The sequence below is a fragment of the Streptomyces aurantiacus genome (genome assembly GCF_001418335.1).
GTDB classification, from domain to species: domain Bacteria; phylum Actinomycetota; class Actinomycetes; order Streptomycetales; family Streptomycetaceae; genus Streptomyces; species Streptomyces aurantiacus.
In genome coordinates, this window is record NZ_LIPP01000059.1 from 1 (window position 1) to 56,529 (window position 56,529).

A 56,529-nucleotide genomic window follows, 5' to 3' on the forward strand; every position below is an offset into this window, starting at 1 on the left:
TGGCGGGTGGCGGGTGGCGGGTGGCGAGGAAGCCTGGAAGAGGCGGAAGCCCGGCGGGACACGTGCGCGTCCGGCCGGGCTCGCGGCGGGTCAGTTGTGCGCGGGGGCCGCCTCGGTCGAGGGGGCACCGGTGGTGACCGACTGTGCCGTCGGGGACATACGGCGTTCGAGGCGCTCGGGCAGGGCCCATCGGTACAGCGGTACAGCGCCCGCGGTGGTGAGCACCGCGACCAGGACCAGCATGGAGAAGACCTCCTTGGTGATCATGCCCTGGGCGAGGCCTATGTTGATGAAGATCAGGATCATCAGGCCGCGGGCGTTCATCAGGCCGCCCACCGCCCAGGACTCCCGCCAGCTGAAGCCGATGCCGCGCATGGCGAGGGCGCAGCCTGCGTACTTGCCGGCGAACCCGGCCGTGAACATCAGCAGGAACGCTCCGATCATGCTCCAGCCGGCGATGCCGCCCAGTTCGGTGTTCAGGCCGGAGAAGGCGAAGAAGACGGGCAGGAGCAGCACGCAGACGATGTCCATCATGCGGGTGTGCAGGGCCTGGCGGAAGGCCGGCTCGCGGGGCATGGCGAGTCCGGCGACGAAGCCGCCGAAGACCGAGTAGATGCCGATGTAATCGGTGAACAGGCCGGCGAGCAGGACGATGCCCACGACGACGTACATCTCGTCGAAGCCGAACCGGCCGGTGCGCTCGACCCGTACGCCCATCGGACGCAGGAGCCGGGACACGACGGTGAGCATGACAAGGGCGAAGACGGCAGTGAGGCCGATGGTGCGCAGAGCCTGCAGCGCGCCGGCGCCGGTGTGCATGGCGGTCAGCACGGCGAGCAGGCACCAGGCCGCCGCGTCGTCGACGGAGGCGCCCAGGAGGGTCATGCGGCCGAGCTGGGAGTTCTCCAGCCCGCGTTCGTAGAGGATGCGCGCGAGCATCGGGAAGGCGGTGATGGACAGGGCACCGCCGACGAAGAGGGCGAATTCGAAGGGGGTGACGTCGGGGCGGGAGAGCCGGTCGTAGAGCAGGTAGCCGGATGCGGCGCCGAGCAGGAGGGAGGGGACGATCCCGGAGACGGCCAGGACGGTCGCGTTCTTGGCGTCCTTTCTGCCGTTGCCTCCTGCGTGGTCGAGACCGGCCCCGACCAGGAACATGAACAGGGTCAGCCCGATGGTGCTCAGTACGTAGAGGACGGGCTTCGCCTCGGGGGTGAAGACGGCTTTCTGGGCGTCGGGGAAGAGGGCGCCGAACAGTGTCGGGCCCAGGAGGACGCCTGCCACCATCTCGCCGAGCACGCGCGGCTGCTTCACCCGGATGGCGAGGAGGCCGCAGACGGCGGACGTGGCGAGGATGACCACGATGGCGGGCAGGACCCGCAGGACGAGTTCGAGGTTCTTGTCGGTGGTGGCGGCCAGGAAGGTGGTGGTGGGCACAGAGGACTCCTGTGAGAGTCGGCAACATGCGGGGACGGAGGGTGGCGCAGGTCCTCGGGAACGACGATGCGGAACCGGGCGGGCGTGCTGCCCGACGGACAACAGGACGGACTTCGACACCAGGTGCGGTGACCACCTGCCGCGGAACCGCGGAACCGACGGGCGCGGCTGCGATGACCACCCCATGTGCTCGGACGGTCAGGGCGGTACGGCCGTCGGGCGTCCGCGCGCACCGGTGGCCTTCGGGAGAGCCGCGCGCACCTGCGGGCCGACCGCCGTCCCCATGTCGGGGAAAGACCCGTACCGGTCGAGGCGGCGGCGCCGCTGATCGCCGCGGCCGGGACCGCGTTCATCTGCGCCCGTGATCGGCGCCGTGAGGTGGTGGCGGGCGGCAGGAGGGTCCCCCTCAGTGACGCGGAGGCGAGGGTTGTCGTGCGCTGCTTTCCTCAGGGTGGGCGACAGGGCAGCCGCCGACCGGATGCTCCTCGAAGTAGCGCACCGTGAGCCGCTGCCGACGTGAGTGCAGCACCATGGCCGTACCGAGCACCAACTGCCGTACGCCCCGTGTGACGTCCTCCACCCCGTCCCGTACGCGGACGAAGCTCCGCAGCGCCTTGAGCAACCGACGCGGCTCGGGAGACAGACCGCGCGGGATGAGCAGACAGGGGGCGCGATGCGGGATGGACCGTGTGTGCGCGGCCGTCGAGTCCAACCGGAAGCGGCGCAGCACCTCCCGGACCGCGGCGCGCAGCACCAGCGGGGACAGCCGCCACGCCGGGCAGGGACGGTTCGCCGCCACACCGAACGGGATGTGGTGGGCGTCCTTGACGGACAGGGTGGCCCAGCGGTCCGGGTCGAACTCGTCGGGCCGGTCGTAACCCGTGGCGTGGTAGTCGGGGTAGCTGAAGCACACCACGGAACCGGTCGGCAGCACGGTGTCCTCGTCGAGCGGGACCTCGCCCGTGGTGATGCGGTGCGCGATGCCGAACAGCGGGTACAGCCGCATCGTCTCGTCGAGCACGTACGTGAGGTACCGATCCTCCTCGGTATCCTCTGTGACGCGCTGTTGCACCTCGGGGTGGCGGGACAGGGCGAGCAGAACGTGCGCGGTCGCCTCGGACAACTGCACGACGGCCGTGTTGAACATCGTGCCCTGCAAGAAGTGCACCTGCTCCGCCGGCGACAGCGTCGTCGGCAGCGGGTACGGCACGTCACCGGCCTCGACCCTCTCCCTCAGGTACGACGTCAGCCGGGCCCGGCGCCTGGGGTGGCGTAGTCCGGTGCACTTCAAAGCACTGATCACGTCGTCGGCATGCGCGGTGATCAGATCCCGGGCGTGCGGCGGACACGACTCCTTGAACACCAGTTCGTAGCAGAACTCGGCCCACGCGGGCATCACCAGGTCACGCAGCCGGACGAGGCTGATCCGTGTGTCCGGTACCGCGTCGAGCATGCGGCCGACGGCTCGGGTGGCCGCCGCCGTGAGCCCGGCCGAGCTTCCGGCGAGCATCTGCCGGGTCGTGGCGGCCACGTCCTCGTAGCGCTCGCCGGGCTCCAGGTGCTCCTGGTGTACCTCGGGTCCCGGTGACAGCCAGTACCAGAACAGGTCGGACAGGCCCGCTCCGGCGCTCCGTCCGTTCACCGCCGGGTGGGCATAGACGCGTTCGAACACCTCGGACCCGTGAGTGGCGCTGGGCAGGGTCACCGTGTGGTCGCCGTTGACCTTCTCGAAGATGTGCCCTCGCAGCGTCACCACACCGCGTGGCAGCCACCAGGTGTCCGTCGTGGCCGGCTTCGGCTTCGTCCTGCTCCTCACCACGTCTCACCCCTCACCACGTCTCGCCCCTCCGGACGATCATGTCCTTCGTCAGATCGGTGTTGCGGCGCCCTCCGCACAGCGCGAGCGTGTGGTCGTACTCGTCGCGCAGTGCCCCCAGAACGGCCCTGACCCCGGCCTCTCCCCCGGCGGCCAGGCCCCACACGACCGGGCGTCCCACACCGACGGCCGCCGCACCCAGTGCCAGGGCGACGGCGACGTCGCTGCCCCGGCGCACCCCGCCGTCCAGCAGCACCGGTACCCGGTCCGCGACGGCTCCGACGACCGCGGGCAGGCAGTCGACCGCGGCCGGAACGGCGTCGCACTGGCGGCCCCCGTGATTCGAGACGATCACCCCGGCCGCACCGTGCTCGACGGCCAGCCGCGCGTCCGCCGGATGCAGAACCCCTTTGACCAGCACAGGAAGCGAGGTCATGCGTACTGTCTCGCCGAAGTCCCGCCAGGACAGGGCCGGGGACATGGGGATGTCGATGAGGGAGCCGGGCGGGGCGCCGGGCAGGTCACGCATGTTCTCCGCGGCGTAGCCGGGCGGCAGATCGGTGAACCCGTTGCGCAGATCCCTGGTGTGCCGGCCGAACACCGGCGAGTCGACGGTGACCACCAGCGCCGTGCAGCCCGCCGTCTCGGCGCGCCGTACGAGTGCTTCGGTGACCTCCTGGCGGGGGTGCAGGTACAGCTGGAACCACACGGCCGGGTCCGGGGCCGCCTCACGGGCCGCCTCGACGACACCGTCGACCGCCGTGGTCGCGGCCGTCCCCGTCACCAGGACGACACCCTCGGCCGCGGCCGCACGGGCCGCGGCCCGCTCACCGTCCGGATGCATCAGCCGGTGGAACGCGGTCGGCGCGACGATGACCGGCGCCGTCCGCCGGGCACCCGGCAGGTCGACGGCGGTGTCCCGAGTCTCGCTGCCGCACAGGACCCGCGGCAGCAGCAGATACCGGTCGAAGGCCCGCTCGTTGTCGGCCAGGACACGTTCCTCGCCCGTCCCGCCCGCCAGGTAGTCGAAGTGGACGGGATCCAGCGTCCTTCGTGCCGCGTCGTGCAGTGCGCGCAGCGTCACGGTGTCACCGGGACGACGGAGCCGAGACGGTCGGTGAGGAACGTGTGCAGCGGGGCGCGGTGGAACTCCTCGCTGTCCCACTCGTTCTCCAGGTTCTCCGTGATGTGGTGTTCGCCGATGAACTCGCCGGCCCGGTACCAGCGGACGACCGGATGCAGATAGCGGCCGTCGAGGCCCGCCACGTCCTGCTGCGACTTGCGGCCGGCGGTCACGTCGAAAGGATCCACCCGGTCGTGATGCGCGCCGTACTCCAGGGTGATCACCGCGTGCGCGTCCACCTCCCCGAATTCCCCGGTACGCACGGCGTCCGGCACGTGACGGACGGGGACCTCCTCCGCGTAGCGCAGGGTGCCGTCGGGGGCGACGAGCAGCAGGTCGCCGAGGACGGCGAACTGCTGCCACAGCGCGGAGGACCGGTTCACGCGGGTGATGATCGCGTCGACGGCGCGCTCCACGGCGTCGCCCAGCTCCGTCACCGGCCAGACCTCGCCGTGGTGACGGCGGCGCAGCGCGCGGTGCAGGGCGCGGACCGAGTAGCGGAACCCGTGGATGAAGCCGGTCGTGGACTTCTTGAAGTCAGGACCCTGCATCAGCGTCCCGGCGAAATACATGTGGGGTACGTTGACCGACTCGCTGACCGGTGTGAGGGCGGGGAAGCGGCCGTCGACGATCAGGTCCGGCACACAGGTGTCGTCGAAGATCGAGGTGTCGAACCGGAAACCGGTCGCGACGATCACCCGGTCGTAGCGGAGGTCCTTGACCACCTCGTCGACCCGCTCGAACGACACCGGCACGCAGAAGCCGTCCGCTTCCCGGCGGATCTCCACTACCCGGCCGTCGAGGAGCGCGTTCTGCGACTTCAGCTGATAACTGTCGAGGAAGTTGTTGTTCACCGCGCGCAGATGCCCCACGTAGTGCGACCGCCATGCCAGCCGCAACGAACCCGCGCCGACGACGTGGATGACCGCCGCGGTCTCCATCAGGCTGTCGGCCGTCTCGAAGGCGGAGTTGCCCCGTCCGACGATCAGCACCCGCTGGCCGGTGAAGGACTCGGGGTCGGGGTCGAACGTGTCGTAGCGTTCGGCCAGTTCGACACCCGGGACGGACGGCAGGTTCGGCCGGAACATTCCCGTGGCGACCACCAGACGCCGGGCCCGCCGGACCCTGCCGGTGTGGTCGGTGACGGTGAACCCTCCGCCGTCGCGGGAGACCTTCTCCACAGTGGTGTCGTACCGCACCCGCACTCCGGTCCGGAGGGCGTAGTCCGACAGGTAGTCGACCAGATCGTCGGCCGAGGGGAAGTAGCGCCGGCTGTACCGGGTGAACAGCAGCTCCGGATCGTCGCTCAGCAGGGAGTTCCAGTCCATGCGGAGCCGCAGCTCCGGATCGCCGTATCCAGTGTGCACCTTGTTGATCGAGATGAGTCGGCGGTGCCGGGGAAAGCGTGTGAAGAACGCGCCTGGAACGCTGCCGCGCTCCAGGACGACGTAGTCCGCACCGTCGCGCTCCAGGGAGGCGGCGAGCTGCAGGCCCGCGGGTCCCGCTCCGATGATCAAGTAATCGTGCGCCATGGCTCGGAAGCTATCCACCGGATTTCAGAGCGTTCTGAGATTCCCCGCTTACGTTTCCGGGCGTGCTCACCACCACGGACACCGTCTCGCTGACCGGTCCTCCGAATCCAGCCGTCCTGCGCCGCGCGGCGGCGCCGCTCACCGTCACCGTGGACGACGAGATCCGCGCGCGCGTCGACCGCGGCCGACGTCTCTTCCGCGATCTGCGGCACGGCGACGGCGGTGCGGACCGCAGCATCTACGGCGCCACCACGGGTTTCGGCGCACTGGTCGGCTACGCCGGCCGTGTCGACGAAGCCGACCAGTGCGACAACACGCTGGCTCACCTCGGCGCCGGCCAGGGCCCTGACCTGCCGCACGAAATCACCCGCGCGTCCCTGCTGCTGCGCACCCGGTCCCTCGCCCAGGGGTTCTCCGGCGTGTCCGCGGAAGTCGTCGAGCGGCTCGCCGCGATGTTCGCCACGACGTTCTCCCCCGCCGTCCCTCGCTACGGCTCGGTCGGGGCGAGCGGTGATCTGATCCCGCTCGCCTACGCCACCCAGGCGCTGCGCGGCCGGGGACACGCCTATGTGGACGGCCGCCGCCTGCCGGCCGCCGAGGCGCTGGCCGCTGCCGGGCTGCGACCGCTCGCCCTGGACGGCCGCGACGCTCTCGCCCTGGTCAACGGCACCTCCGTCACCACCGCGGCCACGGCCCTGGCTCACGATGCCGTCCGCGCCGCGCACCGTGCGCTCACGGCCCTCACCTGTCTGCTGGCCGACCTCCTCGGCTGCGACCCCGGCTTCCTCGACGAGGATCTGCTACGTGCCTACGGCCATGCCGGCGCGGTCGACGTCGGCGCACGCATGCGGCAGACACTCACCGGCGTCACCCCCTCCGGCACCCGGCCGCTCCAGGAGCCGTACAGCATCCGGTGTGCCCCGCAGCTGCTCGGCGCCGCGGAGGACGCCCTGCGCTACATCGACGGTGTGGTCACCGCGGACCTCGGCGGCATCAGTGACAACCCGCTGTTCTTCCACGACGACGTGGGGACGGGGAAGGACGTAGGGACAGGGAAGGTGGGGAGGGGCAAGGTGGTGCACGGTGGGAACTTCTTCGGCCAGCCCGCCGCCTTCGCCGCCGACCTGCTCGCCTCCGTCACCGCCCAGCTGGGCAACCTCGCCGAGCGCCAGCTCGACCTGCTGGTGGACCCGGCGCGCAACGGCGGGCTGCCGCCGATGCTCGCCACCACGCCCGGCCCCCAACATGGCTTGCAGGGCGTGCAGTTGGCAACCACTGCGCTCGTCGCGGAGATCCGCCGCGCCGCGACGCCGGCCGGCATGCAGAGCCTTCCGACGAACCTGCACAACCAGGACGTCGTCCCGTTCGGTACCCAGGCGGCCCTGCGCTCCTACGACATGGCCGAGCTGCTCGGCCTGCTGTGCGGGTCACTCGCACTCGGCCTGCGCCAGGCCGTGCACGTCGGGGCACGCCGTCCGACAGCACCCCGGTGCGGCGAGCTGCTCGACACCCTCGTCGAGGCGATATCCCCGGTCGATCCGGATCGTCCGCTGGACGCGGATGTGCGTGCTGCGGCACGCCTACTCGTCACGAGTGATCTGCTCGTCACGAGTGATCTGCTCGTCACGGACGACCTGCGCTGACCGGGGTGGCCGCAGAAGCGCACTCCGGGAGCCGGATGGTGAACCGGGCGCCGCGGCCCGGGTGACCGGTGGCGGCGACCGTGCCGCCGTGGTCCGTGACGACCTCTCGCAGCAGCGCGAGTCCCAGCCCGTACCGGCCGCCACCGGCGCCCCGGTGGAACCGCTCGAAAAGCCGCTCCGCCTCGGCGGGGTCGAAGCCGGGCCCGGTGTCGACGACCGTCAGTTCCACCGCTCCGCGGACACGCGCGAGGAAAACCTCGATCCGGCCGCCCACCGGAGTGTGACCGATCGCGTTGCCCAGCAGCTCACCGACCGCGCGGCGCAGTGCGGACTCGATGCCCTCGACATACAGGGGATGCGGCGGGCCGTTCACCACGATCGTAAGGCTGCCGTCCTGCGTCCGGTCCGATTCCTCCGCGACCACCGACCGGGCCACCGCCACCAGTTCGACGGGCCGGCGCTCCGACCGCCGCTCCGGGTCCGCCGAGAAGCTCGCGGACAACAGCAGGTCGTCCAGCACCCTGCCCAGACGGCCGACCGAACCGACCAGCCGGGCCAGTCCTTCCCGGTGCCGGGCCGGCAGGTCCTCCGCGGCCGCCTGCCGCGACAGCACCTGCGCCCGCGTGTACACCTGGGTGATCGGGGTGCGCAGCTCGTGACTGGCGTCCGCGACGAAGCGGCGCTGCCGGGTGAGCGCCTCGGCCAGCGGGGCCACCGCCCGGCGCCCGAGGACCGCGCCGGTCACGGCCGCGACGATCAGCCCCACGAGGCCGGCGACGCCCAGCGCCGACCGCAGGTACCTGCGGTCGGCGAGCTGGAACCTCATGTCGAACACGGCCTGTACCACGTCCCCGCTCGCCCTGACCTGCGTGCGCACCAGGTAGACCGTGTTGTCACGCCGCACGGTGCGTTCCACGGGCTCGTGGGTCCGACGCACCTGGTCCATGTCGGCGCGTACCGGGAAACCGGCCGGAGAGTTCGCGAGCGGGATCGCACCGGACGCGTACAACCAAGTGCACACCGGAGGGCTCGACAGGTCACCGCGCGCGGCGCCGTAGCGCAGCTCCCGCCACACCTGGTCGTCCTGAGCGTGCGTCATCACCGTGTGGGCGACACCGCCGACCACCGTGATCAGCAGTGTCATGACGGCACAGGTGATGACGGAGATCCGCAGACGTGCCCGGCGCACCGCCGCCCGCTCCTCGTGAGCCGTCGCCTTCACAACGCCCCCAGACGGTAACCGAGTCCGCGGACCGTACGCACCACCTGCCGGCCCAGTTTGCGGCGCAAGTAGTAGACGTAGGTGTCGACGATGGACGACGCGGGCGCCTCGTGGAAGACCATCCGGCGCAGCTCCGCCCGCGAGTACACGGCGTCGGGGCGGGAGGCCAGCACCCACAGCAACTCGAACTCCCGTGCCGCGAGGGCGATTCGCTCACCGCCGGCCAGCTCGACCTCCCGGTGGCCGACATAAAGCTGACCCGAGCCGATCCGCAGCACGTCGGCCACATCGAGTGCCCGACGGCACAAGGCTCTTAACCGGGCACTCAGTTCGTCGAGCTCGAACGGCTTGACCATGTAGTCGTCGGCACCGGCGTCCAGACCGTCGACCCGGTCGTGCACCGTGCCCATCGCCGTCAGCAGCATGACCGGCGTGCGCACCGCACGGGATCGCAGTCGGCCCAGCAGGGCGAGGCCGTCGAGCGCCGGCAGGCGCCGGTCGACGACGAGCACGTCGTACTGCCGGGCAAGGCCGAGATGCAGGCCTCGCTGGCCATCGGTCGCGACATCGACGGCGTATCCCTCGTCCCGCAACGCCTCCGAGAGCATGGTGACCAGCTCCCTGTCGTCCTCGACCAGCAGCAGTCGCCAGGGGTTTCGCATACGATCCTGTGCCATCGTCCTGCCCCTCTCGTCCCTGTTCCCCGTCAACGCCCTTGTGTGACGCGTGAATTGTGGCCATGAGAGGGCATGGACGAACAGGAATCCGATCCGATCGGCGAGATCACGCCAAGGGCTGTCCCGCAACTCTGCTCGCGGGCGAGATGATCTTGAGGGTCTGGTGTGACCACGGCCTCGCAGCCGTCCCGGACGGCCCCGTTCACCAGGCTGAGCCGACGTCAGTTCGGCAGGCTGATCACCGCATGCGGCGCGCGGGGGCGAATCCGGTCCGTAACGGCCATCCCCGTCCTCGTGGCCGACGGAGCCCACCCCATGTCCTACGAACAGCTCGAATCCAGCCGCATGCCGACCAACCAGGACATGGACCAGGACCGTCGCTGTCCTGCCTACTGGTCGGCCGACCCACCCTCGGACGCACCATAGAACTCGCCGTCCTGGCGGCCCTGGAGCAGCGGACCGCCCTGCGCTGCACGATGCCGGGCATGACCTCCAGCGACACGGCCGGCTACGTCGCCCACCACTCAGGATCGCCGGCAACAGGCGCATCCGGACGGCTGATCATTGTGCGACGGCGCATCGCGCGGGTTTCTGGCCGGTGCGGCGGAGAGCGATGGTGTGAACACCTGCGGGTGCAGTCGCGGCTCGCCGGCACGCGGGGTCGGCCCAGCGGCGTGCGGTAATGCCGACGATGCGTGCCTTGGTCCATGGGGATCATGGGTTTCTCCTGTGCCGCCTACGTGGCCGCGGTCAAGGACGTCATTCGGTGTCCCAAGCCACCCGAAAGCCAAGGTTCCCCGCGGAGCTGTCGACCGTGTTCGCGGTGCGGGCGGCAACGCGGTAGCGGTTGCAGTACGAGTCGTGGCAGAGGTACGAGCCGCCTCGCATGGCACGGCGGTCGGGGTCGTCGTCCTGCCAGAGGTCGGCCGACCACTCCCAGACGTTTCCTGCCACGTTGTAGAGGCCGAAGCCGTTCGGGACGTAGGCGTCCACGGGTGCTGTGCCGGCGTAGCCGTCGGCCTCGGTGTTGCGGAACGGGAATGTGCCCTGCCAGATGTTGCAGCGGTGCTCCCCTCCTGGTGCCAGTTCGTCGCCCCAGGGGAAGCGGGCCTGGTCGAGGCCTCCGCGGGCGGCGTACTCCCATTCCGCCTCGGTGGGCAGTCGCCCTCCGGCCCACCGGCAGAACGCGGCCGCGTCTCTCCACGTCACGTGGGTCACGGGGTGATCCCAGCGGCTGTCCAGTTGACTGTCCGGCCCTTCCGGACTGTTCCAGGCGGCGCCCTGGACGCCGCACCACCAGGGAGTTGCCGACGGGCGTGGTGACGTCTTGCGCAGGGTGCCCGGCAGGAACTTCGCGAACACGTAGCTCCAGCCGAACTCCTCCGCTTCGGTGCGGTATCCGGTGTCCTCGACGAAGGCCGCGAAGCGGGCGTTGGTGATCGCGTAGGCGTCGATGGCGAAGGGCGGGACGGATACGTCGCGGACCGGCCCTTCGCCGTCACCCGCGTTTACGTCCTCGTCCTCGCTGCCCATGCGGAAGGTTCCGCCGGGCAGGGGGATGCGGTCGGCGTATCCGGTGTGCGGAGGGTGGCGGTGTGCGGCAGCTGTGGCCGGGCCGGCTCGCGTTTCGGGGGTGTTGGAGATATTGGGGGTAATGGGGGTAATAGGGGTGTTGTGGGCTTCTGGCTTCTGCCTCGAAGGGGCGCAGCAGCTTTTCGTGCTCGGCAGCGTGGCGGGCACTGTGGTGGGTTCCGTGGTGGGTTCCGTGGTGGGTTCCGGCGTTTCGGCGGTGCTCTTCATCGCTGTCCTGCGGCTCGGCCGGCGCGGACTACTTCCCGTACGCCTTCGAGTAGAGGTCGCCCGTGTAGTAGTCGCCCGGGTCGGGATTGTCGTCCAGCTGCTTGTTGCGGACGAAGAAGTCGCCCAGCTTCTTGAGCCATGCGTCCACCTCGCCACTCTTGGTCTTCGCGGCCAGGTCCTCGGTGGAGAGGGTCTGGACGTGGGAGGCGTCGGCCTTGGTCTGGGCCTCGGTGACCTCAAGCATCTTGGCGGTGAGCGCGATGGTTTCCTCAGGGTGCTCCTGGCGCCAGTCGTTGGCTTGCTGCAGCACCTTGATCACCTTGCTGTTCTTCCCCTCGGACACCTTGTTGCCGGCGACGAACGCCGTGGGGAAGGAGTCCCCGGTGTCCTTGGTGCTGGCTATCTCCTCAAGCTTCGGGACCTTCTTCTTGATGGTGTCGATGGCGGGGTAGAAGAAGCCGGCGCCGTCGATCTGCCCGGAGGAGAAGGCGGAGACGATGGTGGACGGGTCCATGTTGACCTTGGTGATGTCCTTCGCGGTCATCCCGGCCTCCTCCAGGGCGATGTTGAGGATCATGTCGCCGGAGGTGCCTTCGGGCACGCCGACCTTCTTGCCTTTGAGGTCCTTCATGGACTTCATGCCGGGCTGGCCGATGACGCGGTCCGCGTAGGTGAGGGTGTCGACAGCGATGACCTTCGACCTGCCGGAGGCGGGCAGCCACATCGCGCCGGGACCGATGTAGCCGTAGTCGAGGTCGCCGGCGCTGAGTGCCTGGATCTGCACCGGGCCGTTGTTGAACGACTTCACCTCCGCGGTCAGATCCGCCTTCTTCCACAGCCCCTGGTCCTCGGCGATCGCCAGCAGGCTGGCACCGTTGTAGTCACCGATGTAACCGAACCGGACCGTGTTGTCGTTCCCGGAGGAATCACCCGAACACGCGCTGACGGAGAGGGAAAGCACCAAGGCCATGGGCAGAGCCGTGAAGGCACGCCTGATGGTGCTTCTGGACATGGGTGTGGACATGAGCGTAGTAGGCATGGGCGTGCGCATACGGGATGGTCCTCTCGGGTGGTGCTCGGGTGGTGCTCGGGCTGGCTCTGAGGGGGTCCGGGGGCCGCGGCCCAGGGCAACGGCCCGGGTGACGGCTCGGACCTGGCTGCCGGGTCAGGCGGACCGGGCCGGTGCTTCCTGGTGGTACACCGACGTCCACACCTCGTTGCGGATGCGCCGGAACTCGGTCGAGAGCCGGATCTCCTCGGTGCGGGGGTAGGGCAGATCCACGTCGATGACACGGTGGATGCGGCCGGGCCTGGCGGCCATGACGACCACCCGGCTGGCGAGGTAGACGGCCTCGTCCACGTCGTGGGTGATGAACAGGACGGTGCGCTTCTCCTGGCTCCAGGTCTGCAGCAGCTGGTCCTGCAGCTGTACCCGGGCCAGGGCGTCGAGGGCGCCGAACGGCTCGTCCATCAGCAGCACCTGGGGGTCGACCGCGTACGCACGGGCGATGGCACAGCGCTGCTTCATGCCGCCGGACAGTGTCTTGGGCAGGGCGTCGGCGAACTCGCTCAGGCTTACGAGGGCGATGGCCTGCTCGGCGCGTCGACGCCGCTCCGCCGCGGGGACGGAAGCGAGCTTGAGACCGAACTCCACGTTCTGCCGCACGGTCAGCCAGGGGAACAGTGCGTACTGCTGGAAGATCACCCCGCGGTCGGGGCCGGGCCCGGACACCGGTGTGCCGTCGACCAGGACGCTGCCCGAGTCGGGCTCCTGCAGCCCCGCGGCCATGCTCATCAGGGTGGACTTGCCACAGCCGGACGGACCCACGACCGTGACGAACTCCTGGTCCGCGATGTCCAGGCTCACCCCGCCCAGCGCGGTGAAGGTCGCGCCCTTCAGGGGGAAGGTCTTCACCACGTCGCGGAAAGAGATCTTGCTGTTCATCGTCGCTCCTGCCAGCCGGTGAGGCGTCGCTCGGCCAGCAGCAACAGCCGGTCCATGACGAGCCCGAGTACGCCGATCGTGATCAGGGACACGAAGATCGTGTCCATTTCGAACCAGGTGGACGCCTTCTGCATCCGGTAGCCCAGCCCCTCCTGCGCGCCGATGAGCTCGGCGGCGACCACCGTCGCCCAGGACGCGCCGAGACCGATCCGCATGCCGACGAGGATGAACGGGGTCGAGGCCGGGACGACCACCTTGGCGAAGATGGTCCGGTCCGGGGCGCCGAGCACCCGGGCCGCGTTGATCAGCGTCTTGTCGACGTCGATGACGCCCTGGAAGGAGGAGACGACGCAGGCCATGAACGAGGCCAGGAAGATCACGGCGATCTTCGGCACCTCACCGATCCCCAGCAGGACGACCGCCAGCGGAATCAGCGCGAGGGGCGGGATGGTGCGGAAGAACTGGATGTACGGCTCGATCAGGGCGCGCGCCATCGGGTACCAGCCCATGAGGAAGCCGACCGGTACGGCCACGACCACGCCGAGGGCGTAGCCGATGAAGACCCGGCGCAGACTGGCCCACGTGTCCGACGCCAGGGTGCCGTCGGAGATCATGGTGCCGGCCTTCTGGGCCACCGCCGTCGGCGAAGGGAGGTCCTCGACCAGTCCCAGCGCGGCCACGACGGCCCACAGGCCGACCCCCGCGGCCAGTGCCACGGCGTTGAGGACCAGGGGCCGGCGCCGGGAGCGGCGCGGTCGCTGCTGCCGCGTTTCGGTGGCGGTCTTCTCGGCAGGGGTGATCACAGCCATGGGTTCCTCGGCTTGCTCGGGTTGCTCTGGTTACTCGGGTTTTTCTGGTTCCTGGCTGGTGGCTTCACTCGTTCTCCTCGGAGACGGGCCGCGGGTAGTGGGAGAGCAAGGGGGATTCGTGGAGGACGAGGGCGATGCCGCCCAGCGCGCTGCCGGCCTCGCCGAGCGTCGCGCGCCGCACGTCCACGTATCGGCGGGCCATCGGCATCAGGTGCTGCCGCAGGGCCCGTTCGACGGGTTCGAGGAGGGCGGGGCCTGCCTCCGCCAGTTCGCCGCCGACGACGATCACGCCCGGGCCGACGGCATGGCAGACCGCGGCCAGCACCTCGCCGATCTCGCTGCCGACCCGCTCCAGCACCTCCAGGGCGGGGCGTTCGGCGGCCGAGGTGGCGTCCAGGAACCCGGCGAGATCGGTGGCCCGGCCGCCGGCCTCGCGGTAGCGGTACAGGACCGCGTCGAGCGAGGCCCGGGTCTCCAGGCAGCCGGTCCCGCCGCATTCGCATTGCCGCCCGGCCGGGTCAACGGTGATGTGCCCGAACTCGCCCGACAGGCCGTACCGGCCCCGGTGCAGCGCGCCGCCCACGACCAGACCACCGCCGACGCCGTGCGACAACCGCAGGTAGAGGACGTCGCTGCTGTCCGCCGCCGCACCCCACACCGCTTCGGCGAGGGCCGCGAGCCGGGTGTTGTTGTCCAGCAGCACCGGTGCCCCGAACCGCTTGCGCAGCAGGTCCGGCAGGCCGTCGATGCCCTGCGCGTGGGCGTTCTCGCTGCCGGGGTCCGTGGTCGGCCCGACCACGCCGACGCCGATCGCGCTGAGCGCGTCGAGATGGACGGTGGCTGACCGGTCCTGACTCCGGTCCCGCTCCCGGTCCGGCTCCAGACTCCGGTCCCGGTCCGGGCCTCCGGCCGCCGCGCCGCCCGCCATGTCGTCGGACGAGCCGGTGGACGAGTCGGTGGACGAGTCGCCGGACGGGCCGGTGGCCAGCGTGGTCAGGAGACGTACCGCGATGTCGACCCGCTCGGGCCAGGACAGGTCCGTGGCATGCGCCTTGCTTGCCGAGCCGATCACCTCGTGGGCGAAGTTGACCGCCGCGACGTGCACGGCGCGGCGCGCGAAGTCGATGCCGACCGCCTCGCCCGCGGCCGGGTTGAGGCTGAGCTGCTCCACCGGACGGCCGCGCTTGCGCACCTCGACATGCGGTGTGCTGGTGACCACCGCGCCACTGCCGACCAGGCCCCCGACGATGTCGTGGAGCGTCGTACGGGACAGCCCGCTGCGGGCGCCCAGGTCGGCGCGGCTCATCGGACCGTTCTTGCGGAGCAGATCGAGAACGCCGTGCTCATGGCTGCGCCTCAGCCGCGTCAGCGGACCGTCGTGTTCGTGCATGCCGGACAGCATGTGAGCACCGGGTATTTTCGTCAATGAGTTGGGACGAAATCTTTTCGCCCTGCCGGACTTCGCCGCACCCCCTGCTTCAACTGGCCTGAACTGCCAGGACGTACGGGAAGGCAAGCCCGTGATCACGTCTCGTAACATTTAGGTAACTCAGGATGGCGATCCCGCGCGGCGGCCGAGAGTGCCGAGAGTCCGGGGTGCGTCGCGGACCTGATTTACGTCCGCACCCTTGACATAAATCTCGGCCAGGTCGGAGCATGGCACCGCCGCCTGGCGACATGGCGGCGGCCGGACACTCCCCCGGCCGTTGTGCCACGCCGACGCGACTGTCCGCCCCCGCCGATGTGCCACACCAATGTGACCGTCTGCCCCGGCCGACGTGCGAGCCGGATCCACCCGAGAGGCCCTCCGTGCGCCACAACATGCTCTTCCTGATGACCGACCAGCACCGTGTGGACACCCTGGGTGCGTACGGCAACCCGCACACACGCACACCGAACCTCGACCGGCTCGCTGCCGAGGGCACGCGGTTCGACAGCTTCTACACACCCACCGCGATCTGCACCCCGGCGCGCGCCAGCCTCCTCACGGGGGCGGCCCCGTTCCGGCACAAGCTGCTGGCCAACTACGAGCGCAACGTCGGCTATCTGGAGGACCTCTCCGACGGCCAGTTCACCTTCTCCGAGCAACTGCGCGACGAGGGCTACCAGCTGGGGCTGGTCGGCAAGTGGCACGGCGGTGTGCGGCGTACCGCCGCCGACTACGGCTTCGAGGGCCCCGACCTGGCCGGCTGGCACAACCCCGTGGACCACCCCGACTACCTCGCCTACCTGGAGGAGAACGGCCTGCCCCCGTACCGCATCACGGACCACGTGCGGGGCACCACGCCCAACGGCAGCCCCGGCAACCTCCTTGCCGCCCGCCTCCACCAGCCGGTCGAAGCCACCTTCGAGTACTACCTGGCCACGCGCACCATCGAGATGCTGCGCCGCTTCGCCGCACGGGGCGAACCCGGTGACGCGCAGGACGACCGCGGCGAAGGGGCGCCGTTCTTCCTGGCCACCCACTTCTTCGGGCCGCACCTGCCGTACATCCTCCCGGACGCGTACTACGACATGTACGACCCGGAGCTGGTCGAACTGCCCGCGTCGGTGCACGAGACCTTCGCCGAGAAGCCGGCCGTCCAGCACAACTACAGCAAGCTGTGGGCCTTCGACACCATGCCGCTGGAGGAGTCGAGGAAGCTGATAGCCGTCTACTGGGGCTACGTCACGCTCGTCGACGAGCAGATCGGCCGCATCCTGGACGCCGTGCGCGAGCTGGGCCTCGACGAACGCACGGCCGTGTTCTTCACCGCCGACCACGGCGAGTTCACCGGCGCCCACCGGCTGCACGACAAGGGCCCTGCGATGTACGAGGACATCTACCGCATCCCGGGCCTGCTGAAGGTTCCCGGCGCTCCGCAGGGCCAGGTGCGCGACGAGTTCGTCTCCCTCACGGACTGCACCGCCACCATCCTCGAACTCGCCGGCAGTGACACCGGTCCTGCCGTGGACAGCCGCAGCCTGCTGCCCCTCGTACGCGGTGAGCATCCGCAGTGGGACGAGCACCACCTCGCGGAGTTCCACGGGCACCACTTCCCCTACCCCCAGCGGATGCTGCGCACCCGGAGCCACAAGCTGGTGATCAACCCCGAGTCTCGCAACGAGCTGTACGACCTCGACGCCGACCCGGACGAGTTGCACAACCGCTACGACGACCCCGAGGTGCACGGCATTCGCACGGCGCTGACCCAGCGGCTGTACGACCTGCTCCGCGAGCGCGGCGACAACTTCTATCACTGGATGACGCCGATGTACGACGTGAAGACGGACTACGACACCACCCTCTCCGTCTTCGAAACCGCCGACCACGAAGGTGAGTTCAACTGATGAACAGGTCCGAGAACGGAACACCCATCGGCCGACGGACTCTGCTGGCCGGGGTCGCCGGCTCCGCGGGGGTGGCGGCACTGGCCACGGCCGCCGGCCAGCCCGCCCAGGCGGCGACACAGCCGGCGCAGGCCGGGCAGGCCGGGCGAGCGGCAGGCGCATCGGCGCGGCGGCCGTACCCGCCGAACTGGCCCGATCCCGAGCCCTACGGCCTCGCGGACACCCGCGAGGACCTGTGGCCGCGCGAGGACAACTCCTTCGTCCTCCCTCTTGAACTCCGGCCCCGCGACAAGGAGCTCGGCCGGGTCTGGATGCGGGACACCTACGTCAACTGCTTCGTCGTGGGCGGCCGTCCGCTCTACGTCGCGACCGGCACCACCCGCGTACCCGGCCTCACCGCGGCCGGGCCCTGGAACGACGGCATCTTCGTGTGGACGGCACGGGACATGCGCGGCCCGTGGAAGCTCGCCGACACCACCGGCATCCGCCCCGGCGCCGAGCGGGGCAAGGTGTGGTCGCCGGAGTTCGTCGACGAGAACCGCCCCGGGCGCACGGTCGTCGCGCCGTGGCAGGAGTACTGGTACGACGACCGGTTCGGCAAGCGCGGCAACGCCTGGGCGCCGGAGCTGCACCACTTCCGCGGCAAGTGGTACATGGTCGCCTGCATGGGCGACCACTCGCGGAAGGTCGGCTCGTTCATGCTGGTGAGCGAGGGCGGGGTCGAGGGCCCGTACCGCCTCGTCCGGGGCAACCTGGACAAGCCCTTCGGGGAGCCGGTCGCCGGCGGCCCGGCGTTCATCGAGCCCGGCGCGTACCACCACATCGACGGCGGGCTCTACACGGAGGGCCGCGAGGCGAAGCTGGTGCTGCACAACAACCTGTACGCCGCGTTCCGACAGGACATGGAGGACATCGTCCCGACGACGAACCTCCCGTCGTTCCAGCAGACGCCGTACGCCCCCGAGCCCTACCTCGAAGGCGCGTACGTCTTCAAGCACGGCGGCAAGTACTTCCTGGTGCACGCCGCCTGGGACCGCGGCTCCGTCAACCCCGACGGCAGTACGCGCAACGCCTACGACCCGCCCGGCACCGGCCGGACGCAGTACCAGTACGACGCGGTGGTCGCCGTCGCGGACCGCTTCGAGGGCCCCTACTCGCGGCGCTGGACCGCGGGCGTGGGCGCCGGCCACAACAACTTCTTCGAGGATCACCGCGGCGGACTGTGGGCGACGTTCTTCCGCAACCCGGCCTTCGGCCACTGGGCGGACCCGTCACGCGTCTCCGACTCCGCCGTGGCCGGTGTCGTACGACTGGAGTGGACCGGCCCGAAGGGCAACCGCCTTCAGGTCCGGCGCCGGACCAGGCAGGAGTGAAGCGAGCTGGTCCGCCGGGCGCCGTCAGGCGCAGCGCGCGGATGTCGGTGATCAGAGCGCGCCACGGTTCGTAGGAGGCGTCCACGGTGGCGCCGGAGGCCCGGATGTAGGCCACGGCGACGCCGTAGGCGAAGTACTCGTTGCGCGCGGGCAGGGGCCGCGGCAGGACCAGTTGTTCCAGCAGCACGGCCGCCCGCCAGTACCCGTCGGGCCGACCGACCTCGATGTGCGGGGTGTTCACGCGGTGCCGGGCCTCGGCGGCGACGAGCCCGGAGTAGTCCCGCACGGCCGGCTCCTTGCCAAGCAGCCCTTCCTGCCGGTCCAGGAGCCGGCGGACGTCGATGTCGGCTCGGGCGTGCACCGGTACCTGCCGGCTCGCACCGCTCGGCCGTGTCCGTGTGACCGGGCGGCGGCCTGCAGGTTCTCGCCGCCGCGTCGGCCGACGCCGGAGACCCGGCAGAAGCCCGCTAAACCGATGGTGTGTGCCTGTTCTGGATCTCGAAGAGCTCGGCCACCAGGTCGGCGGTGACGACGTCCTGGTTCGTCCTGCCGAGTACGGCGGGTGCCTTGGCAGGACCGGGAATGGTATGCCCGCCGCCGTGCACGGTGCAGAGCACCACCGGTGGCCGCCCGTGCTGCCGGTACTCGGTGCGTTCCACCGAAGTCCCTCCGGCCGACCCCGGCCGCGCCGGCAGCGGGGTGCTGACCGGTTCGGCGGTGATGCCGTTGCGTACGGCGTAATAGTGCGCGGTCCGCGGCGCCGACAGGGACCGCCCGCCGACTTTGAACAGCGCCCTCATCCACCAACGCATGTACCCACCCTCGTAGTTGACGATGGGGTCCTTCGTCCCGTGGATCAGCAGTACCGGCATCGGCACCGGTGCGGGCGGAGTGTGCGGCAGCAGGAAGTTCTCCGGCGCCGGCATGGTCGCCGCGACGACCGCCGCACCCGCGAGCAAGCTCGGTGCGTCGTGCATGAGTCGCATCACCATCTGTCCGCCGTTGGAATAGCCCACGGCGAAGACCCGTCCGGCGTCGATGCCATGCTTCAGGGTCAGTTTCCGAATGACCGCGCGGACGAACCCGACGTCGTCGACGTTCTCCTTCCGGGCCGGGAAGCGGCTCTCCCGGCGGGCGTCGTTCCAGTTCTTCTTGTAGCCGTCCAGGTACACGACCACGGCCGCACCGCTGTCCGCGAGCGCGTCGAAGGCCCGACCGGTGAACTCCCGGTGCTTCTGGCCCGTCTGCTTGGACCCGTGGAAGATCAGCACCAGATCCCGTGAGGGCCGGCCGTCCCCTTGGCCCACCACGGTGTAGGTCCGTGACCTGCCGGCCACCTCGACGCTGTCACGCATCATGTCTCCGCATCATGTCCGCTGATCCCTTCGTCCCGCGGTGCGCCGCTGTGTTCCGGGCCGGGGGCGGAGCGGCCGTACTTCGGCCGTACCACCGCCGTGATCCGCGGGACCGATCGTGCATCGCGCCGGCGCGGTCGCGTGAGCATCGCCATGCCCGGCGTCCCTCGTCGCGGGCGATGGGACGACGGTAAACTTTGACACCGTGTGAAGGTCAAGGACGTGCGGGTCGAGGATGGAGGCGGTGGGCAGTGAGGATCAGCGAGTTGAGCGCCAGGACCGGCGTAAGTCCGCGGTCCCTGCGGTACTACGAGCAGCAGGGCCTCATCACTGCGGACCGCAGGGACAACGGCTACCGCGACTACACCGACGACGCCGTGGTGACGGTGCTGACGATCCGTTCCTTGTACGACCTGGGGTTCCCGAGCGAACTCATCCGCGTCGTCCTGCCCTGCACCACCGGCGAGGCCGTCGACCAGGCCCTCTGCCGGAGCGTGGTCGACCGCGTGACCGGCATCCGCGACGACATCGCCGAGCGCGTCACCCACCTCGCGAGGACGCGCGACACCCTGACGTACTTCCTCGCGGAGCAAGCCGCTCCAGGCGATGCCGCCGACCGTCAAGGTACGGGTCCCGCCCGACAGGCTTTCCTCCGCCAGCGGTTCGTCCCTGGGGCAGCCACGGCGACCGACGACTGAGCCGGCCTGTCCGGGCCCGGGCTGTGACCCGGCCCGTGAGCGGCGGGCTGAGGGCACCGCCCGCTCCACGGTCGGCGAGAGCACCGGCAGAGGCTGAGGGTCAAGGCCCTGGCAAAGACGTGGCGGGTGTCCATGTCGAGGTGGTTGGTGTAGACCCGCCCTTGCCGTGCGTAGCAGGGCGGGCACGGCCGAGGCTCGGATCCGGATCGCGGACTGGATCACCGACTTCTCCCACAGCCGTCGGCTCCGCAGCGTGTGCGGCTTCAGGAGCCCGATCGACTACGAACACGACTACTGGACCAGCCTCGGTGAAGGGCTGGCCGCATGGGAAGAACGGTGTCAGTCCAGCACAGGCGATGAGGGCACGCGAGGCACTGCGGAGTTGGGGTCGAAGCCTGCGAACGCCAGTCCAATGACGAAGCCCGCCACCTCCTCCAGCTGACGGACGCGATCCAGCGCCCCGAGAATCGCTGGTATCCCGCCGACGTCACGCACCAACTCGCCGACGACATGCAGTGCCGCAGAGTTGTCGCCGCACATCGCCACAGTCACGTTTGCGGGGTCGACGCCGGCGCCGGCGCCGGGAGAGCTCGCCCACTGGTCGGCGGGAAAGAGGTGGAACGCCTTGACGACATGAGCTCCTGGAGCAAGTCCGGCGATCCGCCTCGCCATCGACTCGCCGTGCTCGGTGAGCAGAACGCCCACACCATGCGCTACGGCGTTCGTGGGATCGATCAACGGCGTCCCCTCAAGCAAGCCGTCGGACGCGCCCACCAGTCCCAGCATGTCCTCGACGCCGTCCCATGACACGGCGAGCAGCACCGCATCGCGCCCGACGACCGCCTCACGCGGCGCGACTGCGAGCACTCCATGGCCCAACCGCTCAGCAAGCTTTTCCGCCTTGACCTGCGACCGCCCGCCGATCGACACCTCGTGTCCTGCGCGTGACCAGCCCTCACCCAGGGCCGCCGCCAGCGTCCCTGTTCCCAGAATCCCGATGCGCATCGTCGCTTCCTCTCAAGTGGCAGTCAGTTGGGCAGTCACATTAGGGAAGGTGTTACGCACCGAATGGTGCGCAACGACCGCGCGATGATGGGCGACGAGATGACTGATCACGAAGGCCACTGCTACGAGTTGGTCGCTGACTGCCGTCTGCGCGCGGCCACCGATCTCTTCGCCCACATCTGGGATCCCGTTGTGCTGGCGGCTCTTCGCGCGGGCCCTCGTCGACGCCGCGAGCTGCGCGCCACGATCGGCGGCATCAGCGACAAGGTCCTGACCGACACCCTGCGTCGTCTGCTCTCCAGCGGCCTGGTCGACCGCCACGCACACGCCGAAGCGCCACCTCGCGTCGAGTACAGCCTGACAAGCTTGGGGCAGAGCCTCGTCGAGGGCCCCATGATGGCGCTCGGACGCTGGGCAATCGAGCACGGTGACGAGCTTCTCGAAGCCCAGGAGAACGCGGCACGGAAACCATCCGACTCGGCGGCGCCCCCGTCGGAGACGCAACGAGCCGGATGAATACCCTCCGTTTTGGCGGACATCCGGGATCAGGGGTTCTGCCCCGGAAGGATGTCCATCATGGAGAGCATGGGGAAGAAGAAGCCACGTCCTCGCCGCTCGTTCACGCGGGAGTGCAAGGCCGAGATTTCGTTTGCCTGACCACCCGTCGGACACCACGCTTCATGAAAGCGCGAGGTTGGACCGTCGACCGAAAACGTCAGTGGCCCCTATACGGTCAGCCGCGGGCATCGGCGGGAATTCCAGTCGCCCGCAGGGCGGTTGTCCGCGGTGGTGCCCGCGACCGACCAGGGCATTACGACCGGGAAGCCAGGGACTCAGTGGCCCCGGCCGGAACCCTCGGCAGCCCCGCCCCGTCCAGTTCCGCCGTCTCGGCCACGCCCGCGCCGTGGGTGCCGCTCACGGCCATCGCCCCGTCGGCGCCGAAGCCGTTTCGGCTCGCTGTTGGGCAGCTGCTTGTCGCGGACCTTCTTCCCGGCCGGGGTGAGTCCGTGGCCGGGGTGAGTGGTCTTGCCGACGTCCAGGCCGAGGAACACGCCCACGTCTTCGGTGTCGAACACCGCGCCCTTCCAGGGGGAGGAACGTGCCGGCCTCGGCGGTGGTGTCGTACGCGCGCATCCACGTCATGCAGACCTGCCGCCCGCGAGCTGTCCGGCATTGCGCCGGACCGGGTGGTGGCCGGACCTCTCATCAGCGTCTCCGACGGCACCTGCCGGGCCCGCAGGCCAGCGGTCCTCTTGCAGGACCGCGAAGAAGACAACGGGGGCGGCACGGAGCCGCCGGATCGGCGCGGCGTGCGCGCGCAGCCGGGTGGGACAACCTCGCGGACATGCGGTTGAGGGACAACACGAACTGGGACTCCGGCTCGAACCCGTCTCGTACGTCGAAGGCCGGGTGCCAGGCCGCCCTTTCAGCGGTCAGCGGCGGCCGGTGGCCAGGATGACGAGGAACTGGCCGCCGCCCGCCTCGATGTGGGCGGTCACCGGCAGCCCCGGTACCAGTCGGGAGAACCGGTCCACCAGCCAATCTGCCGCCTCCTGGGCGTCCCGCCTGGTCGGACAACGGCCCACCATCTCGCGGCCCCCCTTCCGCTCCAGCCTCCCGGCAACGGTGATCAGCGGCGCGGGTTCGACCACGTACAGGCGGTCCGGCCAGGCAATGACCACCTTGACCGCGCCCTTACGGGTGTTGCACCCGCGGTGTGCGAGCCGCTCGGCGACCTTGGCTTTCCGGTCGGCGGTCCGGCTGTCGACGCTGGGCCCTCGCGGGTCGTTCACCGACTCGCCGGGGTCGACCGCTTCGTCACACACCCAGCAGCGCCAGCCATCGCGCTCGGCCACATCATCAAGGAGACTCACCCGAGCAAACTAGCCTGCCCGGCCACCACTCCGCACACCAGGTGCTCACCTGTCTGGAATCGACTGCAGCGGGCAGACCCCACGGGCATGATCCGATCACTGCGACCCAGCCCAGTACTTTCCCTTCCCTTCTCTCCCTTCCCTGGAGCCCATCCGACCCGCGCGGCCCACCTCAGCACACGTCGGCGGGCGGGTGCGCAGGAGGCGTAGCGGCGTAGAACCGGCGCAGCGGCTCCTCGATCTTCTCGTCGGCCACCTGGCGGGAGATCGAAGCCCGGTCCAGTAGTTGGTGCTGGTGCGGTCGGGACTGGTGGGCAGCGGCGCGCTGGGCGACCCGTCGGGTCACGCCTTCGCTCTCCCCACCCGGCAGCAGTGCTTCCAGGGCGATCACGTAGTGCGTCACCAGTTCGTCCAGCATCCCGTGACGGACGTAATCGCTCCCGTACGTCCGTGAGTCGCCTGGACCAAGTGCTCGGTGGCACGGGCCAGGCGCTGCGCCCGCGGACTCGGCTTACGGTCGGCCGGCTTTTGGGCGGCGGCCAGTTCGGCAGCAGCGGTGGCCATCAGCTCGCCGGAGGCCGCCATGAATATCGTGAAGGCGGCCAGTTCAGCCGGCTCCACCCTGTAGGGGCCATCCACGCGACGCTCCCAGAAATTCACCCCGTCGTTGGACTGCTCCTCCACAGGTACGCTGCCGAACTCGCGCACGGTCTGTCGGCCGTTTTCCCGGTAGTAGATGGCATCCAGGTGGGCCGGTTCGCACGCCCAGAGCCCAAGAACGCCCTGCGGCACCGCAAAGTGGACCTGCGGGTGTGCGTGCAGCACCGGCCACGGGAGGACTGTCCCCGTTGGCCGCCAAGCCGTTTCCCGGTGGAGAAAGGCGGCCCCGTCCAGGAGATCGGAGTCCAGCGCGAACGTCCGGAACCGGCCGAGTACACCCTCGGGTCGCAGCTCGGCCAACCGCTGGGGGCTCACCCGTTCCAGGGTCCACTCCCCCACCTGGGCCAAGCAACCCTCCGGAAGGTCGGCGTCCACCAGCAACCAGTCCTCGCCCCTCAGGGCAGGTCCGGTGACGAGCGCGGCAAACTCCTTGGCCACGTCGTCGGGGTCGAGCCCACCCTCGCCGCAGGACGTGGCGTGCGCGGCCCTGGCCAACCCGGAGGTCTCCAGGAGCCGCCGATTCGGCTCAAGCCCTGGGCGTCCCTCGGACCCGCCGCTACCGCCCTGAACCATGCCGCCACTGCCTCGCAGAGGCTGACATCCGTCCGGTTGCCCGCTGAAGTACCTTTCCCGCGACCTCTGCGTTCGTATGGTCCACCCGACGCGGCCCACTACCGTCAGCCTGCGACACCGGAGTACCTCGATCAATCGAATACCAGCAGTCCCCGAGACGTCCAAAATGCAGGCCTCTTGTCTCTTCGCCTGGCCGGTGCTTTTCGTTGGTGCCGCGGAGCAGGACTTCGCCGGCATCCGTCGACGCGGTGCCGTCAGGGACGGTTCAGTCGCGGTGCTCCCGGCCAGTAGGTTGACCGCGACGGGCCAATGACCGGCCGGCCGGGAGGCGGACACCGCCGCCGGCCGGGCGGGCAACGCGATGCCGACCACGACCAGGCTCATGGCCTTGTTCAGGATGACCGCGGACAGTACCGCGAACCCGAACAGGCTGATCAGCAGGGGGAGCCGGAACTCCGCACCGCCCAAGCCGATCATCCCGCCGAGAATGCCGATGCCCGCGCCCGCGCCCGCCCCGAACACAACGGCCACGGAGTACGCCCGGCTCACAGGGTGGAGAGGATCGGCGGACGGTGGCGACGTCGAGGCGGTCTGCTCGTCGTGCTCGCGCAGCCTCTGCGGAGTTCGTCCTGCTTGCGCGTGCGTGCTGGCTGCTGCTCCCTCGCCGGTCGCTTCGTCGTCTGACTCCAATGGCGGATTCCGCTGTGCGGGGAGTCGGCTCGCGGGTGAGGCTGCTGTACGGCACCGAGTCGTCGATGCCACCGCACGGTCCGCCTTGACCTGCAGAAACGATGTGTGGACACAGTGACATGACCCTGCATCCCGATGACCTGGCCGCGCACTATGAGCGCCTCGCCGACGACTTCGAAGAGAGCTGGGCCCACAGCCCAGCGTTTGTCACATGGATGAACCGGTGCATTGGTACCAGGCTCGCTCTTCGACCCGGCGACCGTGCTGCGGACATCGGGTGTGGCAGTGGCTTGTACGCACGGTCCATGGCTGAGTATGCAGTCACTGTCGTATGCGTCGACCCTTCGACGAAGATGCTGGCGAAGCTGCCGACGAGGCCTTCCCTCGTACCGGTGCGGGCGTCCATCGAGGATCTCGCCGAAGGAGCCGTTCAGCTCCCTCACGCGGGGAGGCTCGACGCGGTGCTGGCCAAGGACGTCATCCATCACGCTCGCGATGTGCCGATGGCGCTGCGCACGCTGGCCGCCTTGCTCGCTCCGGGAGGCAGGCTGGTCATTGTGACCTGGCCGTTGCGCATCGACTATCCGCTGTTCGGCAAGGCGGTGGAGCAGCATGAGCGGGCCTATATCGATCCTGATGACATGGCGAGGGTGCTTACCGACTGCGGTCTGAGAGTCGAGGTGACGTGCGAGAGATATCACCTGTCGATCGCCAAGGAACAGTGGCTGGCTTGGGTGGCCAACCGCTTCATGTCGCTTCTTTGCGCCTTCGACGACGATGAACTGGCAGAGGGCCTGAGCGAGATCGACGCACGCTATCCCGGCCCTGTGATCGGATTCGAGGGCAGATTCGTCTTCACCTGTGCAAGCGGCCAAGAGGATGTCTCACGTGGCTGAGCCGTGAGCTGCAGCATCATTGTTCTTCGTGGGGACCGGCCCTTCATCATCCAACAGCCGGAAGCCCTCAAGGCGGTGGTTCTCGCACTCGGACGCCGACTGGCTGAACGCTCCGCCCAGTAACGCGAAGTCACCGACGACGAGGAACGATTCGATGCCGCCCGCGGCCAGGACGACCTGATCGCGGGCGGCCTGCCCCAGACGCCGCCAGTGGTCGACGCCCAACGGCTCCAGGCGGTCGGTGGCCTCGGGCGCCTTGAGGGCATGCGCCCGCCAACCGGCGTCACCGGCCAGCCACGACGGCACCTCCAACCCGCTGCGACCGGACCCGTGTTCGCCTGCCGAGCCGTGATTCGTCATGCGTTCTCCTTCGGCTGCTCGGTGCTCAGCGGCCGGCGGTCAACGTCAGCCAGCCGGTCGGCCCACCGGGCCTGGACCAGACGCTGCGGCGCAGCTGCCGCCGGTGCACCGGCCATGGCGCGCACGGTGGCCAGGCGGGTCTGGAGCAGGTGGTGGGCCGTACGCCAACGGGCTTGTTCTGCGGCATCGGCGGCAGCCTGATAGGTGTCGCAGTGCAAGTGCCGGGTGCGCATCTTCACCGCGCGGGCGAGTTGCGCCTCGGTGTCGGCCTGCGGGCTGAGCGCGAAGTACGCCAGAGCGTCGGCACGGAACCGGTCACGGACCTGCTCGGCCTGCATGCAGCGCGAGGGTGGCGTCGACCGCGCCCTGCTCACCCAGCTGCGCCACCGCGGCCGCGGCCTCGGCGCGGCCGACGCTTTCGGCCCACCCCATGACGGCGGCGACGTCCTGGCGGTCGTCGACGGCGATGCGGTGCGCGGCCGACAGCAGCGCTCCCTCGCGCACCAGGCAGATTCATCGCCCCAGCCCTGCCGTTCAAATCCTGAGCTGGGCAAATGCCGACCACAGTGTCATGCCCAGCTCACAAACAGGCACCAAGCAGAAGGCCTTGGTGTCGCGTGGTCGTGGTCTGGTCACCGAATCCAGCTCGTCCACTTCTGGGTGTGACTGTCTCGCCCATCGGTTCGGGAATGCGGCCGACCGGCCGGAGCGCCGGCCCCGGTACGCCTCGGACATGAGCGATGCGGAGTGGGCCCTCATGGCGCGTTACTGGATTCGTGATCTCCTCCTCTGATGACCCGCCAACGCGAGCTATGCTGTCTGCTGATGACTGAGGTTGCGCAACGGGCAGTGTTCTGGACCGACGACTCGCCGGTCTGCGAGCCCATGGCGCACGGTGAGGACATCGCCGCGCACTTCCATGACTACGGCCAGCTGAGGTACGCCGCCTCCGGGGCGCTCGTCACGACGACCAAGGTCGGCACCTGGGTGGCGCCGGCGAACCGCATCACGTGGGTGCCGCCCTTCTATGTCCACAGCAGTCGCTCCTACGGCGAGACCGATGTCCGCGTGTTCCCGGTTCCGGCAGCGCTGTCCGAGGAACTGCCGCCCGAGCCGTCGGTCTTCGTGGCCAGTGCGCTGCTGCGCGAGGCATACCTGGCGATGAGCGGCGAGCACGAGCCTGCCGCCAGTGAGCGGAGCCGTCTGCTGCTCGCAGTGATCGGCGCGGAGCTGATCCGCGCCCCGCAGGAGCCACTGCGGCTGCCGGAGCCGAGCGATCCTCGCCTCAAGGCCGTCACCGACCTGCTGCACGCCGACCCGGCCATGTCGGCGACGCTGGCGGAGCTGGGGCACCGAACCGGTTCGAGCGAACGGACTCTCAGTCGGCTGTTCGGCAGCGACCTGTCGATGAGCTTCCATCAGTGGCGCACGCTGCTGCGGATCCAGCGAGCGCTGCTCGAACTCTGTGCAGGTACCTCGGTCACCGAGACGGCGATGCGACTCGGCTGGGCGAACCCCGGCAGTTTCATCAACGCCTTCACCGATCTCGTCGGCCAGACACCCGGTCGTTACCGCTCCACTGCGGGTGCGGCTCACAGCTGAGCACCGTCTCCGTCGGCCGCCTGGCGGGTTATCGGAGATTCGGGGCGGAACATCGGTTGCACGCCCACCCGCGCGGCGGACACGCTTTGCGGCATGTCTCACCACCTTCCCGGTCATGGCGCCGCGGCTTCGGCAGCCGCCACGACGGCATCTTCCGGAGTCACGCTGGGTGACCTGATCACGCAGGCACTCAGCCGGCACAGCTCGTCCGAGGCCTTCGTGGCCGGTGATCGGCGACTGACCTATGCGCACGTCAGGGACCTTCTCTCGCAGTACGTGGCCGCGCTGGCCCGTCGGGGAGTGGGGCTCGGCGTGGGAGTCACGATGCTCAGTCCGAACCTGCCTGAATCGTGGATCGTCCAGGCCGCGACGTATCTCTTGGGCGGCCGCTTCACCGGGCTGCAGACCCTGGCCTCGGTCACGGACCACATCACCGTCTGCGCGGACGCGGAGGCCACGGTGCTGGTGGTGACCGCGCCCCTGGAGGAGCATGGACGCCAGGTCCTCGCCGAGGTCGACTCCCTGCGACACCTGATGGTGATCCCCGCCGCCGGTGGTGCGCCCGAGGGCGAGCCCTCGGCGGTTCGATCGCTCGACCGTGGTCCGGCGACGGAGACGGATGTCGCCTGGCTGCAGTACACCGGGGGGACGACCGGCAGACCCAAGGGCGTGCTGCAGCCTCATCGGTCGATGGTGCAGATGGTCTATGCGCACATGGCCGACTTCGAGCAGCCACACCTCCCGCGGTACCTGGCGGCGGCTCCGCTCACGCACGCGGCCGGGCTGGCCGTCATCCCGGCACTGCTGCGTGGCGGCACGGTCGTGATCGAGCAGGGCTTCGAACCCGGCCGGTTCCTCGACGTCATCGAGGCCGAGCACATCAACTGTGTGAGCGGCCTTCCGACGATGATCTACACCTTGTTGGACCAGGAGCGTCCGGAGACCAGAGACCTCTCCAGCCTTGAGGTCATCTGGTACGCCACCGGACCGATGTCGCCGGTGCGCCTGGCGGAGGCTCGCGAGCGGATCGGTCCGGTCTTCTCCCAGGTCTACGGGCAGACGGAGTCGGCCGGCATCGGGACGGTCCTGACCAAGGCCGCACACGACACCGCGAGCCTTGAGCAACTCGCCTCCTGTGGCCGTCCCGTGGTCGGCAACCGCATCAGGCTCATCGACGACGACGGCCACGACGTCCGTCTGGGCGAGATGGGCGAGATCGCCATGCAGGGCCGCGGGGTGATGCAGGGCTACAAGGACCTCCCCGACGAGACAGAAGCAGCACTCAAGGGGGGATGGCTCCACACCGGAGACCTTGCCCGCCAGGACGCCGAGGGCCTGCTCTACATCGTGGACCGCAAGAAGGACATGATCATCTCGGGTGGTTTCAACATCTACGCCAGCGAAGTCGAGGCCGCTCTGACAGCGCACCCTTCGGTGGGCGCAGCCGCCGTCATCGGCGTCCCGGACAGCCGCTGGGGCGAGATCGTCACCGCGTTCGTGGTCCCGCGACCGGGGCGACAGATCGACATTCCCGCGCTCCAGTCCTACGTGAAGCAGGTCAAGGGCTCGATGTACGCGCCCAAGAAGGTCGTGGTCGTGGACTCACTCCCCGCCACGCCGGTGGGAAAGGTCGACAAGAAGCGCCTGCGCGCGCCGTTCTGGACCGACTCGCACCGCGATGTCCACTGACCATCCCGATGTCCTTCCCACAGCCATGCACGAAAGGCACTCAGCGTGAACGTACCGCCGGCCCGGTTGATCGACTTCCACTCCCACTGGGGCACAGAGCGAGGATGGAAGGGAAGCCCGTACGAGACCGCCGAGGACCGCGAGGCCCTGCGGGACTACTTCAAGTGGGACATGAGCTTCGTCAGCGACGAGGAGCAGGCCGTCCGGTTCCGCCGCGCCAACGTCAAGGCGATGCTCGACTTCGCGTTCACCCACACCATGGACGCCGGCGCACTGCGCGACCAGCACGACTACGCCTTCGACCATGCGCGCAAGCACCCCGACGTCGTACTGGGCAACTGGATCGGCATCGATCCCACACAACCAGCCCATGTCAGGGAATTCGAGCGTTGCCTTGGCGAGGGGACGGGACTCGTCGGACTGACGGTCCACTCGTTCACACCGGCCGGGACACCCGACCAGCCGGAGTGGGAGACCTGTCTGAACATGTGCATCGAGGCCAACCGTCCCGTCCTAATCCATGTCGGCATGTCGGCCACCGGGGCCGGCACCCGCGGAGGCATGGGCATGACCCTGGAGGGCTGCCACCCCCGTTACGTCGACCGCGTCGCGGCCAAGTATCCCGATCTGAACGTGATCGCGGCTCGGGTGGCGTGGCCCTGGCAGTCGGAGATGATCGCAATCGCACTGCACAAGGCGAACGTGTGGATGGAGCTCCACGGTTGGTCACCGCGCTACTTCCCCGACGAGCTCAAGCGCGAGATCGGTAAGCGGCTGCGCAAGAAGGTCTTTTTCGGAGCCGACTACCCGATGCTCACCCACGAGAGGCTGGTCGAGGAGTGGCGCGAGGAAGGCTTCTCTTCCGACGTCCTTGACGACGTGTTCTCCGGCAACGCCGAGACCTTCCTCACCTCGATCGGAGTTCAGTGATGGACCTCGGACTGACCGGCAAGGTCGCCATCGTCGGCGGCGGCAGCGACGGCCTCGGATACGCCATCGCCGATCGTCTTCTGCAGGAAGGCGCCAATGTCACGATCTTCGCGCGACGCGCGGAGAAGGTCACAGCCGCCGCGCAACGGCTTGCCACGGCATACGGCGAGGAGAAGGTCCTCGGGCTGGCCGCCGACTGCTCGGCCGACACCGACATCGAGCGCGTCACCGCCTCGACCCTCGAACGGTTCGGTCCAGCCGTTCACGTCCTGGTCACCAACGACGGTGGACCGCCGATCCGGCGCATCTCCGAACTCACCGACGAGGTGTGGCTGAAGGCCTTCGAGCGCCACTTCTTCTACGTCGTCAGATCCGTGCGGGCCACCTTGCCGTACATGACCGCCGAAGGCGGCAGCATCCTCAACGTGGTTTCCGGCGTCGTCGAGCGCCCGGCCGTCGGCATGGCGGCGTCCGTGGGCGTGTGGTCGGCGGTGATCGGCTACGCCAAAACCCTCGCCCTGGAGGTCGCCGGGCAGGACATCAACGTCAACACTCTGCTGTCCGGATTCTTCGACACCGCCCTGCTGGGCGGAATGCTGGAACGACAGCCGGAACTGTCCAAAGCCGGCCTCGGGAACGGGGTACCGATGGGACGCATCGGGGAGCCCCGTGAGTTCGCCGACCTGGTCGGTGCGCTCGTGTCACCCAACCTGCGCTTCGTCACCGGCGCGGTGATCCCGGTCGACGGTGGCGCCGGCATCGGCATCGGGATCGGCGCGAGCTTCGCCTCACCGACGGCGAAGTGAGGCACTGCTCATGAAGGGCCACGAAGGGAACCATGAAGATCTCCACGATGCTCACCTACGGCACCGACCCACGCGAGGCCGCTGACCACATCACTCGACTTGAGGCCGCCGGGCTCGACACGGTCTGGGTCGCCGAGGGGTACGGCTACGACTCGCCGACCCTGATGGGCTACCTGGCGGCCCGCACCTCAAGTGTGGAGATCGGCGCAGCCATCCTCAACGTCTACTCCCGCACCCCGACCATGCTCGCATCGACCGCGGCCGGCCTCGACAGCGTGTCCGGCGGTCGCGCCATCATCGGCCTCGGCGCCTCCAACCCGAAGATCGTCGAGGGGTGGCACGGCATGCCCTTCGTACAGTCGACCGGCCGTACCAAGGAAACCGTCGACATCATCCGCGCGGCCCTGCGGCACGAGGCGGTCGACCACAGCGGCCGCTCCTTCGAGATCCCGCTCCCAGCCGGTCAGGGCACCGGTCTCGGCGAGCCGCTGAAAATCATGACCAAGCCGCTACGCCCCTCGGTTCCGCTCTACCTCGCCGCGCTGGGACCGAAATCGGTCGAAGGCGCGGCGGAGTACGCCGACGGCTGGCTGCCTTTCCTGTACTCCCCCGAAGGCGCCGCCGGGGTATGGGGCGACGCGCTTGCCGCGGGAACCGCGAAGCGCTCCGAGCACCTCGCGCCCCTGGAGGTCGTCGCCGGTGGCATCGTCGCTGTCGGCGAGGACGTGAAGGAGATACTCGACCTCGCGCGGCCGGTGCTCGCGCTCTACATCGGAGGCATGGGCGCCCGCGGCAAGAACTTCTTCAACGACCTCGTCCGACGCTACGGCTACGAAGCCGAGGCCAAGGAGATCCAGGACCTCTATCTCGACGGCAAGAAGAAGGAAGCCGAAGCCAAGGTCCCATTCGAACTCCTCGAACAGATCAACCTCGTCGGCCCGGCCTCCTACGTCCGGGAACGGATCGAAGCCTTCCGCGAGTCCGGCGTCACCAATCTCCAGGTGACCCCGACCGGCGACGACCCCGCCGGACTCGTGCGCCGACTCAAAGAGTGGGTGGCCTGACTTCCGCTTCTGCCCGGGCAACACCCCTTGCAGCGCTCGACGGTCAATGGCCCCGAGGTGGTGGACTCCCGGCCTCGGGATCGCTGAAGCGACTCCGCTGCCACCTGGACGTGCGTCAGCACCTCGCCTCGTGGCGTCGTACCAGTGAACGGCCGGCAGAGTTCGACGGTGCACCGACCTGCCGTGTTCGGGGCTGCGGCCCGTCGTCGACGGGGTCGCCCCCGTTGCCGGCCCTGATCCACCACCGAGGTGAGGGGAGAATCTCGGTCCACGCCGCGTCAGAGGCTCTGGCCGCCGGACACGTCGATGATCGATCCGGTCGCCCACTGGAAGGCGTCGGAGAGGACGGCCGGGACCACCGCGGTGATGTCGTCGGTCGTGGCGATCCGGCCCTGGGCAATCGTGTCGGCGGCGAGCTTCTGCACGTCCGGCGAGCGCATGATGCCTCCGCCGAAGTCGGTCACGACCGCGCCGCCCATGAGGGTGTTGACCCGGATGGACCGTTCGGCGAGTTCGACGGCCTGGTAGCGGGTCAGGACCTCGATCGCGCCCTTGGTGGCGGCATAGGCGGACATCCCGGGTACGACACCCCGGGTGAGAGCGGTCGACACATTGAGCACGCGGCCGCCCTCGTTGATCAGGGGCAGCAGCGCCTGAGTGAGGAAGAACGGTGCCTTGAGATTGATCCGGACCAGCTCGTCGAACTGGTCGGGCGTGGTCACCGCGTACGGCGCGTAGGTGCCGATGCCGGCGTTGTTGACCAGGTAGTCGAAGGTCTCCACGCCGAACCGTTCCCGCAGCGTGCTCCGCACGACGGTGACGAACTCCGGGAACGTGTCGGTCCGGGTGACGTCGAGCCGACAGAAGGCGAGGTCCGGCCCGGTCGCCTCGGTGGCTGCGCGCTCACTGGTGAGATAGGTGCCGAGCACCGCGACCCCCGAGCGCGTCAGGTGTTGCGCCATGCCCAGGCCCAGCCCGCGCCCGGCCCCGGTGACCAGGGCGATTTTCCGGTCCGTCATGAGTGTCCTTCCATCGGTGGGATCGATCCCCGCCACGATGGAGGAAGCGCCCCGCCCGGGGCGAGGCGTTGTCCGCTGAACGGACAACCACCGGATCACAGCCCGGAGAGCCTGCGTTCCAGTGCGGCGGCGGCCCGGTGGACGGACGCCGCGAGTCTGTCCGCGGGCCGCTGCGCCGCGGTCGCGATCTGCAACGACGCCCGGCGCCCACCGGGCAGGCCGACCGGCACGGCGTAGCAGGTCAGCCCCACGAACACGTCCTGGTCGTCGACCGCGGCTCCGAACGGCCGCCGCCGCGCCGCCGGCATCGCACTGGGGGTCAGAACCATCGCGGCGGCCGTCGACGCGGGCATCCGCGCGCCGCTACGTGCGTCGATCGGCAGCGTGTCCCGGCCCGGGACCATCTCCAGCGCGACGAACGAGCCGTCCGACGGTACGACCAGGGACACCGCGGCGCCCGTCTCTTCGCGCAGACGCTGGATGACCTTCGAGGCGGTCTCCCGCAGACCGGCCAGCGGCTCGACCTGCCGCGCGAGGCCCAGCAGCGACGCCGACAGGGCCCAATGACCGTCAGCCCACTCCACCGCGCCGGATCGGCGCAGCTGGCCCAGCAGCCGGTGCACCGTCGGACGAGGCAGCCCTGTCAACTGGGCGAGACGCGCCACCTGATGCTTCCGGCCGGCTTCGGGCAGAGCCCGCAGCACCCGGAAGGCACCGTCGACGACACCGCGCGGTTCCCGCTCGGCCATCACACCCCGCTTCCACCACAACCACGGACCGGGACAAGGGTATGCGTCGTGACCCGGCCCGCCTGCTCATGGAACAGACGTGGGAACTCCCATGGACGGCTGACTGATCGTGTGGGAAGCGGGTCGGCTCGCCCCCGAGCGCGTGCCCTACGGTCAGGCACTGGTCGGAGGGCCCGGAACAGCCTGGTTGTAGCGGCGTGCGGCGCGGTCGTTGAGTCGGCTGCCCAACCTGCGTACCTTCTCCGTCCACGTGGAGCGGGCACCGTCGATGCCGTGGCCCTGCGCCATGCCGCCCTCCGTCGTACCGCCGGCGCCGCCGTCCCCGGACGGGGACGGGGACGGGGACGGGGACGGCGGGAGAAACCGGGCGGCGAGGCCGCTGATCCGCGTGACCACGGTAGGTGCTACGCCGTGTGCCACTCCGGCGGCTCGCGCCGCGGGGGTGAGTACCAGGCGGGTCCGCCTCCGCTCCAGGGCCCGCACGATGCGCTCGGCCGCGCGGTCGGCGTCCATCGACACGACGGGTGTCCCTGACAGAGCCGAGAACCAGGCGAACTCCTTGGCGGCCTGGCCACCGAATTCCGCCTGAAGATGTGATCCGGTGCGCATCAGGCCGGGGTGGACCGTGGTCACGCTGACATTCGTGTCCGCTGTCTCCGCCCGCAGCCCCTCTCCCAGCGTTCCCACGGCGGCCTTCGCACAGGAGTAGGGCAGCAGGTGCGGAACGGCGAGCAGGCCGCCGACGGACCCGATGAGGCAGAGACGGCCGCCGGCCCCACTGCGGCGCAGGTGAGGCAGCGCGGCCATGGCGGTGTTCACCGCCCCACCGAAGATGGTTGCCATGGCGTCGTCGAAGGCTCCGCTGTCGAGCGACGCCAGCGGTGCGACCTGGATGACTCCCGCGTTGGCGATGACGATGTCCAGACCGCCCTGACGACTTTCCGTCTGCCGGACCACGGCCTCGACCGCGTCCCGGTCGCGGACGTCGCACACCTCCGTGGCAACCGTGGAGCCGGTTCGTTCCTTCACCCAGTCGGCGCCGCGGCGCAGTTCGCCTGCGTCGCGAGCCGCCATGGTCACTCGGCAACCCCGCCGAGCCAACCGCGCGGACAGGAGTAGCCCCAGCCCGCGCGATCCGCCTGTGACCAGTGCACAGAGCCCGTCGAGAGTAGACGGGCGTGGCGTCGGTGCCATCTCTGCCTCACCTCACCTCGCTACCTCGCTCATGTAAGACGATCCGAGTACCCGCGACGCCTGCGTGTAGACGCCGAGCACGGTCCTGTCATCGGACCGTGGACGCGGTACGCGCGGTGCGGAGACGGCTCGCCACCGGGCAGTGCCGGCCCTCTTTCCTTCGGCGGAGCACGAGGATCTTCCAGATCCCGGCTCTCCCTCGGTCGTCCCGGGCCCGGGCTGCCCGGCCGGCGGCGCGGACCCTTTCGCGCGCCACGGGCACGGCTGCCTCACCTCGAATCCCGGCCGCCTCGCCATGCCTCGCCCCCCTTACGGTCACCTCCGTCCCGTCGGTGCTCCGCCGCGCCGTGCGACCTGGTCCCGACACCCTGAACGGCACCTCATTCACCTTGACCGGCACCTCATTGCTGCCGCCGGCGTCGATCACGGCGCGATCCGGGTAGCCGACATCGCGGTGGCCGTCGCAGACGGTTTCGACGGTCGTGCTCAGCCCGGTGCCGAAGGCGGCGGGCCTGCCGGTGTCGTAGCACCCGCGGCCCAGCAGGCCGGGCCCGCCCGGTCTGCCCGGTCTGCCGGACCAACTAGCGCGACGCTGCTCGTTCTCCGCATGCCGGGATGAAGAGCATTCTCCGCATGCCGGGATGAAGAGCATTCTCCGCATGCCGGGATCGAGAAGATGAAGAAGCGGGGCGAAGAAGCGGTCCTCACCGAACGGACTCGCTGTCCTCCACCGAGTCGTCCATGCCTCCCCACGAGCCGCTGCACGGCCGAGCCTCGCAACGCCTCATGCCCTCTCTGGCTCATGGCGCCCAGGAGGCGGTTGGGCCACCACCATGCGGCAGCGTCACCTAATTGTTATGGCGGATGACAAATAGCGCCTACCGCACTCTGGCGCACGAGTTCCGGGGCGCCGTAAGTTCCCGCTCACAACATTCAGACGGGCGGATCACCCGACACCCGGCAATTCCCCCGCGAGAGCGCGCTTCTCGCCTTCCTCCTCATCACCCTCGTACGTCCGGCAGTCCGGCCGTAACACCAGAAAGGACCCTGCCCATGCGCAAGGGACTCCTCCTCACCGCCGCCTCGGTGGTGCTGGTCAGCTCGCTCACCGCCTGTGGCGACGACTCGTCGTCGAACGACAGCGACTCCGGCTCCGGCTCCGGCGCCAAGCCGAAGATCGGGGTGATCCTCCCGGACAGCAAGTCCTCGGCCCGCTGGGAGACCGCGGACCGCAAGTACCTCTCCGAGGCGTTCAAGGCGGCGGGCGTCGAGTACGACATCCAGAACGCGCAGGGCGACAAGCAGGAGTTCCAGACCATCGCGGACCAGATGATCACCAGTGGCGTGAACGTCCTGGTGATCGTGAACCTGGACAGCGGCACGGGCAAGGCGGTCCTGGACAAGGCCAAGGGGCAGGGCGTCGCCACGATCGACTACGACCGGCTCACCCTCGGTGGCTCCGCCCAGTACTACGTGAGCTTCGACAACACCGCGGTCGGCAAGCTCCAGGGCGAGGGCCTCAGCAAGTGCCTGAGCGACATGAAGGCCAAGAAGCCCATCGTCGCCACGCTCAACGGCTCCCCGACGGACAACAACGCCACCCTCTTCGCCGACGGCTACAACGGCGTCCTCGGTCCGAAGTACAAGTCGGGCGACTACGTGAAGGGCCCGGACCAGTCCGTCCCGGACTGGGACAACGCCCAGGCCGGCACCATCTTCGAGCAGATGCTCACCAGCGAGCCCGAGATCGGCGGGGTGCTCGCCGCCAACGACGGTCTCGGCAACGCGGCCATCGCCGTCCTGCGCAAGCAGAACCGCAACGGCGAGGTCCCGGTCACCGGCCAGGACGCCACCGCGCAGGGACTGCAGAACGTCCTCGCCGGCGACCAGTGCATGACCGTCTACAAGGCGGTCAAGAAGGAGGCCGACGCCACGGCCAAGCTCGCCGTCTCCCTCGCCAAGGGCGAGAAGGGCGAGACCAACGCGGCCGTCGAGGACCCCGAGGGCAAGCGCAAGGTCCCGTCCGTGCTGGAGACGCCGGTCGCCATCTACAAGGACAACGTCAAGGACGTCGTGGACGACGGCTTCGTCACCGCGAAGGAGCTGTGCACGGGCAAGTACGCCGCCCTGTGCGCGAAGGCCGGCATCAAGTAGCCCCGACCGGCCGGCCGGACCGCTGCCCCCGGTCCGGCCGGCCCGACCGCGGGCCCCGGCACCCACCTCCCCGGGACAGGGACCCGCGACCTCACGACCGTAAGGAGCCGTCCTCCATGACAGCGACCCCCAACGCGAACCCGAATCCGAAGCCGGACCCGATCCTTCGACTGCGCGGGATCGACAAGAGCTTCGGCGCCGTGCAGGTACTGCACGACGTGTCCTTCGACGTCCACCCGGGAGAGGTGACCGCGCTCGTCGGAGACAACGGCGCGGGCAAGTCCACCCTGGTCAAGTGCATCGGCGGAATCCACTCGTTCGACGGCGGCGAGTACTGGTTCGAAGGTGAGCAGGTCCAGGTGCACAGCCCGCGTGAGGCGGCGGCCCTGGGCGTCGAGATCGTGTACCAGGACCTGGCGCTCTGCGACAACCTCGACATCGTGCAGAACATGTTCCTCGGCCGCGAGAAGCGCCGGGGACTCGTCCTGGACGACGCGACGATGGAGGAGATGGCCGCCCAGACCCTCGACGGGCTGTCGGTCCGCACCGTCACGTCCATCCGCCAGCAGGTCTCCAGTCTCTCCGGCGGCCAGCGGCAGACCGTGGCCATCGCCAAGGCCGTGCTGTGGAACAACAAGGTCGTCGTCCTGGACGAGCCGACCGCCGCGCTCGGTGTCGCCCAGACGGCCCAGGTCCTCGAACTGGTCAGGCGGCTGGCCGACAACGGTCTCGCCGTGGTCCTCATCTCGCACAACATGAACGACGTCTTCGCGGTGTCCGACCGCATCGCCGCCCTCTACCTGGGCCGGATGGCCGCCCAGGTCAGCACGTCGAACGTGACGTACTCCCAGGTCGTCGAACTCATCACCTCAGGCCGCAGCGGGGACCTCGGCCTCGCCCACACCAACGGAGCCACCGCATGACCGCCGCAGTCGCCCCCGAGAAGCCGGAGCTGCCACGCGGCCCCGGCACGCCGAAGAAGAACGGAGCCGCCGGGACCACGAGCCTGCGCTCGGTCGCCCGGAACTACGTCGACCGGGTGAGGGGCGGCGAACTGGGCGCCCTCCCCGCCATACTCGGCCTGATCGTCCTGTGCGTGTTCTTCGCCGCGCTGCGCCCGGTCTTCCTGTCCGAGCTGAACTTCGCCAACCTGCTGACCCAGGGCGCGGGCAGCATCGCCATCGCCATGGGCCTGGTCTTCGTCCTCCTCCTCGGGGAGATCGACCTGTCCGCGGGGTACGCCAGCGGGGTCTGCGCCGCCGTCCTGGCCATCCTGCTCACCGACCACGGATGGCCCTGGTACGGCGCGGCCGGCGCGGCGATCCTCACCGGCACGGTCATCGGCCTACTGCTCGGCCTGCTGGTGGCGAAGGTCGGCATCCCCTCCTTCGTGGTCACCCTCGCCGCCTTCCTGGGGTTCCAGGGCGTCGTGCTGATGCTGCTGAAGGAAGGCACCAACATCTCCGTCCGGGACGAGACGATCCTGGCCGTCGCCAACAACAACCTCTCCCCCGCACTGGGTTGGGTGCTGCTCGCCGTCAGTGTCGGGGCGTACGCGGCGATACAGCTCCGGCAGAACCGCAACCGCCGGCACCGCGGGCTCGCCACCGCTCCGATCACCCTGCTCGCGGTCAGGATCGGCGGCCTGGCTGCGCTCGGTGCGATCGCCGTGTACCTGCTCAACCAGGAGCGCAGCCGCAACATCATCGTCGACTCGCTCAAGGGTGTCCCGATCGTGGTGCCGGTCATCGGCGTCCTTCTCGTCGCCGGTACGTTCCTGCTCCAGCGCACCTCGTTCGGCCTGCACATCTACGCGGTGGGCGGCAACGCCGAGGCCGCCCGCCGGGCCGGCATCAACGTGTCCGCCATCCGGATCTCCGCGTTCGTCATCTGCTCCTCCCTGGCCGCGGTGGGCGGCATCATCGCCGCGTCCCGGGGCAACTCGGTCGACCCCAACACCGGTGGCAGCAACGTGCTGCTGCTGGCCGTCGGCGCCGCCGTGATCGGCGGAACGAGCCTGTTCGGCGGGCGGGGCAGGGTCGTCGACGCCGTGCTCGGCGGCATGGTGGTCGCGGTCATCCAGAACGGCATGGGCCTGATGGGGTACAGCTCAGGGGTCAAGTACGCTGTCACGGGTTCGGTCCTGCTGGTGGCCGCAGGCGTGGATGCGCTGTCCCGTCGCCGGGCCGTACAACGATGATGAGGTCTGTGGCTCCATGAAAGCCGGTCCCTCGCAGGAGGAGATCCGCCGGCACAACCTCGGCACCCTGCTCCGCCACGTACACATCGGCGGCTCCATGTCACGGGCCGTCCTGGCCGAGCGCATGGGCCTCAACCGCAGCACCATCCTGGGTCTGGTGAGCGAGCTGGGCTCGGCCGGACTGGTCCGTGAGGAACTGCCCCGCGACACCGGCAGGGCGGGCCGGCCTTCCCTGGTCGTACGGCCCGAGTCCGACCGCGTGTACGTCCTCGCCTTCGACGTGGGCGTGGACCGGCTGGCCGCCGCCCGTATCGGCCTGGGCGGGGTCTTCCTCGACCGCAGGGAGATCCCCATGGCTCCCGGCCGCCGCGACGCCGGCAAGGTGGCCGAGATCCTCGCCGGCTCCGCGCTGGACATGGTGGGCACGGCACAGCACGGCACCTACTGTGTCGGCGTGGCCGCCGCCGTCCGCGGGATGGTGCGCCGGCCGGACGGCCTCGTCCGTGCCGCTCCCCACCTCGGCTGGGAGGACGAGGAGTTCGGCGAGGACCTCATGCGCCGGCTGGGCCTCGGCCTTCCCGTCTCGGTGGCCAACGAGGCCAGTCTCGGTGCGCTCGCGGAGCATCTGCGCGGTGCCGGGACCGGCTGCCAGGACCTCGTGTACCTGCACGGCGACATCGGCATCGGCGGGGGTGTCATCACCGGTGGCCAACTGCTGACCGGCGACTGCGGGTACGGCGGCGAGATCGGGCACATGGTCGTCAACCCGCGGGACGGCAGGCCCTGCGGCTGCGGAGCACACGGCTGCCTCGAAGCCGAGGCCGGGGAACGCGCCCTGCTGGAGACCGCGCGGCGCGACCCGACGGCCACCGGCCGGGAAGCCGTACGTGCCGTCGTCGAGGCGGCCGACCGGGGCGACATCACCGCCCGCGCCGCCCTGCGCGACGTCGGCGACTGGCTCGGCATCGGCGTCGCCAACCTGGTCAACGTGCTCAACCCGCGCACGGTCGTCTTCGGCGGGACGCTCCGCGAGGTGTTCCTCGGCTCGGCCGCCCAGATCCGCAGCCGCATCAACCGCCTGGCCCTCACGTCCTCCCGCGAGAACCTGCGGCTGAGAGTGGGGGAACTCGGCGACGACGCGGTCCTCATCGGAGCCGCCGAACTCGCCTTCTCCGAGATCCTGGTCGGCCCCCTGGAGACACTGGCCCGGGCCGGCGCGTAGCCCCCTCCTTCGCCGGGACGCAGGCGGCGAACACGCCGATCCGGCGGCACCCCTCGGCACGGATCCCGTCCGGCTCCCACTGGCACCACGACAGTGGTCCCGGCCCTACCAGAGTCCGGGCCAGGAGGAGTGAAGGTCGGAACGAGTGACGCCGAACACATCGTGGCGCCGTAGGCTGAACGCGTAGCCGTAGCACAGTCTTGGGGGACGATGTTGTGCTCTACATGCCGCTGCGCCGTAAGTTCCGGTACATCCACGAGCCGTTGCCGGCCGGTGACGAGGCCCTTCCGGCGCTCGGGCACGAGTCGCTGGTCCAGGCGCTGAGGGAGCGGCTGACCTACTCGCACGGCGGGGCCTTCCTGGTGAGCGGTTTCCGGGGCGTCGGCAAGTCGACCTTGGTGCTGCGAGCGCTGGACAAGGCCAAGGACGCGTGGGGCAAACGGGACGTCATGCTGGTGGTGCATCTGAACGTGGGGCGCACCATGACGACCGATCAGCTGCTGTTCGCCGTCGTGCGGCGCATCTTCGAGTCTCTCGACGACCGTGATCTGCTGGTGGGTCTGCCACGGGAGGTGCAGCGGTCGCTGCTGCTGGCCTACTCGCGTACGTCGCTGTCGTTCACCCAGACCCAGTCGGAGAGCAAGGAACGGGGCACGACCGTGGGGCTCGCTCCGCAGCACCGACTGCTTCCCACGATGAGCTTCAACAGCCGCCGGACCCGCGCGCAGGCCTCGGAGGCGGCGTTCCTCGCGTACTCCGAGACGGACGTCGAGCACGACCTCGTCCGCATCCTCCATCTCCTCAACGGCAGCGAGGGCCGCCCCGAGCAACGGACGCGTCCGCAAAGGCTGTTACGGCGAAGACGCCGACGACAGACCGCGAGGCTGCGGGTGCACCCGGTGGTCGTCCTCGACGAGGTGGACAAGCTCACCGACAACAAGGACGAGGAACTCGCTCTCTTCGAGGGGGTGTTGGGCCGGATCAAGAACGTCCTCACGGCGCGCGGCGCGCACTTCATCGTCGTGGCCGGTCCCGATCTGCACGACCGCGCCATCCAGGACGCCGACCGGGGCAACGGCGTGTACGAGAGTGTCTTCGGCTGGCGGATGTACGTGCCGTGCCTGTGGGACGCGCCCGAACGTCTGGTCCGGGGCCTGGTCGGAGAGGTCGGCGCACAGGAACCACAACCGGTCCGGGGTCCTCCGACACCGCCTCCCGGCGGCACGGTGAACGGTGCGCCTGTCACGTACCCCACCTACCCACCCGACATCACGTACCGCATCCCGCAGACGCCGATGGACGAGGCGAGACTGGCCCGGTTCATCAGCTATCTGTGCTTCAAGGCGCGCGGCGTACCGCGGCGTCTGCTGCAGGAGTTCAACTCGACGGTGGTGTGGGAGGACGGCTCCCCCTCGCTGCGTGTGAGTGAGGCGGACTGGGCACGGATCGACTTCTACGCACGGCTGGAAGCGGTCGTCTCCGAGGCGATCGCCGTGAGCGATCCCGAGGGACCCGCGCGCGTGGCGATCGACGACGACCGGCGACGGCTCGGCGGCTACCACGTGGTGGACTGGGCGCTGCGCAGCGAAGGCAGACCGTTCACCTGCACCGATGTGACGGGTTCTCAGGGGATCGACCCGCTGCTGCGGATGACGCCGCCTGCGGTGGAGCGCCTGATGCGGCATCTGGTCAGGGCGGGCATGCTGGACGTGGTGAGCGAGCCCGGCCGACCGAACGCGACCCGGTACGGCGGCGCGGAATCCACGCTGGCCTACTACAAGTTGTCGGACGCGTACAAGCGCCAGTTGGCCGGCTTCGTACGCAGCAGTGAGAGCGAACGTTCGGATCTGGGGATCGTCGCACCGCTGCCGGGCTCCGGCCCGTACGGCGGGACCGTGACCGTCGATCCCGCTCCGCCGTCTCCGCCGGTGACGGGCCACGGCCCCCTTCCGGCGGGCGGGACGCCGTCGGTGCCCCGGGCCCCTGCCGCGTCGGCGGCCCCCGCGGCCGGCACCCCCGCGGTCGCCGTACTGGCCGAGCGGTACGAGATGAGCAGCCTTCTGGGCCAGGGCGGGATGGGCGCGGTGTACCAGGGACGGGACCTGCTGACCGGCCGGCCCATCGCCATCAAGGTGCTGCACAACGCCGCCCGCAACGACGAGCAGATGCTGGCGAGGTTCCGGCGTGAGGCCCAGGTGAGCCGTCAGCTGAACCATCCGCAGATCGTACGCACGCTGGACGCCCTGGGCGGCGGCGCGGACGCCGAGCCCGCACTGATCATGGAACTGGTCGAGGGTCCTTCCCTGTGGGACGTGTTGAACGAGCGGGGCCCGCTGCCCGCCGGGCTGGTCGCGCGGATCGGCCGGCAGTTGGGCGAGGCTCTCGCCTTCATCGACGACATGGGCATCTCGCGTATCGACCTCAAGCCGAGCAACGTCCTGGTCCATCCCGAACGCGGCGCTGTGATCATCGACTTGGGCATCGCGAGACCGCTGACGGACGACAGGGAGCTGACCGTCGTCGGGATGGTGATCGGGACACCGGGATACATGGCCCCTGAACAGGCACGGGGCGGCCCTGCGGACATCAGGACCGACCTGTACACGCTGGGGATCCTCATGTACCAGTGCCTTGCGGGAACGCTGCCCTGGGACGCGTCGTCGGCGATTCAGATGATCTACGAGATCGCGAACACGGAGGTGTCCGTGGACGCCCTGCCCGTCTCCGAAGAACTCCGTGCGCTGCTCGGCAGCACGCTGTCCCGTTCACCCGACTCCCGCCCCCGCGATCCCGGGGAGTTCCTGGCGCGGCTCGCCTCGACGCCCGAGGCGCAGGAGGAGATCTCGCTCGAAGACGTGGGAACACCGGACGAGGCGGAGAATGCGGAGCCGCCCGACCCGGATCCGGACGCCGTCCCCGAACCGACCGCGATCGACTGATGCTCCCATGGGTGTGCCGACGGATGTTGCGCAAAGCCATCTGTGAACAGCGTGGATCCGGTTCGCGGCAGGCCACGCGGAGGTCTACCGGCTGTTCCCTCGGCGTCCGTTCCCCGAAGACCTGGCAGATCAGCGCCGACCGCCTCGCCGGCTCTGTCACCATCAGGGTCGGTGTGGCCGGCTCGGAAGGCGCGGCCGCACCGTGGGAGTGACGCACGCCGGACCGTGCGCGGCGGCAGGTCCGGCAGACGGACGGCGACCACGCCCCGCGGGAGTCGCGGCGTACTGGTGCCGAGGATGCGGCGGACCGCCGGACTCCACCCTCACTTCCACCCGTGGGTCCAGGCGCGCAAGGTCGCGTGACAGCACGCTTGAGGGCATGACCACCACCGACTGGATCACCGACATCGCCCTCGTACTCGTCGTCTTCCGGCAGCTGCGAGAAGGCCGCCTGGACTTCAAGTCCTACTTGCTCCCTCTGGGGATCGTGGCCTTCGTGGCCTCCCGGTACCTGCACACCGTCCCCACCGCGGGCAACGACCTGGTGCTGGTCGGAGCGCTGGTCGGGGCCGGCGCGGTGCTCGGCGTCGCAGGCGGCGTCCACACCCGGATCCGCGGTGCCGACGGACACCTTTTCATCAAGGCAGGTGCCGTCTCGGCAGTCCTGTGGGTGCTCGGCATGGGCGCGCGCATGGGCTTCCAGGTGTGGGTCGATCACGGCGGCGCCGACGACGTGGCCCGGTTCAGCGTCACCCATGACATCACCACCGTCGACGCCTGGGTTGCCGCGTTCGTGCTGATGGCGCTCACCGAGGTGGTCACACGCTTGACCACGGTCTTCGTCCGGAGCCGCCGGGTGGACCGCCGGCCGCAGCACCCCGCGGGTACGCGTCCCACCGCAGCCCTCGACCGCACCGCCTGACCGTGGGCTATGGTCGCGGCGTGTCCACGAGTACCCCCGACCCCGGGCCGGCTCCTGAGCGGGAGCCCGGCCCCCGGGTCATACCCCGCCAGGACCCCCGTGCGCAATGGGTCGTCACTCTGGCGGTCGTCGTCGCCGCGATCGTGACCGTCCGCCCGGTGGACACCAGCGGCCGTGGCCTGGCGGTGGCCGCGCTGATCGTGGTCAATTCCGTCGCTCTGCTGGCCCGGCACGTGCCCGACGCCAGGTTCCCTCCCCGCGCCGCGCTCGTCTGGCTGACCCTGGGTGTCGTGGCGGCCGCCGCCCTCATCGGAGTCGGCCGCAGCGGCTCCACCTACCTGTTCGCGTACTTCCTCGTCGGCCATATCGGCTACCGCCTTCCCCTCAAGCAGGCTCTGTCGATTGCGGCTGCGTCCAGCCTGCTCTGCGGCGGTGTCCTGTACTTCCGCCTCGGCCCCGGTCACGAGGAACTGCCCTGGGCCCTCGGCCTCACCATCGGCGCCCCGGTGGTGGCCGGGATCCTCAGCCGCAGCAGACAGCGCGCCGTGGAGGCGATGATCTCGTCCGCCGAGTCTGCCGAGCGGGCCGCCCGCGCCGAAGCCCGGACCGCCGTCCTCACCGAGCGCGGCCGGATCGCCCGGGACGTCCACGATGTGCTGGCGCATTCACTGGCCGGGATCAACATGCAGCTGGAACTGGCGGACGCCCTACTCGACACCGGCGATCTGGGAAAGGTCCGCGAGGCGAACGACAAGGCCCACAGCATGGTCAAAGAGAGCCTGAAACAGGCCCAGTGGACCGTATACGCGCTGCGCGAGGACGCCCTTCCGCTGCTCGACAGCCTGACCGCGATGGTCGAGTCCTCCGGCCACCGCGACGCCCTGACCGTCACCGGAACCGTCCGCGAACTGTCGGCGCAGGTCACCCAGAACCTGCTGCGTATCGCCCAGGAGGCGCTGACCAACGCCGCCCGGCACGCCCCGGGCGCCGACGCCCGGGTGGAGCTGACGTTCGATGCCGCATCGACGACACTGAGGATTCTCAACGGTCCCGCGGTCGGCGAGGTGACGGCAGGCGTCGGCAGCGGAATGGGGCTGATCGGCATGCGCGAACGCGTCGCCCTGCTGGGTGGCACCATGACCGCGGGCCCGGTCACGGAGGGCCCCGACCAAGGCGGCTGGCTGGTGGAGGCAGTGATCCCGGGATGAACGAACCGACGGAGAATACGCAGCGGCTGAAGGTGATCGTCGCCGACGATCAGGCCGCCGTCCGGGAGCCGCTGGCGGCGATGCTCGGCATGTCCGAGGACATCGAGGTCGTCGCCGCCGCGGTGGACGGCACCGAGGTGCTCACTGCCGTGGCCGCCGCACCGGTGGACGTCGTCCTGATGGATCTGCGCATGCCGGTGATGGACGGCATCGAGACGACCCGCCGGCTGAGCGAGGAGCATCCACAGGTCGCCGTGGTGGTGTTGACCACCTTCGCCGACGACGAATCGATCCTGGCCGCGCTGGGCGCCGGTGCCCGTGGCTATCTGACGAAGAACGCGGGGCGCCAGGACATCATCCGTGCGATCCGCGCCGCCGCGGCGGGTCAGGCCGTCCTCGACCGCGAGGTCCAGGACCGGCTGCTGGCAGCCGCCCGAACCCGCCCGCCGGCCGCAGGACAGCCACTGCCACTGCCTCAGGACCTCACACCACGCGAGCGCGAAGTGCTCACCCTCATCGGTCAGGGCCTGCCGAACCGGGCCATCGCCGAAAAGCTCTTCATCAGCGAGGCCACGGTCAAGACCCACATCAACAACCTGTTCGCCAAGGCCGCCATCCGCGACCGCGCCGACGCCGTCCGCCGCGCCATCGCAGCAGGCCTGACCTGACCTCCCCTGTGAGAGAGCGAGTCGTCGGCGATTTTCACCCGCGGCCCTTCGCGTCCTTCGGCCTTGCCGGGCGGTGGAGGCGGTCGCTTCGGCCTGCTGCTCGGGGATCGGCTGGGCAACGGCGGACAGGGGGGCGTCCGTGCCGTGAGTGCCGACCAGCTCGACCAGGTCGACCAGCTGCGGTCCGGGCGAGCAGGCCAGGCAGAGGGTCAGGCACCCGCCCTGTGCCGCGGTTCAGCAGGGTGGCGTAGCTGTTCGTTGATGCGCTGGGCTTCTTCGAGCTGGTCTTCGAGGATGATGATGCGGCAGGCGGCCTCGACCGGGGTGCCCTGGTCGACGAGTTCGCGGGCGCGGGCGGCGATCTTCAGTTGGTAGCGGGAGTAGCGGCGGTGTCCGCCCTCGGAACGCAGCGGAGTGATGAGGCGGGCTTCACCGATGGCCCGCAGGAAGGCGGGGGTGGTGCCGAGTATTTCGGCGGCCCGTCCCATGGTGTAGGCGGGGTAGTCGTCGTCGTCGAGACGGCCGAGGGTGTTTTCTGCTGTCACTGGCACCTCTGATCGGGGAACGCGCGTCGAGGGGCCTTGGTGCCGTACGGCACCAAGGCCCCGAGGATGTGAACACCATCTGCCGGCCTACTGCTGTGCCGGACTTCGTTGTCCGCACCGTCTCCGAGGGGAGGGGGACATGTGCGGGGATCGCGGATGCGTGACCGTGGGACCACCTTCCGTTCCGGGGCCTGCGGTACCCGGGCTGCTACGTCCTCGCCCGGGCGATCCTGATGGCGTCTGCCTCCTTCTTCCTTCTGATCCGTCGACTTCTTGGCTACGAGGAAGACACTAACCCTGGAAAGCCTGGATGTCTACTTTGGCCGTGACAGATTTTCTGCGAGGTGGAGCGACTGCCTTCTGCCGCGGCTGTCACCCCAAAGCTGCACCGGAGGGCGCCGTCGGGGTGTGAAGTCCGTCGGGGCGGGCAGATGGGGCGTCACGGCACAAGCGACACAACCGATCACAGGTGGGGTGTACGCGCATGAACAACACGACGATGATCACCGACACGCCGACCCCCGCGCCCGCCGTGGTGCGGGGCGACAGCGCGGACAGCATCCGCCAGGCCCGCGAGACCGCCCGCGCCTTCGCCGTCGGCCTGACACCGGCGCCGGACCCGTCCCTGGCGGACACTCTGGTCCTGATGGTGTCCGAACTCGCCACCAACGCCCTGCGCCACGGCGGCGGCCGCTACACCCTCGAACTCTCCGCCGGTCCGAACACGGTGACCGCGGCGGTCAGCGACCTCAGCCCGGCACCCCCGCGCGAGCGCACCCCCGACCTCAACGGCGACACCGGCGGCTTCGGCTGGCACATGATCCGCCACCTCGCCGGCCACCTGGCCATCAAGCCTGGGCCCGGACGCGGCAAAACCATCCACGCTCAACTCCCCCGACAGCTCGCACTCGCGGAGTCCACCGGCAACGCTCGTACGGCGGGAGCGGCCTGACGGGGCGGGCATGGATCAAAGAGAGGTCGTGGTGGCGGTGTCCGACCGTGAGCGCATGTTCGACGGGCTGCCGTGTCCGTGGCGGAGCGGCGTCACCCGTTGGCGTGGCGGAGTCGGTCGGTGTGGTGGTTGATCGTGTCGACGCGGGCCGCGAGATCGGGGTGGCCCGCCTCCAGGTACGTGTGGGTGCGGAGCAGAGGGTCAAGGAGGCGGGCCGCGTCATTGTCGCCGAGGGCCTCGGTGAGGTGGGCGCGAGCGACGGCGGGGAGGTCGGTGAGGGCGGTGATCTGGCCGGCCAACTGGCGCAGGTCGGCGGCGTTGACGCGAGCCCAGGCAGCGACGGTGCGGTCGGCGGCGCGTCGGTCACGGGTGGCCTGAACGCGCTGGTCGCCGGTTGTCCCGGGTACCCCGGGGCGCACGCGCAGGTAGCGGCGTTCGGCGGCCTGCCGGCTGGCCACGCCGAGGGGGTGAGCCAGGTCGGCCCAGCTGGTACCGGCCGCGCGGGCCGTTTCGATCAGCCCCGCCTCCCATCCGGCGAGCTGCTCGCGCAGTTCGCGCAGCAGCAGCAAGGCGGCCAGTGCCTGCTCGGAACTGGCCTGCCCGTCCTCGGCGCCCAGCCCGGCGTGGGGCGCTCTGGCGTCACGAAGAGCCTGGTCGACCGCGTTGAGTGCCGTGGCCGCGGCGAAGAAGGAGGAAGGGGCACTGGAGTGGTCGGATGTGGTCATGGGGCGCCTTCCCGCTGGCGTCACCCTCTCGGCGACGTTCCTGCTTGTCATCGTTTCGATGACATGTTACAACGGGTGGCAGACGAAGCGCATTGGCAGGTACTGCCCGAACCTTGTGGAGGTGTTTCGCGATGTTGATGCGCACCGACCCGTTCCGCGAACTCGACCGGATCGCCCAGCAGCTGACCGGCACGACGGGGACCTGGTCCAGGCCCTCGGCGATGGCCATGGACGCCTACCGCGAGGGCGAGGAATACGTCATCGCCCTCGACCTCCCCGGCGTCGCCAAGGACGCGATCGACATCGACGTCGAGCGGAACATGCTGACCGTCAAGGCCGAGCGCCGGCCGGAGAACAAGGCCGATGACGTGCAGATGGAGCTCTCCGAGCGGCCGCTGGGCGTCTTCTCCCGCCAACTGGTACTGGCCGACACCCTGGACACGGACCGGATCCGGGCGGACTACGACGCCGGGGTCCTGACCCTGCGGATCCCGATCGCCGAGCGCGCCAAGCCCCGCAAGATCACCATCGGCGGAGAGTCCGCGCACAAGGAGATCAGTAGCTGAGCCACACCGTGCGGCAGCGGAGGGCGGGAAGTGATCCTCACCCGGTCCCGTCCTCCGCGCCGCGCACGGGCGCAGGAGGCAGCCAGGAGGCAGCGATGACCCTGCGATGGGAAGCATTCCTCGCCCAGGTGCAGGAACGCGGCGAGTACGGCACACCCCAGGAAGCCGAACGGGCGGCACGCACCGTTATGGCACTGCTGGGCGCGCACCTGGTCGGTGAGGTCCGGGCCGAACTGGCCGCCCGGCTCCCGGAGACTTTCGCTCTGATCCTGCTCAGCCCGTTGCAGGCTGCCGAACCTCTCCCACCGGACCGGTTCGTGCGGGCCGCCGCGGCGTGGATCGAGGGAGCCACCGAACAGACGGCGACCTGGGACGTCAGCGCGTTACTGAGCGTCGCGGCCGATGTCGCCGGTGAGGACCTCACCCACCGCATCCTGCTCCAGCTCCCGCCGGGATACGACCTCCTCTTCGGCTGCCCCCAGCCCACCTGAGCCCACCGGCCACCCCCGAAACCGGCAGCGCCGACGGCCACCCGCCGGACCGTCCGAACACGCTGCCAAAACCCCCGTACGAGAAAGGCGACATCCACCGATGCCTCCCCTGCCCCTGCCCGCACAGGACCAGGCCGCGCCGGACATGACGTTCGACCAGATGCTGGAAAGAATCCGCTACGACGGCGCGTACCCGACCCGTGAGCACGCCGAAGAGGTCGCCCGGGCTGTGCTGGCAGCTCTGGGCCGTCAGCTCACCGGCGACGAACGCGTTGCCCTCGCCGCCCGCCTACCCGCCGAAGCGGCCCGCGTCTTCGCCGCCGAGATCCCCGAGGCGCAACCGCTCACCGGCTGGGGCATGGTCAAGGACCTCGCCACCCGCACCGGCGGAACCCCCGCCATCGCACGCTGGGACACCGGAACCGTCCTCGCCGCCGTCGCGCACCTCGCCGGCCCCCACCTCCTCGACCGCATCCTCGCCCAACTTCCGCCCGGCTACGCACTCCTGTTCGGCCGCGCCGAACTCATCCAGGCCGCATAACCCGACCGGGGCACCGAGCCACAGAGGTGGGTATGCATCGGCGTTCCAGGGGATACCTGCAGATCATGGAGTGGCTGTCAGAAATTCCTCGAACGGACCGGAATGTGACCAAGCGGATCGCTGCCGGTGCCCCGCCCGGGCTTCACCGGGCACTGTCGATCGTGGAGGAGACGGCGGAGGGCTCCAAACTGTGGTGTGCGGCTGCTGCGGTGATGGCCTGCACAGGCGGTCGCCGCGGCAGAGCGGCAGCCGCGGCGGGCCTGGCGTCCGTGGCGACGGCCCAGCTGATCTCCAACGGAGTGTGCAAGCAACTCGTCAAGCGACGTCGGCCGCCCAAGGAGTGGATCCCGCACGACGAGGTCGAGGACCGGCCCGATTCCTCGTCCTTCCCCTCCGGGCACACCGCCGCCGCTCTCGCCTTCACCGTCGCGATCACGCCGACGTGGCCGCTGGCCGGCGCACTGTGCGCGCTGCCGGCGGCCGTGGTGGCCGTCGAGCGCGTACAGTCCGGCGCCCACTACCCCAGCGACGTCACCGCCGGCGCCGCCATCGGCCTCGCCGGCGCCTGGCTCACCCGCCACGCCCCACGCCTGATACTGCGTCACTGGCTGTGACAGCCCGGCGCAGCTCAGAGAGCTGCTCATGCCGATCTCCTTCGGGGCGGAGGTCGCTTGTCGGGGGGGGATGCACCGCGGTGGGAAGCTTGTGGAGGCCGTCGTCCTGATGGTCTGGTCGAGGGACCCGATGGGCCGGTCACGCTGGTGTCGTTCGTTCGGGCCGAGTCGTGTGGTCCCCCGGTGGTACATGTATCGATCCGCGAGCCCTGTGCCGGGCTTGCCCTTGCAGGGGACAGTCATGACGGACGGGTTGGACGACGGCGGCACTGGTCTGCGGCGGGCGCCGACCTGGATACGTACGGCCGCATGACGAGCAGGAGCGCGCGTCGCTCCGCCCCCTCAGCGGCACCGCCGGGCTGTCATGCTGGGCACCTTCGAGTCGGTCCTCGCGCCCTGGAGGTCTTGATGCGTGGAGGCGTCGTGGTCGCCGCACGCCCTGGTGTGGAGGATCTCGCCGTGCGGGCCGAGGAGTTGGGCCTGCACAGCTTCTGGGTCAACGACAGCCCGATGGTCCACGGCGACCCGTTCGTCGCCTTGGGCCTGTGTGCGAAGGCCACCAGCCGCATCAGGCTCGGCATCGGTGTGACCTCACCGGCGCTGCGTTCGGCCCCGGCCGCCGCGAGCGGGCTCGCCAGCCTCAACGCCCTGGCACCGGGCCGGATCATCTGCGGGGTCGGCACCGGAAACACCGCCCGACGCACCCTGGGCATGCGGCCGACCACGGCGGCCACGCTGGAGAACTTCACCGCGGCGCTGCAGGACCTGTGCGCCGGCCACTCGACGGAGTACCGCGAAGGTGACCGGGTCCGCGACATCCGGTTCCTGCATGCCGGGGCACAGGTGAACACCGCCGACCCGATCGAGTTCGTCGTGGCCGCGCTGCTCGGGCCGAAGGCCGCCGCCGTCGCCGGCCGCCGCGGCACCGGCCTCATCTCCTTCGGCCTGCTGGACCCCACCGCCTGGCACGCGCTGAACGACGCCCGCCGCCACGCCGCCCAAGGCACACCTCACGCCCTCGACCCCCGCACGGGCTCCTACGTGGTCACCTCGCTCCACATCCTCGACGAGGACGAGGACCCCCACGGCGAAGCGGCCCGGGACGCGACGGGCCACCTCGTCCTGTCGCTGCTGGCCTTCGCCGCCGACACCGCCGCCGGCACACCCGCCTTCGCCGAGCAGCTCGGCCCCGAGGAACGCGAGGCGGTGCGACGGCTCCTCGACCGGCGCGGCACCACCGCCACCGCGCCGGACCGGCACACCAAGCTCTACCCCAACTACCTCGGACGCATCGCACCGCAGGACCGGGACCTGGTACTGCCCTCGCTGATGAACACCCTGGCCCTGGTCGGCACCCGCGACGACCTCCTCGCCCGCATCACCACCCTGGAACAGGCCGGCATCGACGAACTCCTCATCCAGCCGGTGATCGACCCGCCCGCCGAGATGGCCCAGTTCGCGAAACTCCTCGCCTGACGGAAGACGATCCTGCTTCCGTGCCCTCCCCGTGACGGCTACCCGTGATCGCTGTCGGCCCGCAGCGATCGCGGCGATCTCCTCGCTGAGGTGCGCCGCAGGCTCCAGGCCGCCGGTGTCTCGCGAGAGGTGAGGGACGGTGGTCGTGACTGCTCCTTCCGTTCCTTCCGGAGAGGGCGGAAGAACGCGCGGATCTCCTCGGCGAGAAGGTCCGGTGCCTCCATGGCCCCGAAGTGCCCTCCTCAGGGCATGTCCGTCCAGCGCGTCACGTCGAACACGCGCTCCACCCAGGCGCGGGGCGGCATCGTGTCGCGCGGGAATGCCGCCACCCCCAGGGGCGGCAGAACGCGCTCACCGGGCGCGAACTGATTCGGACGCAGCCGGTTCTCGCGGTAGAAGCGCATGGACGAGCCGATGGTCCCGGTGAACCAGTAGGTCGAGACGATGGTGAGACTGGCGTCCAAGGTGAAAGCACGTTCCACCGAGCCGCCGCAATCACTAAACAGCCGCGCAGCTTCTCGACAATCCACGCTGCCAGGCCCACGGATGAGTCGGTCAGCGCGTAAGCGGGCGTCTGCGAAGCGTTCGTAGCCGAGGCCCGTCATCAACTCCGCCCACAGTCCGGCCGCGTATTCCGGACCGACTCCCGGGCGATCCGGCCGCTGCGAGAATCCGTATCCGGGAAGGGAGGGGGAGGGGAGGGGACGACGACGTCGAACGCGTCGGCCGGGTCCGCGCCGTGGCCGCCGGGATCGGCGAGGAGCGGGGTGATCTTTTCCATGTCGAAGCCGGAACCCGGCCAGCCGTGCATGATCACGAGCGGATAGGGGGCGGGGCCCGTTCCGCGCCGGTGAACGAAGTGGATCCCGAGCCCGTCCAGCTCCGCGACGAGCTGCGGCAACGTACTGGCAGAAGGGCTAGTCCGTCAGACGTCGGAGAAACGCGAGGTCGGTCCCGTCCTCCCAGTCCATGCCCTCCACCGCGTCGGGTCAGCGGGTGTGTCACAACCGGCGGTGCAGGTCCTCCAGTTCGTCGTCACCGATGGAAATGGTGAATGGCGTCGTCTTCATGACACATGCTCCGATCCGTGAGGTACTTTCGGCTCTCGCCTCGGGCTTCTGCTGGACGTCCGCCTCGGGTCAGGCATCCAGCACGAGGCGGTCGGACAAGGAGCGGCTGACGCAGGGGAACATGGTCCGTCCCCGCTCCCGCTCCTCAGGAGTCAAGATCTGGTCCCGGTGGTCGGGCGTACCTTCGAGGACCGCGACCTCGCAACTGCCGCAGTAGCCTTCGGTGCACGAGAAGGGTGCGCCGGGGACGACCTGCCGGAGGGTGTCCAGGACCGACCGGTCGGGACCGACCGTGACGGTCACGCCAGTCCTGCGCAGCTCCACTTCGAAGCCGCGTTCAGCGCCGGCCGGCGCCGCCGGGGGATTCGGCGCCGGCCGGGCACCGAAGCGCTCGATGTGGATCGGCAGCCCCGGGGCACGGCGCGCGCCATGCTCCTGGACGGCGTCGAGCAGGGCCGCCAGCCCGCAGCAGTAGATCGCCGTGTCCGGGCCCGCCGAGCCCAGTCTCCGTTCGAGGTCGAGCAGACCGCGTGCGCCGAGCAGACCTGCCATCCCAGCCCGGCCAGGATCTGCTTCGTCCGCACCCGGTCGGCGGCCTCCGGCGCGGCAAGCACCCGCAGGATCTGGTGATCCTCGGGCGCGAGTGCCGATGCGCCGGCATCCTCACCCCGGTGCGGAAGGGAGCGGTCAGATCACCGAGCGACACCGAGAGCAGGTCAGGGCGGGATCGTGTGCGAGACTCCGCGACACATCGGTGATCACGGAGGCAGGGCGTATGCGTGGGGTGGGAGCGGCCGTGGCCGTGATAGCAGTAGCGACGGCGCTGACAGGCTGCGGCGACACGGGCAGCGCGACAGGCGAGCGGACCACGGCGAGTGCGCGTCCGGCTGAAAAGGCGGTCAAGGGTGAGCTGACGGACGATGCCGTGCGTGGCGACATCCGCAAAGCTGCCTCGGCCGCAGGCTTGGGGCGGCCTCATCTGCCCCACACGTCCGAAACAACAGGTGAGCGAAACCATCACGTTGTACGGGGGTGGTTGCGGACAACGCTCTCGCCGACCCGTCAAGCCGTCAAGCCGGTGCTCACCGAACTGACGGCTCGGGGCTGGCGGGTGACGGGAGATCTGCCGGTGGAGGAGCCTGATGCCTTCGGCTGGGTCCTGGAGAAGAACTGCTGGCAGATGTTCCTGGCCACGGGCCCGGGTCCCAAGGGAGCCGACCTCGCCTTCGACGCCTCGGGAGGGTCATGCGCGGGACCCGAGCCCGGGCCGTCCACGTCCGTGGACCCGAACGCGGGGCCTCCTGGGCGCCCCACGCCGCCGGCCTTGCGCCCCTAGGGCCCTTCTCGATGTTGTAATGCGGGACATCCTCAAGTCGTTGCCCGTCGGCATATGAAGAGGGCCTTCGCCGAGCGGCTGCCTCTTGACCGCCCGGCTGAGCTGCTGGGGATCGCGGCCTGAGGTACGCGCTCGTCGAACAGGGCCGCCGGACTCGATCCGGCGGCCCTGCTCCGTCGTGCGTGCGGGCCGAATGGGCACCCCCCGCAGTTGGCACCGTCCCCGTACCTGCTGTCCCGTGCTTGTCCGTGCCGGGTGAGATCACCGCATCCAGGAACCTCTGACGCGGCAGGGGGCGGTTGTGGCGGTTGAGTGGGGGCGCGTCGGGCAACCGGAGTTCGGCCGGATCGCCGAGGCGGTAGCGCACCGTGTGTTGATATTGGTGGCCGCGTGTGATCGCCGGCAGCGTACGGATCCAGGACCTGCTGGTCTCCTTCATCGACCACGGCCATGGCATTCGAGTCCGCTGATAGATTCCTGCGGTGAGCGAGCAACTGCCCAACGGCGGCATCGAGCTGTCACCCTCCGAGGTCGACGCCCTCCCCGCCAGGTGGTCATCCTGTTGGACTCCGAGCGAGGTCGCACAGCAGTTGGCCGGGATCGGCACGCCCTGGTATGTGGCCGCAGGCTGGGCGCTGGATCTGTTCCACGGCAGGCAGACGCGCATTCATGGAGACATTGAGATCGCGATTCCGGCCGCGAGCTTTCCCGAGGTTCGCCACCGCTTTCCCGGTTACGTCTTCGACGCGGCAGGCGGCGGCCGGATCTGGGAGGACGCCGCCTCAGAGGTGCTGGCCGCCGTACATCAGACATGGCTCCGCGAACCGGCCACCGGCAACTACCTGCTCGACGTGTTCCGGGAACCGCACGACGGCGACATCTGGATCTGCCGACGAGATGAGAAGATCCGGCTCCCCTACAGCGACATCATCCACCACACCCAAGACGGCATCCCGTATCTGGCACCCGAACTGGTACTGCTGTTCAAGGCCAAGCACGCCCGCCGAAAGGACCAGAGAGACTTCGACGCGA

The 56,529-nt window shown here is 69.6% G+C and carries 54 protein-coding genes and 2 pseudogenes (1 of these 56 only partly in view); 28 read left to right on the forward strand and 28 right to left on the reverse strand.

Translation table 11 applies throughout. The features are described from left to right. Positions 1-90 precede the first annotated feature (90 nt). The 4 genes from AOK01_RS08940 to AOK01_RS08955 form a co-directional block, all read right to left on the reverse strand. A complete protein-coding gene (locus AOK01_RS08940; RefSeq protein WP_055510260.1) occupies positions 91-1,434 on the reverse strand; it encodes a cation:proton antiporter in 1,344 nt (447 codons plus the stop codon). A 406-nt stretch (positions 1,435-1,840) separates the two neighbouring features. Continuing rightward, positions 1,841-3,253, reverse strand: coding sequence for a cytochrome P450 (locus tag AOK01_RS08945; RefSeq protein WP_055510262.1), 1,413 nt, complete (start codon positions 3,251-3,253; stop codon positions 1,841-1,843). Positions 3,254-3,263: 10 nt separating this feature from the next. Further along, entirely contained in the window at positions 3,264-4,334 is a 1,071-nt protein-coding gene (locus tag AOK01_RS08950) for an alpha-hydroxy acid oxidase (protein WP_055510264.1), read from the reverse strand. Next, positions 4,331-5,905, reverse strand: a complete 1,575-nt coding sequence (locus AOK01_RS08955; RefSeq protein ID WP_055510266.1) for an NAD(P)-binding domain-containing protein — start codon at positions 5,903-5,905, stop codon at positions 4,331-4,333. Before AOK01_RS08955 ends, AOK01_RS08950 begins: the two co-directional genes overlap by 4 nt. A gap of 62 nt (positions 5,906-5,967) precedes the next feature. On the opposite strand from AOK01_RS08955, the gene AOK01_RS44845 reads away from it, so the two are divergent. After that, positions 5,968-7,548: an aromatic amino acid ammonia-lyase gene (locus tag AOK01_RS44845; RefSeq protein WP_055510268.1), complete on the forward strand. Its 1,581-nt coding sequence runs from the start codon at positions 5,968-5,970 to the stop codon at positions 7,546-7,548. Here the strand turns inward: AOK01_RS44845 and AOK01_RS08965 are convergent. Continuing rightward, entirely contained in the window at positions 7,529-8,737 is a 1,209-nt protein-coding gene (locus tag AOK01_RS08965) for a sensor histidine kinase (protein ID WP_055510395.1), read from the reverse strand. The two genes, AOK01_RS44845 and AOK01_RS08965, sit on opposite strands and share 20 nt — an antisense overlap. Positions 8,738-8,766: 29 nt before the next feature. Beyond that, positions 8,767-9,447 (reverse strand): response regulator transcription factor, encoded by a 681-nt coding sequence (locus AOK01_RS08970; RefSeq protein ID WP_079103279.1) that lies wholly within the window; start codon positions 9,445-9,447, stop codon positions 8,767-8,769. Positions 9,448-9,612: 165 nt separating this feature from the next. Here AOK01_RS08970 and AOK01_RS44850 point away from each other — a divergent pair. Beyond that, positions 9,613-9,734, forward strand: a pseudogene (locus AOK01_RS44850) (IS5/IS1182 family transposase); the annotation flags it as partial. A 472-nt stretch (positions 9,735-10,206) separates the two neighbouring features. Here AOK01_RS44850 and AOK01_RS08980 read toward each other — a convergent pair. The 5 genes from AOK01_RS08980 to AOK01_RS09000 all read right to left on the reverse strand — a co-directional run bounded on the left by AOK01_RS08980 (position 10,207) and on the right by AOK01_RS09000 (position 15,403). Continuing rightward, complete coding sequence (locus AOK01_RS08980) at positions 10,207-11,175, reverse strand: formylglycine-generating enzyme family protein (protein WP_079103284.1); 969 nt, start codon at positions 11,173-11,175, stop codon at positions 10,207-10,209. A gap of 100 nt (positions 11,176-11,275) precedes the next feature. Then, positions 11,276-12,259 carry an aliphatic sulfonate ABC transporter substrate-binding protein gene (locus AOK01_RS08985; RefSeq protein WP_055510270.1) on the reverse strand — a complete coding sequence of 328 codons (984 nt, stop codon included), beginning with the start codon at positions 12,257-12,259 and terminating at the stop codon, positions 11,276-11,278. A gap of 153 nt (positions 12,260-12,412) precedes the next feature. Then, entirely contained in the window at positions 12,413-13,192 is a 780-nt protein-coding gene (locus AOK01_RS08990; RefSeq protein ID WP_055510271.1) for an ABC transporter ATP-binding protein, read from the reverse strand. After that, positions 13,189-14,001: an ABC transporter permease gene (locus AOK01_RS08995; RefSeq protein ID WP_055510273.1), complete on the reverse strand. Its 813-nt coding sequence runs from the start codon at positions 13,999-14,001 to the stop codon at positions 13,189-13,191. Before AOK01_RS08995 ends, AOK01_RS08990 begins: the two co-directional genes overlap by 4 nt. 64 nt (positions 14,002-14,065) lie before the next feature. Beyond that, a complete protein-coding gene (locus AOK01_RS09000) occupies positions 14,066-15,403 on the reverse strand; it encodes an ROK family transcriptional regulator (RefSeq protein ID WP_055510275.1) in 1,338 nt (445 codons plus the stop codon). 419 nt (positions 15,404-15,822) lie between these two features. Here AOK01_RS09000 and AOK01_RS09005 point away from each other — a divergent pair, with 419 nt between their 5' ends. Continuing rightward, entirely contained in the window at positions 15,823-17,331 is a 1,509-nt protein-coding gene (locus tag AOK01_RS09005) for a sulfatase family protein (protein ID WP_055510402.1), read from the forward strand. Continuing rightward, positions 17,331-18,704: a family 43 glycosylhydrolase gene (locus tag AOK01_RS09010; protein WP_055510277.1), complete on the forward strand. Its 1,374-nt coding sequence runs from the start codon at positions 17,331-17,333 to the stop codon at positions 18,702-18,704. The genes AOK01_RS09005 and AOK01_RS09010 overlap by 1 nt, the downstream gene beginning before the upstream one ends. 467 nt (positions 18,705-19,171) lie before the next feature. On the opposite strand, the gene AOK01_RS09015 is transcribed toward AOK01_RS09010, so the two are convergent. Next, a complete protein-coding gene (locus AOK01_RS09015) occupies positions 19,172-20,062 on the reverse strand; it encodes a CE1 family esterase (RefSeq protein ID WP_055510279.1) in 891 nt (296 codons plus the stop codon). A gap of 263 nt (positions 20,063-20,325) precedes the next feature. On the opposite strand from AOK01_RS09015, the gene AOK01_RS09020 reads away from it, so the two are divergent. After that, on the forward strand, positions 20,326-20,757 hold the full coding sequence (locus AOK01_RS09020) for a MerR family transcriptional regulator (RefSeq protein WP_245702181.1): 432 nt from the start codon (positions 20,326-20,328) through the stop codon (positions 20,755-20,757). Positions 20,758-21,096: 339 nt separating this feature from the next. On the opposite strand, the gene AOK01_RS09025 is transcribed toward AOK01_RS09020, so the two are convergent. Continuing rightward, positions 21,097-21,762: an NADPH-dependent F420 reductase gene (locus tag AOK01_RS09025; RefSeq protein ID WP_055510283.1), complete on the reverse strand. Its 666-nt coding sequence runs from the start codon at positions 21,760-21,762 to the stop codon at positions 21,097-21,099. Positions 21,763-21,861: 99 nt separating this feature from the next. Here AOK01_RS09025 and AOK01_RS09030 point away from each other — a divergent pair, with 99 nt between their 5' ends. Continuing rightward, a complete protein-coding gene (locus tag AOK01_RS09030) occupies positions 21,862-22,278 on the forward strand; it encodes a winged helix-turn-helix transcriptional regulator (RefSeq protein ID WP_213862072.1) in 417 nt (138 codons plus the stop codon). A 431-nt stretch (positions 22,279-22,709) separates the two neighbouring features. Here the strand turns inward: AOK01_RS09030 and AOK01_RS42525 are convergent. The 4 genes and pseudogenes from AOK01_RS42525 to AOK01_RS44860 form a co-directional block, all read right to left on the reverse strand. Further along, positions 22,710-22,838: pseudogene (locus tag AOK01_RS42525) on the reverse strand (IS110 family transposase); the annotation flags it as partial. Between the two features lie 357 nt (positions 22,839-23,195). Then, complete coding sequence (locus AOK01_RS09040) at positions 23,196-23,636, reverse strand: hypothetical protein (RefSeq protein WP_055510285.1); 441 nt, start codon at positions 23,634-23,636, stop codon at positions 23,196-23,198. 172 nt (positions 23,637-23,808) lie between these two features. After that, a complete protein-coding gene (locus AOK01_RS09045; RefSeq protein WP_055510287.1) occupies positions 23,809-24,054 on the reverse strand; it encodes a hypothetical protein in 246 nt (81 codons plus the stop codon). Next, entirely contained in the window at positions 24,036-25,400 is a 1,365-nt protein-coding gene (locus AOK01_RS44860) for a hypothetical protein (protein WP_245702183.1), read from the reverse strand. The genes AOK01_RS09045 and AOK01_RS44860 overlap by 19 nt, the downstream gene beginning before the upstream one ends. A gap of 278 nt (positions 25,401-25,678) precedes the next feature. On the opposite strand from AOK01_RS44860, the gene AOK01_RS09055 reads away from it, so the two are divergent. Next, positions 25,679-26,455, forward strand: coding sequence for a class I SAM-dependent methyltransferase (locus AOK01_RS09055; RefSeq protein WP_055510291.1), 777 nt, complete (start codon positions 25,679-25,681; stop codon positions 26,453-26,455). Here AOK01_RS09055 and AOK01_RS09060 read toward each other — a convergent pair. From AOK01_RS09060 to AOK01_RS09070, 3 genes are read right to left on the reverse strand one after another with little or no spacing between them, the layout of a single operon-like run. Continuing rightward, positions 26,444-26,815 (reverse strand): hypothetical protein, encoded by a 372-nt coding sequence (locus tag AOK01_RS09060; RefSeq protein ID WP_055510293.1) that lies wholly within the window; start codon positions 26,813-26,815, stop codon positions 26,444-26,446. The two genes, AOK01_RS09055 and AOK01_RS09060, sit on opposite strands and share 12 nt — an antisense overlap. Next, the gene (locus tag AOK01_RS09065; protein WP_055510295.1) at positions 26,812-27,153 is read right to left on the reverse strand and encodes a hypothetical protein; all 342 of its coding nucleotides are present in this window, start codon (positions 27,151-27,153) and stop codon (positions 26,812-26,814) included. The genes AOK01_RS09060 and AOK01_RS09065 overlap by 4 nt, the downstream gene beginning before the upstream one ends. Then, on the reverse strand, positions 27,131-27,319 hold the full coding sequence (locus tag AOK01_RS09070; protein WP_055510297.1) for a hypothetical protein: 189 nt from the start codon (positions 27,317-27,319) through the stop codon (positions 27,131-27,133). Before AOK01_RS09070 ends, AOK01_RS09065 begins: the two co-directional genes overlap by 23 nt. 321 nt (positions 27,320-27,640) lie before the next feature. Between AOK01_RS09070 and AOK01_RS09075 the strand changes: the two genes are divergently transcribed. The 5 genes from AOK01_RS09075 (at position 27,641) to AOK01_RS09095 (ending at position 32,906) form a co-directional block, all read left to right on the forward strand. Further along, on the forward strand, positions 27,641-28,417 hold the full coding sequence (locus tag AOK01_RS09075) for an AraC family transcriptional regulator (protein WP_055510299.1): 777 nt from the start codon (positions 27,641-27,643) through the stop codon (positions 28,415-28,417). Positions 28,418-28,510: 93 nt separating this feature from the next. Then, on the forward strand, positions 28,511-30,106 hold the full coding sequence (locus tag AOK01_RS09080; protein ID WP_055510301.1) for an AMP-binding protein: 1,596 nt from the start codon (positions 28,511-28,513) through the stop codon (positions 30,104-30,106). 45 nt (positions 30,107-30,151) lie between these two features. Beyond that, the gene (locus AOK01_RS09085) at positions 30,152-31,036 is read left to right on the forward strand and encodes an amidohydrolase family protein (RefSeq protein WP_055510303.1); all 885 of its coding nucleotides are present in this window, start codon (positions 30,152-30,154) and stop codon (positions 31,034-31,036) included. Continuing rightward, positions 31,036-31,842 carry an SDR family oxidoreductase gene (locus AOK01_RS09090; RefSeq protein ID WP_055510305.1) on the forward strand — a complete coding sequence of 269 codons (807 nt, stop codon included), beginning with the start codon at positions 31,036-31,038 and terminating at the stop codon, positions 31,840-31,842. Before AOK01_RS09085 ends, AOK01_RS09090 begins: the two co-directional genes overlap by 1 nt. Before the next feature lie 32 nt (positions 31,843-31,874). After that, positions 31,875-32,906 (forward strand): LLM class F420-dependent oxidoreductase, encoded by a 1,032-nt coding sequence (locus tag AOK01_RS09095; RefSeq protein ID WP_055510307.1) that lies wholly within the window; start codon positions 31,875-31,877, stop codon positions 32,904-32,906. Positions 32,907-33,184: 278 nt separating this feature from the next. On the opposite strand, the gene AOK01_RS09100 is transcribed toward AOK01_RS09095, so the two are convergent. From AOK01_RS09100 to AOK01_RS09110, 3 genes are all read right to left on the reverse strand, one after another. Next, positions 33,185-33,925, reverse strand: coding sequence for an SDR family NAD(P)-dependent oxidoreductase (locus AOK01_RS09100; protein ID WP_055510308.1), 741 nt, complete (start codon positions 33,923-33,925; stop codon positions 33,185-33,187). Between the two features lie 95 nt (positions 33,926-34,020). Then, positions 34,021-34,674, reverse strand: a complete 654-nt coding sequence (locus AOK01_RS09105; RefSeq protein WP_055510310.1) for a helix-turn-helix domain-containing protein — start codon at positions 34,672-34,674, stop codon at positions 34,021-34,023. 153 nt (positions 34,675-34,827) lie between these two features. Beyond that, positions 34,828-35,868, reverse strand: a complete 1,041-nt coding sequence (locus tag AOK01_RS09110) for an SDR family NAD(P)-dependent oxidoreductase (protein ID WP_055510311.1) — start codon at positions 35,866-35,868, stop codon at positions 34,828-34,830. 1,053 nt (positions 35,869-36,921) lie between these two features. Here AOK01_RS09110 and AOK01_RS09115 point away from each other — a divergent pair. From AOK01_RS09115 to AOK01_RS09150, 8 genes are all read left to right on the forward strand, one after another. Further along, positions 36,922-38,022 (forward strand): sugar ABC transporter substrate-binding protein, encoded by a 1,101-nt coding sequence (locus tag AOK01_RS09115; protein ID WP_055510314.1) that lies wholly within the window; start codon positions 36,922-36,924, stop codon positions 38,020-38,022. A 116-nt stretch (positions 38,023-38,138) separates the two neighbouring features. Beyond that, a complete protein-coding gene (locus tag AOK01_RS09120; protein ID WP_055510316.1) occupies positions 38,139-38,945 on the forward strand; it encodes an ATP-binding cassette domain-containing protein in 807 nt (268 codons plus the stop codon). Beyond that, entirely contained in the window at positions 38,942-40,222 is a 1,281-nt protein-coding gene (locus tag AOK01_RS09125; RefSeq protein ID WP_055510319.1) for a sugar ABC transporter permease, read from the forward strand. Before AOK01_RS09120 ends, AOK01_RS09125 begins: the two co-directional genes overlap by 4 nt. 16 nt (positions 40,223-40,238) lie before the next feature. Beyond that, positions 40,239-41,444 (forward strand): ROK family protein, encoded by a 1,206-nt coding sequence (locus AOK01_RS09130; protein ID WP_055510321.1) that lies wholly within the window; start codon positions 40,239-40,241, stop codon positions 41,442-41,444. Between the two features lie 200 nt (positions 41,445-41,644). Then, positions 41,645-44,383, forward strand: a complete 2,739-nt coding sequence (locus AOK01_RS09135) for a serine/threonine-protein kinase (RefSeq protein ID WP_169800113.1) — start codon at positions 41,645-41,647, stop codon at positions 44,381-44,383. Between the two features lie 379 nt (positions 44,384-44,762). After that, positions 44,763-45,305, forward strand: a complete 543-nt coding sequence (locus tag AOK01_RS09140; protein WP_055510326.1) for a hypothetical protein — start codon at positions 44,763-44,765, stop codon at positions 45,303-45,305. A gap of 2 nt (positions 45,306-45,307) precedes the next feature. Continuing rightward, complete coding sequence (locus AOK01_RS09145; RefSeq protein ID WP_055510328.1) at positions 45,308-46,513, forward strand: sensor histidine kinase; 1,206 nt, start codon at positions 45,308-45,310, stop codon at positions 46,511-46,513. After that, the gene (locus AOK01_RS09150; protein WP_055510330.1) at positions 46,510-47,181 is read left to right on the forward strand and encodes a response regulator transcription factor; all 672 of its coding nucleotides are present in this window, start codon (positions 46,510-46,512) and stop codon (positions 47,179-47,181) included. Before AOK01_RS09145 ends, AOK01_RS09150 begins: the two co-directional genes overlap by 4 nt. Positions 47,182-47,390: 209 nt before the next feature. On the opposite strand, the gene AOK01_RS09155 is transcribed toward AOK01_RS09150, so the two are convergent. After that, the gene (locus AOK01_RS09155; RefSeq protein WP_055510332.1) at positions 47,391-47,726 is read right to left on the reverse strand and encodes a MerR family transcriptional regulator; all 336 of its coding nucleotides are present in this window, start codon (positions 47,724-47,726) and stop codon (positions 47,391-47,393) included. 484 nt (positions 47,727-48,210) lie between these two features. Here AOK01_RS09155 and AOK01_RS09160 point away from each other — a divergent pair, with 484 nt between their 5' ends. Beyond that, the gene (locus AOK01_RS09160) at positions 48,211-48,678 is read left to right on the forward strand and encodes an ATP-binding protein (RefSeq protein WP_055510334.1); all 468 of its coding nucleotides are present in this window, start codon (positions 48,211-48,213) and stop codon (positions 48,676-48,678) included. A 92-nt stretch (positions 48,679-48,770) separates the two neighbouring features. On the opposite strand, the gene AOK01_RS09165 is transcribed toward AOK01_RS09160, so the two are convergent. Next, positions 48,771-49,403 carry a hypothetical protein gene (locus AOK01_RS09165; protein WP_055510336.1) on the reverse strand — a complete coding sequence of 211 codons (633 nt, stop codon included), beginning with the start codon at positions 49,401-49,403 and terminating at the stop codon, positions 48,771-48,773. A gap of 131 nt (positions 49,404-49,534) precedes the next feature. Between AOK01_RS09165 and AOK01_RS09170 the strand changes: the two genes are divergently transcribed. From AOK01_RS09170 to AOK01_RS09190, 5 genes are all read left to right on the forward strand, one after another. Then, on the forward strand, positions 49,535-49,969 hold the full coding sequence (locus tag AOK01_RS09170; protein ID WP_055510338.1) for an Hsp20/alpha crystallin family protein: 435 nt from the start codon (positions 49,535-49,537) through the stop codon (positions 49,967-49,969). A 95-nt stretch (positions 49,970-50,064) separates the two neighbouring features. Next, complete coding sequence (locus AOK01_RS09175; protein WP_055510341.1) at positions 50,065-50,460, forward strand: DUF2267 domain-containing protein; 396 nt, start codon at positions 50,065-50,067, stop codon at positions 50,458-50,460. 100 nt (positions 50,461-50,560) lie between these two features. After that, a complete protein-coding gene (locus tag AOK01_RS09180) occupies positions 50,561-51,001 on the forward strand; it encodes a DUF2267 domain-containing protein (protein ID WP_055510344.1) in 441 nt (146 codons plus the stop codon). A 104-nt stretch (positions 51,002-51,105) separates the two neighbouring features. Next, positions 51,106-51,615, forward strand: a complete 510-nt coding sequence (locus tag AOK01_RS09185; protein ID WP_342671034.1) for a phosphatase PAP2 family protein — start codon at positions 51,106-51,108, stop codon at positions 51,613-51,615. 408 nt (positions 51,616-52,023) lie between these two features. Continuing rightward, the gene (locus AOK01_RS09190; protein WP_055510345.1) at positions 52,024-53,091 is read left to right on the forward strand and encodes an LLM class flavin-dependent oxidoreductase; all 1,068 of its coding nucleotides are present in this window, start codon (positions 52,024-52,026) and stop codon (positions 53,089-53,091) included. Between the two features lie 242 nt (positions 53,092-53,333). Here AOK01_RS09190 and AOK01_RS44865 read toward each other — a convergent pair whose 3' ends face one another. The 3 genes from AOK01_RS44865 to AOK01_RS09205 all read right to left on the reverse strand — a co-directional run bounded on the left by AOK01_RS44865 (position 53,334) and on the right by AOK01_RS09205 (position 54,713). Continuing rightward, the gene (locus AOK01_RS44865) at positions 53,334-53,555 is read right to left on the reverse strand and encodes a hypothetical protein (RefSeq protein WP_055510347.1); all 222 of its coding nucleotides are present in this window, start codon (positions 53,553-53,555) and stop codon (positions 53,334-53,336) included. A gap of 140 nt (positions 53,556-53,695) precedes the next feature. Next, complete coding sequence (locus tag AOK01_RS44870) at positions 53,696-53,992, reverse strand: epoxide hydrolase N-terminal domain-containing protein (protein ID WP_055510350.1); 297 nt, start codon at positions 53,990-53,992, stop codon at positions 53,696-53,698. A gap of 238 nt (positions 53,993-54,230) precedes the next feature. Continuing rightward, on the reverse strand, positions 54,231-54,713 hold the full coding sequence (locus tag AOK01_RS09205; protein ID WP_055510352.1) for a flavin reductase family protein: 483 nt from the start codon (positions 54,711-54,713) through the stop codon (positions 54,231-54,233). 577 nt (positions 54,714-55,290) lie between these two features. Between AOK01_RS09205 and AOK01_RS43455 the strand changes: the two genes are divergently transcribed. Both AOK01_RS43455 and AOK01_RS09210 read left to right on the forward strand, forming a co-directional pair. Further along, the gene (locus AOK01_RS43455) at positions 55,291-55,497 is read left to right on the forward strand and encodes a hypothetical protein (protein WP_157871234.1); all 207 of its coding nucleotides are present in this window, start codon (positions 55,291-55,293) and stop codon (positions 55,495-55,497) included. A 482-nt stretch (positions 55,498-55,979) separates the two neighbouring features. Further along, positions 55,980-56,529 carry the 5' portion of a nucleotidyltransferase domain-containing protein gene (locus tag AOK01_RS09210; protein WP_055510354.1) on the forward strand. It continues 92 nt past the right edge of the window, so the window shows 550 of its 642 coding nt (coding positions 1-550); its start codon is at positions 55,980-55,982; its stop codon lies off the right edge, out of view.

Excerpts from the sequence above, each read along its gene's own strand:
- AOK01_RS08955 (WP_055510266.1), bottom strand. The coding sequence starts at position 5,905 with ATGGCGCACGATTACTTGATCATCGGAGCGGGACCCGCGGGCCTGCAG.
- AOK01_RS08970 (WP_079103279.1), bottom strand. The coding sequence starts at position 9,447 with ATGGCACAGGATCGTATGCGAAACCCCTGGCGACTGCTGCTGGTCGAG.
- AOK01_RS08985 (WP_055510270.1), bottom strand. The coding sequence starts at position 12,259 with ATGTCCAGAAGCACCATCAGGCGTGCCTTCACGGCTCTGCCCATGGCC.
- AOK01_RS08990 (WP_055510271.1), bottom strand. The coding sequence starts at position 13,192 with ATGAACAGCAAGATCTCTTTCCGCGACGTGGTGAAGACCTTCCCCCTG.
- AOK01_RS08995 (WP_055510273.1), bottom strand. The coding sequence starts at position 14,001 with ATGGCTGTGATCACCCCTGCCGAGAAGACCGCCACCGAAACGCGGCAG.
- AOK01_RS09000 (WP_055510275.1), bottom strand. The coding sequence starts at position 15,403 with ATGCTGTCCGGCATGCACGAACACGACGGTCCGCTGACGCGGCTGAGG.
- AOK01_RS09005 (WP_055510402.1), top strand. The coding sequence starts at position 15,823 with ATGCTCTTCCTGATGACCGACCAGCACCGTGTGGACACCCTGGGTGCG.
- AOK01_RS09010 (WP_055510277.1), top strand. The coding sequence starts at position 17,331 with ATGAACAGGTCCGAGAACGGAACACCCATCGGCCGACGGACTCTGCTG.
- AOK01_RS09015 (WP_055510279.1), bottom strand. The coding sequence starts at position 20,062 with ATGATGCGTGACAGCGTCGAGGTGGCCGGCAGGTCACGGACCTACACC.
- AOK01_RS09025 (WP_055510283.1), bottom strand. The coding sequence starts at position 21,762 with ATGCGCATCGGGATTCTGGGAACAGGGACGCTGGCGGCGGCCCTGGGT.
- AOK01_RS09030 (WP_213862072.1), top strand. The coding sequence starts at position 21,862 with ATGACTGATCACGAAGGCCACTGCTACGAGTTGGTCGCTGACTGCCGT.
- AOK01_RS09045 (WP_055510287.1), bottom strand. The coding sequence starts at position 24,054 with ATGCTGGACGAACTGGTGACGCACTACGTGATCGCCCTGGAAGCACTG.
- AOK01_RS09055 (WP_055510291.1), top strand. The coding sequence starts at position 25,679 with ATGACCCTGCATCCCGATGACCTGGCCGCGCACTATGAGCGCCTCGCC.
- AOK01_RS09060 (WP_055510293.1), bottom strand. The coding sequence starts at position 26,815 with ATGACGAATCACGGCTCGGCAGGCGAACACGGGTCCGGTCGCAGCGGG.
- AOK01_RS09065 (WP_055510295.1), bottom strand. The coding sequence starts at position 27,153 with ATGCAGGCCGAGCAGGTCCGTGACCGGTTCCGTGCCGACGCTCTGGCG.
- AOK01_RS09075 (WP_055510299.1), top strand. The coding sequence starts at position 27,641 with ATGACTGAGGTTGCGCAACGGGCAGTGTTCTGGACCGACGACTCGCCG.
- AOK01_RS09080 (WP_055510301.1), top strand. The coding sequence starts at position 28,511 with ATGTCTCACCACCTTCCCGGTCATGGCGCCGCGGCTTCGGCAGCCGCC.
- AOK01_RS09090 (WP_055510305.1), top strand. The coding sequence starts at position 31,036 with ATGGACCTCGGACTGACCGGCAAGGTCGCCATCGTCGGCGGCGGCAGC.
- AOK01_RS09095 (WP_055510307.1), top strand. The coding sequence starts at position 31,875 with ATGAAGATCTCCACGATGCTCACCTACGGCACCGACCCACGCGAGGCC.
- AOK01_RS09100 (WP_055510308.1), bottom strand. The coding sequence starts at position 33,925 with ATGACGGACCGGAAAATCGCCCTGGTCACCGGGGCCGGGCGCGGGCTG.
- AOK01_RS09105 (WP_055510310.1), bottom strand. The coding sequence starts at position 34,674 with ATGGCCGAGCGGGAACCGCGCGGTGTCGTCGACGGTGCCTTCCGGGTG.
- AOK01_RS09110 (WP_055510311.1), bottom strand. The coding sequence starts at position 35,868 with ATGGCACCGACGCCACGCCCGTCTACTCTCGACGGGCTCTGTGCACTG.
- AOK01_RS09115 (WP_055510314.1), top strand. The coding sequence starts at position 36,922 with ATGCGCAAGGGACTCCTCCTCACCGCCGCCTCGGTGGTGCTGGTCAGC.
- AOK01_RS09120 (WP_055510316.1), top strand. The coding sequence starts at position 38,139 with ATGACAGCGACCCCCAACGCGAACCCGAATCCGAAGCCGGACCCGATC.
- AOK01_RS09125 (WP_055510319.1), top strand. The coding sequence starts at position 38,942 with ATGACCGCCGCAGTCGCCCCCGAGAAGCCGGAGCTGCCACGCGGCCCC.
- AOK01_RS09130 (WP_055510321.1), top strand. The coding sequence starts at position 40,239 with ATGAAAGCCGGTCCCTCGCAGGAGGAGATCCGCCGGCACAACCTCGGC.
- AOK01_RS09140 (WP_055510326.1), top strand. The coding sequence starts at position 44,763 with ATGACCACCACCGACTGGATCACCGACATCGCCCTCGTACTCGTCGTC.
- AOK01_RS09150 (WP_055510330.1), top strand. The coding sequence starts at position 46,510 with ATGAACGAACCGACGGAGAATACGCAGCGGCTGAAGGTGATCGTCGCC.
- AOK01_RS09160 (WP_055510334.1), top strand. The coding sequence starts at position 48,211 with ATGAACAACACGACGATGATCACCGACACGCCGACCCCCGCGCCCGCC.
- AOK01_RS09165 (WP_055510336.1), bottom strand. The coding sequence starts at position 49,403 with ATGACCACATCCGACCACTCCAGTGCCCCTTCCTCCTTCTTCGCCGCG.
- AOK01_RS09170 (WP_055510338.1), top strand. The coding sequence starts at position 49,535 with ATGTTGATGCGCACCGACCCGTTCCGCGAACTCGACCGGATCGCCCAG.
- AOK01_RS09175 (WP_055510341.1), top strand. The coding sequence starts at position 50,065 with ATGACCCTGCGATGGGAAGCATTCCTCGCCCAGGTGCAGGAACGCGGC.
- AOK01_RS09180 (WP_055510344.1), top strand. The coding sequence starts at position 50,561 with ATGCCTCCCCTGCCCCTGCCCGCACAGGACCAGGCCGCGCCGGACATG.
- AOK01_RS09190 (WP_055510345.1), top strand. The coding sequence starts at position 52,024 with ATGCGTGGAGGCGTCGTGGTCGCCGCACGCCCTGGTGTGGAGGATCTC.
- AOK01_RS09205 (WP_055510352.1), bottom strand. The coding sequence starts at position 54,713 with ATGGCAGGTCTGCTCGGCGCACGCGGTCTGCTCGACCTCGAACGGAGA.